Source organism: Streptomyces malaysiense, from assembly GCF_000980885.2.
In the GTDB taxonomy this organism is placed as follows: Bacteria; Actinomycetota; Actinomycetes; order Streptomycetales; family Streptomycetaceae; genus Streptomyces; species Streptomyces malaysiense.
Window position 1 is genome coordinate 1 of the sequence record NZ_LBDA02000006.1, and the last position, 57,671, is coordinate 57,671.

The following is a 57,671-nucleotide window of genomic DNA, read 5'->3' on the forward strand; positions in this document are numbered from 1 at the left end:
GTGCGGCCGCTCCTTCGTCCCCTCGCTGCGCGGGAAGAACTCGTACCAGGAGCCGTAGAGCGCCCGTTCCCGCTCGACCAGCAGCGGCATCGGGTCCGAGGCGGTGACCAGCTCCCGCAGCGGGTGACGGTCCAGGAGCTCCCGCACGGGGGGCCGCAGCGCCTCCGCCAGCCGCCAGGCGGCCGGGCGTTCCCCGTCCCGCAGGGCGGCCGCCGCGTCCAGGATCTCGCGCCGGTGCGTCTTCGGGACCCCGGCGGCGGCGCGCTCGTACAGCCGGGCGCCCTCCTCCAGCACCAGTTCCGTGTCCATGCCCGCCGGGATCTTGATCCCGGCGTGGTGCCGCCAGGTGGCGAGCGGATCCGCCCACGCCTCGACCGTGTACGTCCAACGGCCGGGCACCCCCGCCGTGACGGTGGCGCCCCAGCGGTCGGTGCCCGGGGCCAGTTCCCGCATCGGCGTCCAGGGGCCCGGCCGGCCCCGGGGGTCGCGCAGCACCACGTTGGCCGCCACCGCGTCGTGCCCCTCGCAAAACACCGTGGCCGAGACCTCGAACGACTCCCCGGTCACCGCCTTGGCGGGCCGGCGCCCGTGCTGGACCACGGGGCACACGTCGAGGACCGGGATGCGGCCGACGGCGGTGGCCTGCCCCGGTGGTGTCCCGGCGGGGGACTTGGCGCGTTTTCGGGCCGCTGTCTTCTTCGCCGCCGCCGCGGGCGCGCCGCCCGGGGGTGGGGCGGCGCCCGGGGGCGGGGCGGTGCCGGGCGGGGCCGGCGACGAGGTGTGCGTGGCGGCTGACGAGTGGTGCGTGGCGGGCATGACCGCTCCTGTCCGCGTCAACGTGGGATGACTAGGGGAGGTGGGTCCTGCGTGCGGTTCCGGGTGGTGCCTTCGGGGCGGGTACGGAGGAGCCTTCCCATCCTTCTCGGGTGGGCAATCCGGAACTTTGTTAACTACTCGTGCGTATGTCCACCCATCAGACCGGCCCACTTGTACGAGTGCCCCGGGCCCGCCGGCCCACGCCCGACACCCCCGCCGGGACGTCCCCACCGACGCTCCGGTAACCACTACCGTCGGGAGGGACGACGAGACGCACGCCGCCGTGCGTCTCACTCCGAAACGCGCCCGCCGAGGTGGCATGTGAAGGCGATCCGTCGGTTCACCGTCCGTCCCGTTCTCCCCGAACCTCTCCGGCCGCTGAGCGAGCTGGCGCACAATCTGCGCTGGTCATGGCATGCGGAGACGCGCGATCTGTTCCAGTCCGTCGACCCGGGGGCGTGGAGTGCCGCAGGGTGCGACCCGGTACGACTGCTGGGCCGGGTGCGGCCCGCGCGGCTCGCCGAACTCGCGGGGGACCGGCGCTTCAGGCGGCGTCTGAACGCGGTCGCGGACGATCTGGACGACTATCTGACCGGTGAGCGCTGGTACCAGGCCCAGCCCGAGGGGCTGCCCTCCGCCGTGGCTTATTTCTCCCCCGAGTTCGGCATCACGGCCGCTCTGCCGCAGTACTCCGGGGGGCTCGGCATCCTCGCCGGCGACCATCTGAAGGCGGCCAGCGACCTCGGTGTCCCCCTCGTCGGGGTCGGGCTGCTGTACCGGCACGGGTACTTCCGGCAGACCCTCTCCCGGGACGGCTGGCAGCAGGAGCACTACCCGGTGCTCGACCCCAACGAGTTGCCCCTCACCCAGTTGGCGGAGGCCGACGGGACGCCCGCGCGCGTCGCGCTCGCGCTGCCCGGCGGGCGGGCCCTGCACGCCCGGATCTGGCTGGCGCAGGTCGGCCGGGTGCCGCTGCTGCTGCTCGACTCGGACGTGGAGGAGAACGACCTCGGCGCCCGCTCGGTCACCGACCGGCTCTACGGCGGCGGCAGCGAGCACCGGCTGCTCCAGGAGATGCTGCTCGGCATAGGAGGTGTCCGGGCGGTGCGCGCGTACTGCCGGCTCACCGGGCACCCGGAGCCGGAGGTGTTCCACACCAACGAGGGGCACGCGGGCTTCCTCGGCCTGGAACGGATCGCCGAACTCTGCGCGCGGGGAACGGACTTCGACGCCGCGCTCGAATCGGTGCGCGGCGGCACGGTGTTCACCACCCACACCCCGGTCCCGGCCGGCATCGACCGTTTCGAACGGGACCTGATCGCACGGCATTTCGGCCCGGACGCGGAGCTGCCCGGCATCGAGACGCACCGGATCCTCGCGCTCGGTATGGAGACGTACCCCGGCGGCGAGCCGAACCTGTTCAACATGGCCGTGATGGGGCTCCGGCTCGCCCAGCGCGCCAACGGGGTCTCGCTGCTGCACGGACACGTCAGCCGGGAGATGTTCGCCGGGCTGTGGCCGGGATTCGACGCCGAGGAGGTGCCGATCACCTCCGTGACCAACGGGGTGCACGCCCCCACCTGGGTAGCCCCGGAGGTGCTGCGGCTCGGCGCCCGGAAGATCGGCACCCAGCGGGCCGAGGACGCCCTCGCCGTCGGCGGCTCCGAGCGCTGGGACTCGGTGGCGGACATCCCGGACCAGGAGATCTGGGAGCTGCGCCGCACCCTGCGCGAACAGCTGGTGCTGGAGGTGCGCGAGCGGCTCAGCGCCTCATGGCGCCAACGCGGAGCCGGGAGCGCCGAGTTGGGCTGGATCGAGTCGGTCCTCGACCCGGACGTGCTCACCATCGGGTTCGCGCGGCGGGTGCCGTCCTACAAGCGGCTGACGCTGATGCTCCGCGACCGCGACCGGCTGCGGGAGCTGTTGCTGCACCCCGAGCGGCCGGTGCAGCTCGTGGTGGCGGGCAAGGCGCACCCGGCCGACGACAGCGGCAAGCGGCTGGTGCAGGAACTGGTCCGGTTCGCGGACGACGCCCGGGTGCGGCACCGGATCGTCTTCCTGCCCGACTACGGCATGGCGATGGCGCAGCGGCTCTACCCCGGCTGCGACGTCTGGCTCAACAACCCGCTGCGCCCGCTGGAGGCCTGCGGCACCTCCGGGATGAAGGCGGCACTCAACGGCTGCCTCAACCTCTCCGTGCGGGACGGCTGGTGGGACGAGTGGTTCCGGCCGGACTTCGGCTGGGCCATCCCGACCGCGGACGGCGCCGGCACGGACGCGGAGCGGCGCGACGACATCGAGGCGGCGGCCCTCTACGACCTGCTGGAACAGCGGATCGCCCCGCGCTTCTACGAGCGCGGCCGGGGCGGGCTGCCCGACCGGTGGATCCAGATGGTCCGCCAGACCCTCACCCTGCTCGGCCCCAAGGTGCTGGCCGGCCGCATGGTCCGCGAGTACGTGGAGCGGCTCTACGCCCCGGCCGCCCGCTCCCACCGTGCGCTGACCCCGGACGCCGCCGGGGAGCTGGCCGGGTGGAAGGCGCGGGTGCGGGACGCCTGGCACGGGGTGAGCGTCGACCACGTCGAGACGACCGAGACGACGGCCACGGCGGAACTGGGTACGACGATCGGACTGCGGGTGCGCGTCGGGCTCGGCGCGCTGACCCCCGAGGACGTCGAGGTCCAGGCGGTCTCCGGGCGGGTGGACGCGCGGGACCGCATCACCGACGCCACGATCGTCCCGTTGAAACCGGCCGGCACCCCCGACCTGGAGGGCCACCGCCTCTACGAGGGCCAGCTCTCCCTCGACCGCACCGGCCCCTACGGCTGCACGGTGCGCATCCTCCCCGCCCACCGCCTGCTCGCCTCGGCGGCGGAGGTGGGCGTGGTGGCACTGCCGGCGGAGGACGCGGGGGAGGGAGCGGGGATGCTGCTGCGGTAGCCGGTGCCCGTTCAGTCCGCGTCGTACGCCGCGCACATCTTCTTCAGGACGGCCCCGCACCGCCGCGCGTAGGCGTGCTGGAGGCCGCGGGTCGCCGGGCCGCCCGCCCTCGCGTACCACTTGGCCGGCCTGCTGAAGGCGGCGACGGTGAGCCAGACCGTGCCGTCCCCGGTGCGGTCGACCAGGAAGGCTTCCTCGCCGCATTCGGGGTGGCCCCCGAGGGTGCCGTAGGCCCAGCCCGCGCGGCGGGGTTCCTCGGCGGTCCATATGACCTGGCAGGGCGCCTTGACGACGCCGGCCAGGGTGACCGTGACGTCCACGCCGGGGGCGGCGCGGTCGGCGGCGGCCTCCATGCCCACACCGAGCGCGCGGTGCATCTCCCAGGTGAGGACCGCCTCGGCGGCCCGGCTGAAGACCTTCCGGCCCTCGCCGAGGCGGGTGCGCACCAGCAGCGGGCGGAATCCGGGCGGGCAGAAGGTCAGGTCGTCGCGGGTCGCTCCGACCGGTTCGTACGTGAAGGGTGCCGAGGACATGGGGCACAAGGGTAGGGCGGCACCCGGAGGAGATCCGCTCCGGGTGCCGCCCTCTTCACAACCCTGCCCTCGTCACCGCCGCGCCGGGGGTCAGTTGACGTTGACCGCCGACCAGGCCGCCGCCACCGCCTTGTACTCGGCGCTGGAGGAGCCGTACAGGGCGGATGCCGCGGACAGCGTGCCCGTGCGGGCCGACTTGTAGTTGGTGGTCGACGTGAAGTACGTCGTCAGCGCCTTGTACCAGATCTGGAGCGCCTTGTCCCGGCCGATGCCGGTGACCGCGGAGCCGTTGTACGTGGGGGAGTTGTAGGACACCCCGTTGATCGTCTTCGCGCCGCTGCCCTCGGACAGCAGGTAGAAGAAGTGGTTGGCGACGCCGGACGAGTAGTGGACGTCCAGGTTGCCGACGGAGGAGGACCAGTAGTCCGCCGAGCCGCCGTCCTTGCTGGGCTTGTCCATGTAGCGCAGCGGGGTGCCGTCGCCGTTGATGTCGATCTTCTCGCCGATGAGGTAGTCGCCCTTGTCGGACGCGTTGTTGGCGAAGAACTCCACCCCGGTGCCGAAGATGTCGGAGGTGGCCTCGTTCAGACCGCCGGACTCGCCGCTGTAGTTGAGGCCCGCGGTGTTGGAGGTGACACCGTGGCTCATCTCGTGGCCGGCCACGTCCAGCGCGGTGAGCGGGTGGTTGTTGCCCGAGCCGTCGCCGTACGTCATGCAGAAGCAGCTGTCGTCCCAGAACGCGTTCACGTACTGGTTGCCGTAGTGCACGCGGGAGTACGCGCCGACACCGTTGTTCTTGATGCCGCTGCGCCCGAACGTGCTCTTGTAGAAGTCCCAGGTCTCCTGGGCGCCGTAGGCGGCGTCCGCGGCGGCCGTCTGGTCCGTGCTGGAACTGGAGGCCGTGCCGGTGCCCCAGATGTTGTCCGCGTCGGTGAACAGCGTGCCCTTGCCGCCCGTCCTGTGCTTCAGGTTGTAGGTGCTGTGGCCGCCGCGGGTGGCGTCGGTGAGCTGGTACGACGAGCCCGACTGGGTGGTGGTCAGGCTCACGGAGCCCGAGTACAGGGTCTTGCCGGTGCCGGTCGCGTTCTCGATGCCCTGGTACTCGAAGAGCTTCTTGCCCGTGGCGGCGTCGGTGATGACGTGCAGCTGGTTCGGGGTGCCGTCGTCCTGGAGGCCGCCGACGACCGTCTCGTAGGCGAGGACGGGGGTGCCGGAGCCGGCCCAGATCACCTTGCGGGCGCCGTCCGCGGTGGACTTGGCCGAGCCGAGGCTCTTGGCGGCGGAGACGGCCTGCTTCTCGGCCTTGGCCGGGGTGAGCCTGGGCGTGAGCGAGGCGACCTTGATGGTGGCCTTGTTCGCCTTGGTGACGCCCTCGGTCCTGCCGGACTTCGCGGTGTGGACGACCAGGTCGCCACCGAGGACCGGCAGGCCCGCGTAGGTGCGCTCGTAGCGGGTGTGCACCGTGCCGTCGACGTCCTTGACGACGTCCTTGACGACCAGCTTCTCCTTGGCGCCGAGGCCTATCTGCCGCGCGGTCTGCGGGGCGTCCGTCTGCGCCCGCTCGATCAGCGAGGTGTGGGCGGCGGCGGACAACGCGCTGGGCGCCGCGGCCAGCGGCTTGGCGGCGGCCGGGGTCTGGGCCGCCGAGGCGGTGGTGGCCAGACCGGCGGAGACGAGGGCTCCGGCGGCGACGGCGGTGGCGATGGCCAGGGTGGTGCGCTTGTGACGCGCGTAGAGGGGGCTCACGCAAGCTCCTTCTTCGTGGGGGAGTCCGGGCAGCGTGGGGTTACTGCCGGAGAGTGTGTTGCTGTGAAGCTGCTGTGCTGCTTGCGGCGTGGAGAGAGAGTGACACCCAAGGCGCGTACATGTCAGGACCCTGAAGTGATGTTGGCTGGAAGTGAGTGTCCGAGAAATATTGCGATGGTGTGAACGAGTCGCGCCCGGATTGCTGTCGCTCCCCAATGACCTTGATTTTTATGGTCCTTGGGGCATGGTTTTCCGGAATTTCACATTCCGTTCGTCCGCTTGAGGGCGTGCTGTGTGTGGCTTGATATCGGTCAGGCCCGTGCGGCATCCCCGTGCCAGGTCCGCCACAGCGCCGCGTAGGTGCCGCCGGCCGCCACCAGCTCGTCGTGGGTGCCCAGTTCGGTCAGCCGCCCGTGTTCCATCACCGCCACGCGGTCCGCGTCATGGGCGGTGTGCAGGCGGTGGGCCACGGCGACGACGGTGCGGCCGCGCAGCACGGCGGCGAGGGCGCGCTCGGTGTGCCGGGCGGTCGCCGGGTCGAGGAGGGCGGTCGCCTCGTCCAGGACCAGGGTGTGCGGGTCGGCCAGCACGACGCGGGCCAGCGCGAGTTGCTGGGCCTGGGAGCCGTCGGTCGGGTGACCGCCGGCGCCGAGGCGGGTGCCGAGGCCGTCGGGCGACTCGCGCACCCAGCCGTCGGCGCCGACGGCCGCGAGGGCGGCCCACAACCGATCGTCGGTGGCGGCGGGTTCGGCGATGCGGAGGTTGTCCCGGACGGTGCCGAGGAAGACGTGGTGCTCCTGGGTGACGAGGACGACCTGGCGGCGCAGCACCTCCGGCGCGAGCTCGGTGACCGGTACCCCGCCGACGGTCACCGAGCCGGTGCCGGGGCGGTCGACGCCCGCGAGGAGTCTGCTCAGGGTGGTCTTGCCGGCGCCGGAGGGCCCCACGAGGGCGAGGCGTTCACCGGGGCGGACGGCGAGGTCGACACCGCGCAGGACCTCGGCGCCGTGGTCGTAGGCGTAGTGGAGACCGCGGACTTCGATACGGGTGTCGGGGGCGGGGGTGGAGTCGGGGCTGGGGGTGGCCGTCGGGCGACCGTCCGCCGGGCCGGAAGCCCGCGCCAGCCCCTCCACCCGGGCGAACGAGGCCCCGGCGCTCTGGAGTTGCTCCACCCGCATCAGGATCTGGTCCAGCGGATCCACGAACTGCTGCAGATACAGCGCCGACGCCACCACCGCGCCCACGCCGACCTCGCCCCGCGCGTGCAGCCAGCCGCCGAGCAGCAGCGCGGCGGCCGCCGGGAGGGCGTACGTCGTCTCGATGACCGGGAAGAACACCGAGCGCAGGAACAGGGTGTGGAAGCGGGCCCGGCGGGAATGCTCCAGACTGTCCCGGCTCGCGGCGATCCGCCGCTCGGCGAGTCCGAACGCCTCGACGGTGCGGGCGCCTTCGGCCGTCGCCGCGATGATCTCCGCGACGGCGGAGCCCGCCGCGCCCTGGGCGAGATAGCCGTCCCGGGCGCGCCGCAGATACCAGCGCAGCGCCAGCCAGATCGGGGTCAGCGCGAGCAGCGCGATCCCGCCGAGCAGCGGGTCGAGCGCGAACACCGCGCCCAGGACGAACAGGCCCTGCACGCCGTTGATGAGCAGCTCCGGACCGGCGTCCCGCAGGGTCGAGCCGACGGTCACCACGTCCGCCGTGCCGCGCGCGGTCAGATCTCCGGTCCCGGCCCGCTCCACCGCGCAGGAGGGCAGCGCGAGCACGTTCTCGACGTAGCCCTCGCGCACCCTGGCAAGGGTCCGCTCACCGAACCGGTTGCCGGCCCGGCGCGCCCAACGGGCCAGCAGCAGCTGGGCCAGTGAGCACACCAGGATCCCCAGGGCCAGCCGGTCCACCGCGCCGACCCCGCGGCCGGCCCGCACCTCGTCGACGATCCGGCCGACCAGCCAGGGTCCGGCGAGCCCGGCCGCCGCGGCGAGCACGTTCAGCAGCAGGGTGCCGGCGAATTTCCGCCGGTCGGCGCGCACCAGCCGCAGCGCGGCCCGTCGTACGTCCGCGCGGTTCGCGACGGGCAGCAGCGTCTCGGCGGCGCTCACGAGGCAGCCCCTTCCGTGTCGATTTCCTCGGCGTCCCGGGCCACCAGCGCCCGGTAGGCGGGTTGTTCGGCCAGCAGCCGTCGGTGCGGCCCGGTCGCGACGACCTTCCCCTCGGCCAGGAACACCACGATGTCCGCGTGGTCCAGCACGAGCGGGGAGGTGCTGGCCACGAGGGTGGTACGGCCGTCCCGGGCCGCCCGCAGCCGCCGGGCCACCGTCGCCTCGGTGTGCGCGTCCAGCGCGGAGGTCGGCTCGACGGCGAGCAGTACCTCGGGGTCGGCCAGCAGGGCGCGCACCAGCCGCAGCCGCTGCCGCTGACCGCCGGACAGGCTGCGGCCCCGCCCGGAGACCGCCGTGTCCAGCCCGTCCGGCAGGCCGTCGACGACATCCTCGGCGGCGGCCGCGTGCACCGCCCGCCGCACGGCGTCCGCGCCGGCGGGCCGCCCCGCGGCCACGACCTCCAACAGCGGCCCGGCGAACAGATCGGCCTCGTTGTCCGCGACGAGGACGCGCCGGCGCACGTCCGCCAGCGGTACGGCGTCCACGCGCACGTCCCCCCAGGTGGCGTCGGTCGGCCCGTACCGGCCGAGGCGGTCGATCACGGCGGTGGCGTCGGCAGGCCGGGCGGCGGCCAGCGCGGTCAGCCGGCCCGGCGCCACCCGGGTCCCGGAGACGGGGTCGCACAGCTCGGCGGGCCGCTCGGGCGCCGGGAGGGTGCCCTCGTCCGGCTCCGGTTCCAGGCGGAGCAGCCGTACGACACGACGCGCGGCGACGACGCCCCGGTTGAGGTCGTAGACCATCTCCACGAAGAAGGCGACCGGGCCGACCAGGACCGCGACGTATCCGTACACCGCGACCAACTGGCCGATGCTCAGGTCTCCTTGGGCGGCCATGCGGGCCGCGAGCCAGGTGACGACGGCGAGGAACAGGGTGGGCAGGCCCACGGCGAGCGCCTGCACCCAGCTGGCCACCGAGGCCACCCGGTACCCCTGTTCGCGCAGCCGCCGCGAGTCCGCGCGGAAGGCGTCCGCGACCAGCCCCTTCCCGCCGAGGCCGCCCAACACCCGCAATCCGGCCGCGAGATCACCGATGCGGGCGGTGAGCACGCCCTGCCGCTCCCGGTACTCGCTCTCGACACCCTGGAGCCTGCGGCCGAGCGGCCCGGTGACCAGCGCGATCAGGGGCAGTCCGAGCAGCACGACCAGGGCGAGCGGCGGGGAGACCGAGACGAGCAGCCCGGCCACCACCCCGTAGAACACGATCGAGGCGACGCCCGGTCCGACCATGGTGAGCGAGTCCGAGACGGCGCTCACATCACCGACCCCGACCGTCACCACCTCGCCGGCCTCGGCCCGCCGCGACAACGCGGCGCCCAGCCGCACCGCCTGCTCCACGACCAGCTTGCTCGTACGGAAACCGGCGTCCATGCGCAGCCGGGTCATCGTCCGGTGCCGCAGAATGCTCAGCCAGGCGGTCAGCGCCCCCACCAGGAACATCGCCGCACTCCACGCGGCCAGCACGCCGAGCCGCCCCGGCACCAGCCCTTCGTCCACGGCCCGCTGCATCATGTACGGCTGCGCCGCCAGCAGCACCATCCACGCCGTCCCCAGCCCACCCGCCGCCCACGGCCGCCTCCGCTGCCGCGCCACCACCCACCACAGATACCACCAGCCCCCACGCGTCTGCGCCGCCCCCGGCTCCTCGTACGCGTCGATCATCGAGCCCCCAGCCACCGTGCGCCCACCGGAAAACCCAGACGGTATCGACGCCCCGCGGCACCGCTCCATCGATTAACGGGCGGGCGGGCGGGGGCGTGGGCTCAGCCCAGGATGCCCCGGTCGTACGCCGCCGCCACCGCCGCGGCGCGGTCCTTGGCGCCCAGTTTGGCGTAGAGGTGGGTGAGGTGGGTCTTGACGGTGGCCTCGCTGATGAAGAGCTCGCGGGCGATCTCGCGGTTGGAGGTGCCCCTGGCGACCAGGGCGAGGACCTCGCGTTCGCGGGCGGAGAGGGGTTCGTTGCCGGGGGCGGGGGCGCGCACCGCCCGCACGAGGCGGGAGGCGACGGCGGGGGAGAGGACGGTGCGGCCCTCGGCGGCGGCGCGCACGGCGGTGAACAGCTCGTCGCGCGGGGCGTCCTTGAGGAGGTAGCCGGTGGCGCCGGCCTCGATCGCGGGGAGGGTGTCGGAGTCGGTGTCGTACGTGGTGAGGACCAGGACCTTGGCGCGGGCACCGCGCCGGGTCAGTTCACGGATGGCCGCGACGCCGGAGCCCCCCGGCATGCGCAGGTCCATCAGGATCACGTCGGGGTCCAGCTCGGCCGCCCGTACGACCCCCTCGGGACCGCTCGCGGCCTCGCCGAGCACGCGGAAGCCGGGCGCGGACTCGAACATGCCGCGCAGACCGTCCCGGACGACCGGGTGGTCGTCGACGATCAGCAGCGTGATGAGGGGTTCAGCGGTCATCGCGCACCAACGGTACGCGAGCCGACACCGCGGTGCCGTGCCCCGGTTCCGACTCGACGGCGAGGGTGCCCGCGATCCGCTCCGCCCGCGCCCGCATCCCCGCCAGGCCGAAACCCCCCGCGTGGCTGCGGGCGGGGACGGCGGCCGGGTCGAAGCCGGCGCCGTCGTCGCGGATGTCCAGGATCACCTCGTCGCCCAGGTAGGTCAGCGTGACGCCGAGCCGGGTCGCACGGGCGTGCCGGGCCGCGTTGGACAGCGCCTCCTGGGCGATCCGCAGCAGCGTCGCCGAGACCTCCTCGTGCAGTGACCCGGTGGTGCCGGTGATGGTGAACTCGGCCCGCACACCGGTGCGTTCGCCCCAGTCGGCGACCGTCTTCTTCAGCGCCTGTGGCAGTCCGGCACCGGCCAGTTCGACGGGGGCGAGGTTGTGCACGGAGCGGCGGGCCTCGCCGAGGCTGTGCCGGGCGAGGGAGGAGGCGCGCTCCAGATGGGTGTGGGCGGTCGCCAGGTCGGTCGCGCCCGCGACCACCTGGAGCTGGGCGATGATGCCGGCCAGGCCCTGGGCGATCGTGTCGTGGATCTCCGCGGCCAGCCTGCGCCGCTCGTCGGCGACGCCCGCCTCCCGCGCCTGCACCAGCAACTGCGCGTGCAGGGCCGCGTTCTCGTCCAGTGCCTGCTGCAACGCCGCGTTGGTGCGCTCCAGTTCGTCGATGGTGTCGGCCTGGACCGCCATGCGCCGCTGCTCCTGATCGGCGAACCGGAAGAACAGACCGACCAGTCCGATGTTGGTGCACAGGACCGCCGCGAAGATCACCCACATCAGCGGCCCGTGCGGCGGCATCCCCCCGACCTCGCTGCCGGCCATGGTCACCGCGGTCATGAACAGCCCGAGCGGCACCACCCGCCGCGGCAGATGCAGCCCCGAGCTGTAGTAGCCGGCCGCCGCGTAGAACCCGAAGAAGGGGTTGAGCCAGGTCAGCGCGAACGCCATCCCCCAGCGCGCGAAGTAGAGGCACGCGCCGACGCGGTTCGGCTCCGGTGTGCCCCGGGTCACCCGCCGCCACGACAGCTGGAGCAGCACGGCGGCGGCCACCAGAGCGCCGGCCGCCACCGTCCCGCCCCGCGACATGCCGATCGCACGGGCCGAGGCGGCCGACGTCACCAGGCCCACGGCGAGCAGCGCGTAGGGCCCCCAGCGGTCGAAGGAGGCCCTGCGCGCGGGTCCGGTCGCGTGCGTCATGAGCCCAGTGTCCGGCACGGCGGCACTCACTCCCAGCGGAACCAGCGGGCCGCGCCCGCCGTGAGCAGCACCGCCCACAGTGCGAGCACCCCCAGGTGCTCCGAGCCGGGCCAGTGGCCGGCGGCCGCCTGGCCCAGGGCCTCGGCCGCCGCCCCGAAGGGCGTGAAGCCCACCACCCGGGCCAGCGTGTGCGGCATGTTCTGCACCGGCAGCCACACCCCCGCGCAGAACATCATCGGGAAGAACACCGCCGATCCGATCGCCCCCGCGATCTTCGTGGTCCGCGACAGCGCCGACAGGACGGAGCCGAGGGCGAGCGAGGCCGCCGCCGCGAGCAGCAGCGCCAGCAGATAGCCGCCCGGCTGCTCGGGCAGTCGTACGCCGAACACCAGCCGGCCGACCAGCAGCGCGAGCAGCGCCGAGGCGAGCGCCACCCCGCCCTGCACCGTCATCTGCGCGGCCAGCAGCGCGACCGGCCGCACCGGGGTGGCCGACATCCGGCGCAGGATGCCCCGCTCCCGGTATCCGGTGAGCACCTGCGGCAGCGACTGCGCCCCGCACATCAGCAGCGCGATCAGCACGGCAACCGGCACATAGGCGTCGATGGGCCGCAGCCCGCCCATCGACGCGTCGGCCTCGCGGAACGCCGGGATCGCGCCGAGGATCGCCAGCAGCAGCGTCGGGAACAGGAACATCCAGAACACGGCGGCCGGTTCGCGCCGGAACAGCCGGAACTCGGTACGCAGGACGGCGGTGTTCATGCCGTGGCCTCCATGGTCAGGTCGAGGAACGCGTCGTCCAGGGTGGCGTCCACGACACGCAGCTGATGGGCGGTGACGCGGTGCCGGGCGAGCAGGGTGAGGACCGCGTCGACGGTCTCGTCGGTGCCGGACAGGGTGAGCCGGCCGTTTTGCCGCCCGACCGAGGCGAGCGCGGGGAGCGCGGCCAGCTCACGCTCGTCCAGTGGCGCCGACGGGGTGAAGCTGATGACGGTCGCGCCCGCCGAGCGCCGGATCAGCCCGGCCGGGGTGTCCAGGGCGGCCACCCGCCCCTTGTCGATCACCGCGATCCGGTCGCACAGCCGCTGCGCCTCCTCCATGAAGTGGGTGACGAGCAGGACGGTGACCCCGCTCGCGCGGACGTCCTCGATCAGCTGCCAGGTGTCCCGGCGGGCCCGCGGGTCGAGACCGGTGGTCAGCTCGTCCAGGACCACGATCCGGGGGCCGCCGATCAGCGCCAGCGCGATGAACAGCCGCTGCCGCTGGCCGCCGGACAGCTTCCCGAACCGGGTGCCGAGCCGGTCGGTGAGGCCCAGCCGCTCGGCGAGGGGCCGCCAGTCGGCGGGCCGCGGATAGAACGCGGCGTACAGCTCCAGTGCCTCCCGTACCGTCAGCTTGGCCTGGATCTCGCTCTGTTGCAGCTGGGCGCCGAGGCTCCGGGCGACCTCCGCGTGGTCGGCGACCGGGTCGAGCCCGGCGACCCGGATCCGGCCGCCGTCGGGGACCCGCAGGCCCTCGACGCACTCGACGGTGGTGGTCTTGCCGGCGCCGTTCGGGCCGAGGATCCCGAAGATCTCGCCCTCCTCGACGGCGAAGGAGACGCCGTCCACGACGGGCCGGCCGCCGTACGACTTGCGCAGATCGGTGACTTCGATGACGGATGGCATGCGTCGAGAATCCCGTCCGGGCCGGGTCCGGCACATCGGCCGGCCCGCTCGAAGGCGCATCAGCCGATCGGTTGATGCGGGGTTACGACCCGGCGCGGGACCGGCGGCGTAGGACCAGCGGCGGAGCGGGGACCGGTCGAAACTCGGTGGGCGCCGCCGGTGCCGGTCCGTACGCTCGCCCGTGATGCCCACGACACATGCAACCACCCAGAACGGATCCGCCGTACGCGGCCTGCTGCGGCTGTGGCCCTATGTGCGGCCGGTGCGCGCGCGGCTGCTCACCGCGGCCCTCGTCGCGATCGTCGCCTCGTGCACGGGCCTGGTGATCCCGCTCGTCCTGAAGTGGCTGGTGGACGGCCCCGTGGCCGACCGGGACCCGGCGGGGGTCTGGCTCGGCGCCCTCTACCTGCTGCTGCTCGGGATCGCCGAGGCCGTGCTGTTCGGCGTGCGGCGCTGGCTCGTGGCCCGGCCGCTGTCGCACGTCGAGGCGGGGATGCGGGCCGACCTGTACCGGCATCTCCAGCGGCTGCCCGTCGCCTTCCACGACCGGTGGGCCTCCGGTCAGCTGCTGTCGAGGGGCACCACCGATCTGATGCTGCTGCGCATGTTCCTCGCCTTTCCGCTGACGTTCCTGCTGGTCAACGGCGTCACGATCCTGGTCGGCGTGGTGATCATGCTGGCCCAGGACTGGCTGCTCGGGCTCGTCGTGCTGGTGCCCGCGGTGCCGGTGCTGTGGACGTGCGTGGTCTTCGAGGGGCGGTACGCGCGGGTGGCGCGCCGGGCCCAGGACCAGGTGGGGGACCTGACCACGCTGGTCGAGGAGAGCGTGCTCGGCATCCGCGTCGTCAAGGGCTTCGGCCGCCACCGCAGCCAGGCACGGGCGTTCGACGCCCGCTCCGCGGACCTGCGCGGGACCGAGCTGCACAAGGCCCGGCTGCTGGCGACGATCTGGGGCGTCGTCGTCACCCTGCCGGAGGTGTCGATCGGGGCGGCGCTGGTGCTGGGCGTGATCCAGGTCGCCGACGGGGACCTCTCGGCCGGCACGCTGGTGGCCTTCCTCAGTACGGCGCTCGCGCTGCGCTGGCCCGTGGAGTCGATCGGGTTCCTGCTGGCGATGAGCCAGGAGGCGGCCACGGCCACGGAGCGGTACTTCGAGGCGATGGACGAGGCGCCGGAGCAGGAGTCGGCCGGGAGCGGGCCGCGCGACCCGGCGCCCGAGCCGGCCGCGGCCGACGAGGCCGGGCTCCGCTTCGAGAACGTCCGGTTCCGCTACCCCGACGCCGACCCCGGCTCCCCGCCGCTCCTCCACCACATCGACCTGCACGTCCGCCCCGGCGAGTCCATGGCCCTCGTCGGCGCCACCGGCAGCGGCAAGACCACCCTCACCGCCCTCGTCCCCCGCCTGCACGAGGTCACCTCGGGCCGCATCACCCTGAACGGCGTCGACATCACGGCCATGCCCCGCGAGGAACTGCGCGAGAAGGTCGCCGTGGCCTTCGAGGAACCCACCCTCTTCTCGGCCACCGTCGGGGAGAACGTCCTGATGGGCGCCCCGGAGGGCGCCGGACGGGACGATCTCGACAGCGCCCTCGAAGTCGCACGGGCCGAGTTCGCGCACGCCCTGCCGGAGGGCACCGACACCCGCGTCGGCGAGCAGGGCCTCAGTCTGTCCGGCGGCCAGCGGCAGCGGCTCGCGCTGGCTCGGGCCGTCGTCGGCCGCCCCCGGTTCCTGGTCCTGGACGATCCGCTGTCCGCGCTGGACGTGCACACCGAGGCCGCCGTGGAGGCCGCGCTGCGCCGGGTGCTCGCGGACACCACCGCGCTGATCGTGGCGCACCGCCCCTCCACCGTGCTGCTCGCCGACCGGGTGGCGCTGCTCTCCGGCGGCCGGATCGCGGCCGTGGGCACGCACCAGGAACTGCTGCGCTGCAACGCCGAGTACGCACACCTCATGTCCGGCGAGGAGGACCCCCGTTGACCGCCACGAGCCCCGGCGACCCGTTCGAGCAGGACCTCCTGCCCTCCCCGCCCGGCGCCACCGCCGCCCTGCTGCGCTCACTGCTCGCGCCGATGCGTGCCCGCGTCGCGCTGACCACCACCGTGCTGCTCCTCCAGCAGGCGGCCGTCCAGGTCGGACCGCTGCTGGTGGCGTACGCCATCGACCGCGCCGTACCCGCCTTCCGGGACCACCGGTACGGGCCGCTGATCGCGGTGGGCGCCGGCTGTCTGCTGTGCGCGCTGCTCTCCGGCGGGCTCCAGATGGCGTTCGTGCGGCAGACCGCGCGGGTCAGCCAGGACGTGCTGCTCGACCTGCGCGGGCGGATCTTCCGGCACGCGCAGGCGCTGAGCATCGACTTCCACGAGCGGTACACCTCCGGGCGGCTGATCTCCCGCTCCACCACCGACGTGGAGTCGTTGCGGGAGCTGATGGAGGACGGGCTCCAGGAACTGGTGACCGTCGTCCTGTCCTTCGTCTACATCTCGGCCATGCTGCTGTGGCTGGACCTCGGGCTCGGCGCGGTCGCGGTCGGCTCGTTCGTTCCGCTGTACTTCCTGATCCGGCTCTACCAGCGGCGCGCGGGACGGGTGTTCCGGGCGCGGTCCACGGCGATCGCGGCGGTGATCGTGAAATTCGTGGAGACGATGAACGGCATCCGCCCGGTGCGCGCCTTCCGCCGGGAGGCGGCCAACGACGCCGCGTTCGCCGCGCTGAACCGCGCCCACGAGCGGACCAACGGGGACTCGCTCCTGGAGATGGCCCGCTATGTGGTGGGCTCCCGGCTGGTCGCCAACACGGCGGTCGCGGGCATCGTGCTCTGGGGCGCCTACCGGGTGGCGGACGGCTCGCTGGAGCTGGGTGTGCTGGCCGCGGCGGTGCTGTATCTGCGCCGCCTGTACGACCCGATCGACCGGCTCGGGATGTTCCTGAACTCCTACCAGTCGGCCGCCGCGTCCCTGGAGAAGATCGCCGGGCTGCTGGCCCGGACACCGTCCGTGCCCGAACCGGTCACGCCCCGCGAACTGCCGCCGCCCCGCGACGGGTTCCCGGGCCGCGAGGTGACGTTCGACGGGGTCCGCTTCGCCTACGGCACCGGCGGCGAGGTGCTGCCACGCTTCGACCTGACCCTGCCGGCCGGGCAGACGGTGGCCGTGGTCGGCTCCACCGGCGCGGGCAAGTCCACCCTGGCCAAGCTGCTCGCCCGCTTCTACGACCCCACCGAGGGGCGCGTGCTGCTCGACGGGGTGGACCTGCGCGACCTGCCCACCGCCGAACTGCGGCGCGGTGTGGTGATGGTGACCCAGGAGGCGTTCCTGTTCTCCGGGACCGTCGCGGACAACATCGCGATCGGCCGTCCGGACGCTTCCAGGGCGGAGATCGAGCGGGCCGCGAAGGTGATCGGCGCGCACGAGTTCATCAGCACGCTGCCCGACGGCTACGACACCGATGTCCGCAAGCGCGGTGGCCGTATCTCCGCCGGTCAGCGCCAACTGGTCGCCTTCGCACGGGCGTTGCTCGCCGACCCGGCCGTCCTCATCCTGGACGAGGCCACCAGCTCCCTGGACATCCCCGGCGAACGGGCCGTCCAGCGGGCCATGTCCACCGTCCTGCGCGGCCGCACCGCCGTGGTCGTCGCGCACCGCCTGTCCACGGTCGAGATCGCCGACCGCGTCCTGGTGATGGCCGACGGCCGGGTCGTCGAGGACGGCCGCCCCGCCGAACTCGTCGCGGGCGCGGGCAGGTTCGCCGACCTCCACAAGGCGTGGCGGGACAGCCTGGTCTGAGGGGGACACCGGTGCTCCGGCCGGGCGCCGCCCCTGCGGGTCGCGCACGCGGAGCGGCTAGGGCACCCCCAGCTCGAACAACGCGTACCCGGCGTACGAGCCGGAGGCCAGCGCGGCGAACGCGAGGACCGTGCACAGCATCGGCAGGGAGAGCCGGCGCAGGGCGGAGGCCAGTGGGAGGAACAGGGGGAAGCAGGGGAGCAGATAGCGCGAGACGTTGGCGAAGATCTGCTGGCTGCCGAGGACCAGGGCCAGGGTGAGAACCGTGTACACCACCAGTACCGCCGGCGGCCGCAGTCGTATCAGCAGCGGCAGCAGCGTGCAGGCGAGCAGGACGACACCCACGCCGATCATGTCCGCGTAGGGGTAGGCGAAGAGGTAGTCGCCGAACCGGCCCACCGGTACCGACCGCAGCACGTCCAGGGTCTGGCTGCCCCAGTCGAAGCGGTGCGCCCACGCGCCCGACTGGAGCTTGAAGTAGCCGCCGAGGTCGCCCATCCGGTCACCGACCCACAGCAGATAGCCGAGCAGCCCGAGCGGGGCCAGCGCCAGGGCCAGCAGCGGCCGCACCACACCGTCCTCGCGGCGCCGCACCGCCAGCAGCGCCGCCACCGCCAGCGCGGCGATCAGCGCGGCGGCCGTGGGCCGGTTGAGCCCCGCGCTGAAGGTGAGCACCCCGGCGGCGAGCCAGCGCCGGGTCAGCACGGCGTAGCAGGCCCAGACGGCCAGGGCCACGTAGAGGGAGTCGGAGTAGACCGCCCACTCCACGCCCGAGCCCGGCCACACCGCCCACAGCCCGGCCGCGGCGAACCCCGCGCGCCGGCCGCCGAAGCGTTCCGCCACCGCGTAGACGCCGAGCGCGGCCGCGAAGGACGCGAGGATCGACACCAGCAGCCCGGCGCCGTACGAGCCGAGGCCGGTCACCGCGGAGGTCATCCGGATCAGCGCGGGGTACAGCGGGAAGAACGCCGCCGAGTTGCCCTCCAGCGTGATCATCCCGGTGGCGCCCGGTACGGGGACCAGCTTCGGGTCGTAACCGTGCAGCGCGATCTGCTGGTACCACCAGCCGTCCCAGGTCGCCAGCACGTCCCAGGCGTGCGCCCCGCCGCCGAAGCGGGGGTCCTTGGCCCGGTAGTCACCGGCGGCGGACAGCAGGTACATGAAGGAGCAGAAGCCGGCCAGCTTCAGCGCGCCGAACACGGCGAGGACCGGCCCGTGCCGGCGGGCGGCCAGGCGCAGGCGGGAGCCGGGTGCGAGGGCCGGGGCGAGGGGCCGCGGCAGGGTCGCCGTCACGCGGCCGGACGGGGACGGCGGGCACGCGTGCCCGCGGCGGCCGGGGTGCGCCGCATCCGGGCGATCCCGCGCAGGTCGGCCAGCGCGGTGGCGAGGATGTCGACACTGCTGTCGGGGTCGTCCACCCAGTCCACCGGTACCTCGTGGATCCTGAGCCCGGCCCGTTCGGCGAGCACCAGCAGCTCGGTGTCGAAGAACCAGTGCTCGTCCCGCACCAGCGGCAGCAGCCGCTCGGCGGTCTCGCGGCGCACCGCCTTGAAGCCGCACTGCGCGTCCGAGAAGCCGACGGCGAGCGCCCAGTGCAGCAGCGTGTTGTAGCAGCGCGAGATCACCTCGCGCTTGGGCCCGCGCACCACCCGCGCGCCGGCCGCGAGCCGGGTGCCGATGGCCAGGTCGGAGTGGCCGGATATCAGCGGCGCGACGAGCGGCAGCAGCGCCGCGAGTCCGGTGGACAGGTCGACGTCCACATACGCCAGCACCGGCGCCCGGGACCCCGACCAGGCCGCCCGCAGCGCCCGGCCGCGGCCCTTCACCGGCAGCCGCAGCGAGGTCACCTCGGGGATGTCCAGGGCGAGCCGGGCCGCGATGTGCGGGGTGCGGTCGGTGCTCGCGTTGTCGGCGATCGTGATCCGGAAGGGGTAGGGGAACGTGTCCCGCAGATGGGCGTGCAGCCGCCGGACGTTCGGCTCCAGGTCCTTCTCCTCGTTGAACACCGGCACGACCAGGTCCAGTACGGGCTCGTCGTGGTGGACGGGCAGCGGGGCGCGCCGGGGCGCGGGGGCCTGGACCGGCGTGGCGGGCCGGGCCGGTCGGATGCTGATCATGTGGTTCCCCGTTCGCTGTTCGCGGTGGCGGTCGTGGTGGGCGGCGGGGCCGAGGCCGTCTCGGGAGGGTTCGGCGGGTACGACGTGGCCGGCGTCGTACCGGGAGCACCGGGCGTCGACGTCGCTCCGTCCGGAAACGGGGAGGAGGTCGATGACGAACCCGGGTCCGAACTCCGGGTCGAAGCCGGTGTCGAACTCGGGGCCGGACCCTGGGTCGAACTCGGTGTCGAACTCGGCGACGTGGTCGGCGAGACGGTGGACGTACCGCTCGGCGGGGCCGAGGGCGAGGGCGCCGGGCTGGTGGCGGGCCGGGGCCCCGGCCCGCCGGGCAGCACCTCGGTGTTCCCGTGCGGCCACAGGAACAGCCCGAGGCCGATCCCCGCGACCACCGCCGCGGAACCGGCGGCCCGGTACGCCGCGCGCACCCGGCGGCGGGTGCGCACCCCCGCCCGCAGCCGCTCCCGGTGCCGCGGCTCGAACGGGGCCGGCTCCTGCGTCCGGTGCATCAGCCGCGTCAGCCGCTGTTCAAAACCGTCGGGCCCCTCGGTGCCGTCGGCCCCGCCGAGACCGGTCCCCTCCACGTGATTCCCGAGCTTCATCACTCACCCCACCGGCTCGACGACGTCCGACAGCAACTGCCGCAGCCGGGCCACCCCGCGCGCGGCATGGGACCGTGCGGTGCCGACCGGGCAGCCGAGGGTCTCGGCCACCTGCCGGTCGGGCAGGTCCTGGTAGTAGCGCAGGACCACGGCGGCCCGCTGGCGCGGCGTCAGCCGCGCGAGGGCGGCCTCCAGACGGGAGCGTTCGGCCACGGTCGCCGACAGATCACCGCCGGCCGCCACCTCGGGCAGCTCCTCCACGGGCCGCTCGCCCCACCAGCGCCGCCGCGCCGACCGGGCCGCCGCCCGCGCCAGCACCGTGCGCACGTACGCCTCCGGCGCCTCGTCGGCCACCTTCGGCCAGGCGAACCACAGCTTGACCAAGGACTCCTGCAACAGGTCCTCGGCACGGTGCCGATCGCCCCCGGTGAGCAGACGGGCCAGGTGGCACAGGACCGACCAGCGGGCCGCCACGAACGCGTCGTACTCACCGGCCCGAGCCTGCTCCATTCCCACGGTCCCCGTTCTCGCCGGCGCTCTTCACAAGGGGTAAGGCCCTGGACCCCCTCGTACGCTGCACCCGCGGCACGTGATCCGCGTCACGCGCGGCCGCCGCACCGGCGCGGCCGGTCCCGGACTCAGCCGGCGCCCGGACCCCGCGGGACCCGCAGCAGCAGCGCCGCCCGCCCCGGCACCGTGAGTTCCGTGCCCGCCGGGTACGCCGTGCCGGGCGCCGCCGACTGGTCCTCGCGGGAGGTGTCCACCACCATCTCGTAGCGCTCGGCCCACGGCGGGCCCGGCAGCACGAAGCCGGTCGGCTCCGCGCCCGCGTGCAGCACGGCGAGGAAGCTGTCGTCCACCACCTGCGCGCCCCGCTCGTCACGGCCCGGGATGTCCCGTCCGGACAGGTACATGCCGAGCGTGGCCGCGGGCGCGTACCAGTCGCCCTCGGTCATCTCCGCGCCCCGCGCGGTGAACCAGGCCAGGTCGCGCAGCCCGTCCGCGGCCTGCGCCCGCCCGGAGAAGAAGGCGCGCCGGCGCAGCACCGGATGCCGGTGGCGCAGCGCGATCAGCCGCGAGGTGAGGGAGAGCAGATCCCGCCAGCCCGGCTCCTCCAGGAGCGACCAGTCCAGCCAGCCGGTCGCGTTGTCCTGGCAGTACGCGTTGTTGTTGCCGCCCTGGGTGCGCCCGAACTCGTCGCCGGCCACCAGCATCGGCACCCCGGTGGACAGCAGCAGCGTGGTGAGCAGATTGCGCAGCTGCCGGCGGCGCAGGGCCCGGACGTCCGCGTCCGCCGTCTCACCCTCCGCGCCGCAGTTCCAGGACCGGTTGTCGTCGGTGCCGTCCCGGTTGTCCTCGCCGTTGGCCTCGTTGTGCTTGCGCTCGTACGACACCAGGTCCCGCAGCGTGAAGCCGTCGTGCGCGGTGACGAAGTTGACCGAGGAGTACGGGCGGCGCCCGCCCCAGGCGTACAGGTCGCTGGAGCCGGACAGCCGGTAGCCCATCTCGCGCACGTCGGGCAGCGCGTGCCGCCAGAAGTCGCGGACGGTGTCCCGGTAGCGGTCGTTCCACTCGGCCCACAGCGGCGGGAAGGCGCCCACCTGGTAGCCGCCGGAGCCGACGTCCCAGGGCTCGGCGATGAGCTTGACCCGGCGCAGCACCGGGTCCTGGGCGATCACCGCGAGGAAGGGCGAGAGCATGTCCACGTCGTGCATCGAGCGGGCGAGCGCCGCCGCGAGGTCGAAGCGGAAGCCGTCCACGCCCATCTCGGTCACCCAGTAACGCAGCGAGTCGGTGATCAGCCGCAGTACCTGGGGCCGCACCACGTGCAGGGTGTTGCCGCAGCCGGTGTAGTCCGCGTAGCGGCGGGCGTCGTCCTGGAGCCGGTAGTAGGCGCGGTTGTCGATGCCCTTCAGCGACAGCGTCGGCCCGAGTTCCCCGGCCTCCGCGGTGTGGTTGTAGACCACGTCGAGGATGACCTCGATGCCGGCCGCGTGCAGCGCGCGCACCATCCGCTTGAACTCGCCGACCTGCTGCCCGGCCGTACCGGAGGCGGCGTAGGCGGCGTGCGGGGCGAAGTAGCCGACGGAGTTGTAACCCCAGTAGTCGGACAGGCCCCGGCGCAGCAGGTGGTCCTCGTGCGCGAACTGGTGGACGGGCAGCAGCTCCACCGCCGTCACGCCCAGCCGCACCAGGTGTTCGACGGCGGCCGGGTGGGCGAGCCCGGCGTAGGTGCCGCGCAGTTGTTCGGGGACGCCGGGGTGCAGCCGGGTGAAGCCGCGGACGTGCAGCTCGTAGATGACCGAGTCCGCCCAGGGCGTCTTGGGGCGGCGGTCGTCGGACCAGTCGTCGTCGTCGTGGACGACGACACCCTTCGGGACGTGGGGCGCCGAGTCCCGCTCGTCGCGCACCGTGTCGGCGACGTGCTGCTCCGGCCAGTCCCGCACATGGCCGTACACCTCGGCCGGGAGGGTGAATTCGCCGTCCACCGCCCGCGCGTACGGATCGAGGAGCAGCTTCGCCGGATTCCAGCGGGCGCCGGTCCACGGGTCCCAGCGGCCGTCCACCCGGTAGCCGTACCGCTGTCCGGGCAGCACACCCGGCACGAAGCCGTGCCAGATCTCGTGCGTCAGCTCGGTCAGCGGGACGCGTGTCTCGCGGCCGTCCGCGTCGAACAGGCACAGCCGGACCGCCTGTGCCCCGGCCGCCCAGAGCGCGAAGTTGGTGCCCGCCACCCCGTCCGGGCCGACCCGGAACCGGGCCCCCAGCGGCGTCGACGCCCCCGGCCACACCGGCGGTCCGGGCACCGGGGCGCGCCGGGCTCCGTTCGTCGAGGGCGCCGCGGCCCGCCCCTTGGCCGGTGCCCGCTGCTCGGCTGCGCTCGTCACCTGTCGGCCCCTCTTCCAGTGGCTCGGCCCGGGGCGGCGCAGCCCGCCGCCCCGGGCCGCCGGGCAGGCCCGAAGGCACCCGGACGGACCCGGCGCGGCACAGCGCCCCGGGCCGCCGGCGGACCCGGCCGCCCGGTGCGGCCGCGCCCCTCGGCTCCGGTGCGGGCGCGGCGATCGGCTCCCCGACGTGTCGTCCTTCCCACAGTTCTGCCCACCGCATGGCTCGCACTCACGTTTCCCAGGAGCGTGCCCGCTCGTTGAGCAGCGCGTGAGGCACGTACATGGGCGCGCACGGCGCGCGGGGGCCGCACTGGCGGCCGTACTGACATGGGCCGGACTGCTGGCCGGATGCTCCGCGGGCGGCTCGGGCCCGCTGGGCCTGGGCGGCAGACCCGGCGGAACCTCGGCACCCGGGGACACGATCCGGATCGCCCCGGACGACGGCAGCACTGCCGTCCCCCAGAGCACGCGGCTGCGGGTGCGGGTGCCCGACGGCCGCCTGGAGAAGGTGAAGGTCGTCAAGGAACAGGACGCGCGGGCCAGCCAGGTCCCCGGGCACCTCAGCGCCGACGGACTGACCTGGCGGCCGGACGACGACCGGCTGGCGCTCGCCGCCAGGTACACCGTGGACGCGGTGGCACTGGACTCCGGCGGCCGCCGCTCGGCCCGGCACGCCTCCTTCACCACCTACGTCCCCGGCAAGCGGTTCATCGCCTACGCCACCCCGGAGAACCGCTCCCTGGTCGGCACCGGGGAGATCGTCTCCCTGGCCTTCAGCACGGACATCGTGAACAAGGCGGCCGTCGAACGCGCGGTGCGCGTCACCGCGCGGCCCGCGGTGGAGATCCGCGCCCACTGGTTCGGCAAGAACCGGCTCGACTTCCGCCCGGAGAAGTACTGGAAGCCCGGCACCAAGGTCACCGTCGACCTCGGCCTGCGGGACGTCGAGGCCGCCAAGGGCGTCTACGGGCTCCAGGCCAAGTCGTTCTCCTTCACCATCGGGCGCAGCCAGACCTCCCTGGTCGACGCGGCGGCGCACACCATGCAGGTGCGGCGTGACGGCCGGCTGCTCGCCACCGTCCCGATCACCGCGGGCGCCCCGGCGAACCCCACCTACAACGGCAAGATGGTGGTGATGGAGATGTTGGAGGAGACCCGGATGAACAGTCAGACGGTCGGCTTCGGCGGTGAGTACGACATCCCCGACGTCCCGCACGCCATGCGGCTCACCGACTCCGGCACCTTCCTGCACGGCAACTACTGGGACCCGAGCGCTCCCGGCGTGGCCAACGTCAGCCACGGCTGTGTGGGTCTCAGGGACGTCCAGGGCGGCAGTTCGGACACCCCCGCCGGGTGGTTCTTCGACCGCAGCCTCGTCGGTGACGTCGTGGAGATCGTCAACAGCCAGGACAAGACCGTCGACCCGGGCAACGGCTTCGGCGGGTGGAACCTGTCCTGGCAGGCGTGGAAGGCGGGTTCCGCGGTGAAATAGCCTCGTGGGAGGGCCACAGGGCGGCGCGCGGGGGGACGGTGCGGGTGGCAGGCGGAAGTTGCGACGGAACGGTGACATTCGCCTGACACCCCGCTCAAATCCGGGCAGTTAGTATTCGCGCACCGATGTGGTGGGGAGCGGGCCGAGCAGGCCCGGCGAGGGGAGAACAACTTGAACGTGCGGCCGATATCGGGGGCGTCGGTGGCGAGGCGGCGGCGCGCCGCAGGGGGGCTCATAGCCGGCTCCCTGGTGCTGTCGCTCGCGGCGTGCGGCGGAAGCGGGGGCGGCAAGGACGGCGGCAAGGACGACGGCAAGGGGGCCGCGACCCAGCAGGGCCGGCCCTCCACCGCCGCCGTCAGCATCGCCCCGCAGCAGGGGGCCACGGGTGTCGCCACCGACGGCGCCCTGAAGGTCAGCGCGGCCCGGGGCAAGTTGACGGAGGTCACCGTCAAGAACGCCAAGGGCGCGAAGGTCGCCGGCGACATCGCCGGTGACGGCGGCTCCTGGACGCCGGCCACCCATCTGGCCGCCGGCACCAGGTACACGGTGCACGCCGTCGCCAAGGACACCGACGGCAAGACCACCACCAAGGACTCCAGCTTCACCACCCTCACCCCGAAGAGCACCTTCACCGGATACTTCACGCCCGAGGACGGCTCGACGGTCGGTGTCGGCATGCCGTTCTCCGTCAACTTCTCCCGGGGGATCACCCATCCCGGCGCCGTCGAGAAGTCCATCAAGATCAAGACGGACCCGCCGGTCGACGTCGAGGGCCACTGGTTCGGCAACGACCGGCTCGACTTCCGCCCCGAGAACTACTGGAAGTCCGGCACCAAGGTCACCGTCGACCTCGACCTCGACGGTGTCGAGGGCCGCGACGGCGTCTACGGCAAACAGCACAAGACGGTGTCCTTCACCATCGGCCGCAGCCAGGTCTCCGTCGTGGACGCGAGCAAGCACACGATGAAGGTCACCCGCGACGGCAAGGTGATCAAGACCCTCCCGGTGACCACCGGCAAGCCCGGTTACGACACCTGGAACGGCCAGATGGTCATCAGCGAGAAGCTGTCCGTGACCCGGATGAACAGCGAGACGGTCGGCTACGGCGGCGAGTACGACATCAAGGACGTCCCGCACGCCATGCGCCTGACCACCTCCGGCACCTTCGCGCACGGCAACTACTGGGGCGGCGGCGCCTTCGGCAACTACAACTCCAGCCACGGCTGCATCGGCCTGCGCGACGTGAAGGGCGGCTACGACTCCGCGACGCCGGCCGCGTGGTTCTTCGACCACTCGATCCTCGGCGACGTGGTGGTCGTCAAGCACTCCCACGAGAAGACCGTGGACCCGGCGAACGGGCTCAACGGCTGGAACCTGTCCTGGGCGGACTGGAAGAAGTAGTCCCCTCGGGGACGGGGCGAGCCTCGTGCGACGTGCGGGCCCGGTGCTGTGACCTACGGCACCGGGCCCGCCGCCGTTAGTCGCCGTTAACCTGAGCCGTATGACCGTCACTCTTGATGTCGCCGAAGGCGTCGGCACGCTGCGTCTCGACCGCCCCCCGATGAACGCGCTGGACGTCGCCACCCAGGACCGGCTGAGGGAACTCGCCGAGGAGGCCACGCGCCGCGACGACGTGCGCGCCGTGGTGATCTACGGCGGGGAGCGGGTGTTCGCGGCGGGCGCGGACATCAAGGAGATGCAGAACATGGACCACACCGCGATGGTCCTGCGCTCCCGCGGCCTCCAGGACGCCTTCACCGCCGTGGCCCGGATCCCCAAGCCGGTCGTCGCCGCCATCACCGGCTACGCCCTCGGCGGCGGCTGCGAACTCGCCCTGTGCGCCGACTACCGCATCGCGGCCGAGGGCGCCAAGCTCGGCCAGCCCGAGATCCTGCTCGGCCTGATCCCGGGCGCCGGCGGCACCCAGCGCCTGCCGCGTCTGGTCGGCCCCTCCAAGGCCAAGGACCTCATCTTCACCGGCCGCATGGTCAAGGCCGACGAGGCCCTGGCGATCGGCCTGGTGGACCGGGTCGTCCCGGCCGCCGAGGTCTACGAGCAGGCGCACGCCTGGGCCGCCCGGCTCGCCCAGGGGCCGGCCGTCGCGTTGCGGGCGGCCAAGGAGGCCGTCGACGTCGGCCTGGAGACGGACATCGACACCGGCCTCGCGGTCGAACGCAACTGGTTCGCGGGCCTGTTCGCCACCGAGGACCGCGAGCGCGGTATGCGCAGCTTCGTGGAGGAGGGGCCCGGTAAGGCCAAGTTCCTCTAGACGACTGCGGGTTGGCGGAGGAATTCCCGGAGTTCCTTTAAAGCGCAACTGAACTCCCGTGAATCGACCAGCAGTTGATGGGTCATCTCGCGGGGATCCCTCGATGGGACGGATTATGGGAGCCTTAAAGCACCCTTAAGTCTTTCTGGTCGAGGGAGCCCCGCGATTGCCCGCGAGCGAGGCGTCCTCGCAGCTCAGTCGGGGTGTACTGGCCAGTGACATGCCTTCGGCATATGCCAGACGTGCGGTGCACGGCGGGGGCGCACGGGGGGCGTATTCCTCCGGAACGGCCCCCAGGACCGCTTGCGACGGCCATCATGGGGGCATGGCGGGGCTGGAGGGCATCGAACAGCCGCGGGGACACAGCCGCGCTTCCGCGGCACGCTGGTCGCCCACGGTCGAGGACGAACAGGCGCTCAAGGCGCTCGAACTGTTCGGCAATCCGACGGAGCGCGAGGTGCAGCTGCCGTCCCGCCCGGAATCCGCCGCCACCGCCCGCCGTCTCGCCCAGGTCGTGGTCCTGCGCACCTGGCGGCTCACCCCCAAGCTGACCGAGGACACGGTCCTGCTCGTCTCCGAACTGGTCGGCAACGCGGTACGGCACACCGGCGCCCGTGTCTTCGGCCTGCGCATGCGCTGCCGTCCGGGCTGGATGCGCGTCGAGGTGCGCGATCCCTCCCGGGGGCTGCCCTGCCTGATGCCGGTCCAGGAGCTGGACGTCAGCGGCCGGGGCCTGTTCCTGGTCGACAAGCTGTCCGACCGCTGGGGGGTCGATCTGCTGCCGCGCGGCAAGACGACCTGGTTCGAGATGCGGGTGAACGAGCGGTAGGGGCGTTCGCGGCACGCCTCCTGACACCAAGTAGGACAAAGCGCGCTTTTCTTACCTTTCCTCTCTTAAATGGCGTGGGTGACCACCACCAACCGCCGTGACGCGCTGCGCGCGGGCGCCGGACTCGTCGCGGGCGGCGCGCTCGCCGCCGGATGCGGCACGGGCCGGACGGCCGACGCCGCCGCCAGGTCCGCCACCGCGCGGTCCGCCCCCGTGCGGTCCCCCGCCACCGCCGGGACCGCCGCGAAATCCGCACCCGCCGACCGTCCGGCCCCCGCCCCCCGCGCCTTCCCCGGCCTGCCCGCGCAGATCACCCACGGCCCGCGCACCCGCCCCCGGGTCGCGCTCACCTTCCACGGCCAGGGCGACCCGGGCATCGCCCACACCCTGCTCAGCACCGCCGAGCGGTACGGCGCCCACCTCACCGTGCTCGCCGTCGGCACCTGGCTGGACGAGCACCCCGACATCGCCCGCCGCATCCTCGACGGCGGCCACGACCTCGGCAACCACACCCAGCGGCACATCTCCGTCAACGACCTCGCCGAGGCCGAGGCCCGCAAGGAGATCACCGACTGCGCCGACCGGCTCAGACGGCTCACCGGTTCCATCGGCACCTGGTTCCGTCCCTCCCGCGCGCCCACCGCCTCCGCGCTCGTCGCCGCCCTGGCCCGCCGGACGGGCTACCCGCACGTGCTGTCGTACGACGTGGACTCGCTCGACTACACCCGCCCCGGCGCCGCCGCCGTCACCCGCAAGGTCCTCTCGGAGGTGCGGGAGGGCTCGGTGGTGAGTTTGCATTTCGGTTACGAGGACACCGTCGCCGCCCTGCCCGACGTCCTCACGGAATTCGACCGCCGCAAACTGAGTGCCGTCACCACCACGGAGCTGCTGAGCTGATGCGAACCACGAAAGCCGCCCGCCGGCTGGCCGCCGTCGCCGCCCTCACCGCCCTGGCCCTGGTGTCCGCCTGCAGCGGCCAGGGCGCGCACCGCGCGAACGAGGCCGTCGGCAGCAGTCCGCCGGCCCAGCCGCAGGTGGACCAGGCGCGGGTGAACGTACTGCCCGGCATGCCCCCGGTCGAGGACCCGGCGGACATCTACGCGGCGGACCGGCCGGGCATGCTCTCCCCGGTGGTCAAGGACTTCCCCTCCCGGGTGTACGTCCCCAACACCAACTCCGACACCGTCACCGTCATCGACCCCGGGACCTACAAGGTCATCGACACCATCCCGGTCGGCCGCCAGCCCCAGCACGTGGTGCCCTCCTGGGACCTGAAGACCCTGTGGGTCAACAACGACCTCGGCAACAGCCTGACCCCCATCGACCCGCGCACCGGCAAGGCGGGCAAGCCGGTCGCCGTGCACGACCCGTACAACCTGTACTTCACACCCGACGGCAAGTACGCGATCGTCATGGCCTCCATGGACCGCCAGCTGGTCTTCCGCGACGCCCACACCATGAAGACCGTCAAGGCGGTGCCGGTCAGCTGTTACGGCGTCAACCACGCGGACTTCTCCCGCGACGGCCGCTACTTCATCGTCTCCTGCGAGTTCAGCGGCGAGATCCTCAAGGTCGACACCGCGAGGATGAAGGTGGTCGGCCAGCAGAAACTGTCCGTGCACGGCTCCATGCCGCAGGACGTCAAGGTCTCCCCGGACGGCAAGCGGTTCTACATCGCCGACATGAAGGCCGGCGGTGTGTGGATCCTGGACGGCGACAAGTTCACCAAGCCGTCTCTCCTCTACACCGGCAAGGGCGCGCACGGCCTCTACGTGAGCCGCGACTCCCGTGAGATGTACATCTCCAACCGCGGCGAGGGCACCATCTCCGTCTTCGACTTCGCCCGGAACAAGCTGACCAAGAAGTGGGAACTGCCCGGCGGCGGCAGCCCGGACATGGGCGGCGTCTCCGCCGACGGCAAGGTCCTGTGGCTGTCCGGCCGCTACAACGCCGAGGTGTACGCCATCGACACCCGCACCGGCAAGGAGCTGGCCCGCATCCCGGTCGGCAGCGGCCCGCACGGTCTCGCGGTCTACCCCCAGCCGGGCCGCTACTCACTGGGGCACACGGGCGTCTTCCGCTGAGCCGGGGAGCCGGAGCAGCAGCTCCGCGCCGACGGCACCGTAACCGGCCGCCTGGAACGCCCGCAGACTACGGGCGTTCCCCGGCGCCACCTGCGCCCACAACGGTTCGCCGGCCAGCTGCCGGGCCGCGGCCGCCAGCCGCCGGCCCAGGCCCTTCTCCCCGGCCCCCTCGTCCACCTCCACGGAGACCTCCAGCCGCCCGGCCGTCCCGCGCCCCGTCACCAGCACCCCGCCGTCCGCCTGCCAGGCCCGCACGTCGTCGCGGCGCTCGCGCGCGTACCGGATCCGGGGATGACCGGCGTCCCGGATCTCCGTCAGCGCGAGCGGGGGGACGCCGGGGAGCGGGGCGGCCACCAGCACCGCGTCCACCGTCTCCGCCCGCCGCCCGGTGCGCTCCAGCAGCGCGGCCAGGAAGCGCGGGTGCAGGGCGGCCGCCAGCGGATCGCAGTCCAGGCCGCGCAGCGTCCCGTACACCCATGCCGGGTCCTCGTCCGTGACGACGACGGAGTGCGCGGTGAACGCCAATACGCCCGCGTGCCGGGGTCCGGGCTGCGGCAGGACCACCGTACGGCCGTCCGCGGGCGGGAACACGCCCCGGGCCACACCGTCGAGGATCTCCCGTACGGTCCGCAGACGCCATCCCTCCTTCGGTCAGGGGGCACCCCTGTGCGCGTCAGCCGGCCGCCCACTGCTTGACGCCGCCTCGGAGGAGAAGTCTGCCAGGTCCTTGTCGAGGGGCCGGCTCGCGTATTGGTGGAAACGCCACTCGGCCTTGATGCGGAGTCTGCCCGCGGTGACGTAGTCGGCGATCCAGAGATCGTCGCCCGCACAGGAGGTGCGGTCGATGTTGAGCCAGAAGTCTCTGTTGGTCTAGAGCACGACCCTGTTGTGCGGCCGCAGTTGTTTCAGTCTGCGGATGAAACCGTCCTTTTCCGCGTTGCCGGCGTGCGTGCCGTCTCCCGTGCTCTCCCGGTCGACGGCCAGGATGTCGCCGGCGCGTTCCCGGGCCGTGCCGGAGGAAGTGGTCGGCCTGCGCGGTGAGATCGCCCGGACACAGGAAGTGGTAGAAACCCACGACCAGTCCGGCGTCACGGCCGGTCCTGGTCCGCGCGGTGAGGCGGGGGTTCACGTACGAACGACCCTCGGTCGCCTTGATGAAAACGAAGGAGAGCCCGTCCGTGTCATATGACGTGGACCCGCGCCGGACGGCCGGCCGGGCCGGTCCGCGGCAGCCATGATCTTTTCCGCGGACCGACCAGGTGGATGTCAGCACTCGATGATGTTCACCGCCAGCCCGCCCCGCGCCGTCTCCTTGTACTTCACGGACATGTCCGCGCCGGTCTCCTTCATGGTCTTGATGACCTTGTCGAGGGAGACCATGTGCGAACCGTCCCCGCGCATCGACATCCTGGCCGCCGTGACCGCCTTCACCGCGGCCATGCCGTTGCGTTCGATGCACGGGATCTGGACGAGGCCGCCGACCGGGTCGCAGGTCAGGCCCAGGTTGTGCTCCATGCCGATCTCGGCGGCGTTCTCGACCTGTTCGGGGGTGCCGCCCAGGACCTCGGCGAGCGCCCCCGCCGCCATGGAGCACGCGGAACCGACCTCGCCCTGGCAGCCGACCTCGGCGCCGGAGATGGAGGCGTTCTCCTTGAAGAGCATGCCGATCGCGCCCGCGGCCAGCAGGAAGCGGACCACGCCGTCCTCGTCCGCGCCCGGCACGAAGTTGATGTAGTAGTGCAGCACCGCGGGGATGATGCCGGCCGCGCCGTTCGTCGGGGCGGTCACCACCCGGCCGCCGGCCGCGTTCTCCTCGTTCACCGCCATCGCGTAGAGCGTGATCCACTCCATCGCCCGCGCCAGCGGCTCGCCCTCGGCGCGCAGCTGGCGCGCGGAGACGGCCGCCCGGCGGCGGACCTTGAGCCCGCCCGGCAGGATGCCCTCACGGGTCAGGCCGCGCTGCACGCACGCCCGCATCACCCGCCAGATCTCCAGCAGGCCCTCGCGGATCTCCTCCTCGGTGCGCCAGGCCCGCTCGTTCTCCAGCATCAGGGAGGAGATCGAGAGGCCGGTCTCCTTCGTCAGGCGCAGCAGCTCGTCGCCCGTGCGGAAGGGGTACTTCAGGACCGTGTCGTCCAGCACGATCCGGTCCGCGCCGACCGCGTCCTCGTCCACGACGAAGCCGCCGCCGACGGAGTAGTACGTCTTGCCGAGCAGCTCCGCGCCCGAGGCGTCGTACGCCCGTATCGTCATGCCGTTGGCGTGGTACGGCAGAGCCTTGCGGCGGTGCAGGACCAGGTCGTCGTCGAAGGAGAAGGCGATCTCGTGCTCGCCGAGGAGCGCGAGCCGCCCCGAGTTCCTGATCGACTCCACCCGGTCGTCGGCGGACTCCACGTCGACCGTGCGCGGGGAGGCGCCCTCCAGGCCGAGCAGCACCGCCTTGGGGGTGCCGTGGCCGTGTCCGGTCGCGCCGAGCGAGCCGTACAGCTCGCAGCGCAGGGAGGCGACCGGGGCCAGCAGATCCTCGTTGCGCAGCCGGTGCGCGAACATGCGCGCCGCGCGCATGGGACCGACCGTGTGGGAGCTGGACGGGCCTATGCCGATCGAGAACAGGTCGAAGACCGAGATGGCCACGGTCACTCCTTGGGGCAGTGGTGGGGCACTCTCCGTCGAGTGCCCCACCCGGGGACTTACTTGTTCAGAGCCGGGTACAGCGGGTGCTTGTCGGCCAGGGCCGTCACCCGGGCCTTGAGGGACTCCGCGTCGTACGACGGCTTCAGTGCCTCGGCGATCACGTCCGCGACCTCGGCGAAGTCCTCGGCCGTGAAGCCGCGGGTCGCGAGCGCGGGCGTGCCGATCCGCAGGCCCGAGGTGACCATCGGGGGACGCGGGTCGTTCGGGACCGCGTTGCGGTTGACCGTGATGCCGACCTCGTGCAGCCGGTCCTCGGCCTGCTGCCCGTCCAGCTCGGAGGCGCGCAGGTCGACCAGGATCAGGTGCACGTCCGTGCCGCCGGACAGCACGTTCACCCCGGCCTCACGGGCGTCCGCGGCCGTCAGGCGCTCGGCGAGGATGCGGGCACCCTCCACCGTACGGCGCTGGCGCTCCTTGAAGTCCTCGGAGGCCGCGACCTTGAAGGAGACCGCCTTCGCCGCGATCACCTGCTCCAGGGGACCGCCCTGGAAGCCCGGGAAGACGGACGAGTTGAGCTTCTTCGCGAATTCCTTCTTCGCCAGGATGATGCCGCCGCGCGGGCCGCCCAGGGTCTTGTGCGTCGTGGAGGTGACCACGTCCGCGTGCTCGACCGGGTTCGGGTGCAGACCGGCGGCGACCAGGCCCGCGAAGTGCGCCATGTCGACCCACAGGTACGCCTCGACCTCGTCGGCGATCCGGCGGAACTCGGCGAAGTCCAGCCGGCGCGGGTACGCCGACCAGCCCGCGATGATCACCTTGGGGCGGTGCTCCTTGGCGAGCCGCTCGACCTCGGCCATGTCGACCAGGCCCGTCTCCTCGTCCACGTGGTACGCGACCACGTCGAACTGCTTGCCGGAGAAGTTCAGCCGCATGCCGTGGGTCAGGTGGCCGCCGTGCGCCAGGTCCAGGCCGAGGATGGTGTCCCCGGGCTGGGCCAGCGCGAACAGGGCCGCCTGGTTGGCGGAGGCGCCGGAGTGGGGCTGCACGTTGGCGTACTCGGCGCCGAACAGCTCCTTGATCCGGTCGATGGCGATCTGCTCGGCCACGTCGACGTGCTCGCAGCCGCCGTAGTAGCGGCGGCCCGGGTAGCCCTCGGCGTACTTGTTGGTGAGGACCGAGCCCTGGGCCTCCATCACCGCGAGCGGCGCGAAGTTCTCGGACGCGATCATCTCGAGCGTGGACTGCTGGCGGAGCAGCTCGGCGTCGACCGCGGCGGCGATCTCCGGGTCCAGCTCGTGCAGGGGCGTGTTCAGGACAGTCATACGGTCACGACTCCTCAGCCTGCGATGTGGGCGTCGTACTCGGCGGCGGAGAGCAGGTCGGCCGGCTCGCCCGCGAGGCGGACCTTGAACAGCCAGCCGCCCTCGAAGGGCTCGGAGTTCACCAGCGACGGGTCGTCGACGACGTTCTCGTTGATCGCGGTGACCTCGCCGGTGACCGGGGAGTACAGGTCGGAGACCGACTTGGTGGACTCCAGCTCACCGCAGGTCTCGCCCGCCTCGACGGTGGAGCCGACCTCGGGGAGCTGGGCGTAGACCACATCGCCGAGCGCGTTGGCCGCGAACTCGGTGATGCCGACCGTCGAGACGCCTTCGTCGGCGCCCGACAGCCACTCGTGCTCCTTGCTGTAGCGCAGCTGCTGGGGGTTGCTCATGGCCTGAATTCTCCTGTACGCGCGGGAGTGGTGATGACGGGGGGAGGGCGCTGACCGCCGGTGGGCGGGCGAATGTGCGCGGGGTCACGTTTCCGCCCGTCGGGGGCGGGGGCGGCGACCGGGCTCGCTGTCTACTTCTGGCGCTTGTAGAACGGCAGCGCGACGACCTCGTAGGGCTCGTGCGTGCCGCGGATGTCCACGCCGACGCCCTCGGTGCCGGGCGCGGCGTGCGCCGCGTCGACGTACGCCATGGCGATCGGCTTGCCCAGGGTGGGGGAGGGGGCGCCGGAGGTGACCTCGCCGATCACCGTGCCGTCCGCGACCACCGGGTACCCGGCGCGCGGGACCCTACGACCCTCGGCGATCAGGCCGACCAGGACGCGCGGGGGGTTCTGCTCCGCGCGGGCGGCGGCCTCGACGAGCGCGGCGCGCCCCACGAAGTCACCCTCCTTCTCGAACTTGACCACGCGGCCGAGCCCGGCGTCGAAGGGGGTCAGCGAGGTGTTCAGCTCGTGCCCGTACAGCGGCATGCCCGCCTCCAGGCGCAGCGTGTCGCGGCAGGACAGTCCGCAGGGCACCAGGCCGGCGCCCTCGCCGGCCTCGGTCAGCGCCTGCCACAGCTCGACAGCGTGCTCGGGCTTCACGAACAGCTCGAAGCCGTCCTCGCCGGTGTAGCCGGTGCGGGCGATCAGCGCGGGAACGCCGGCGACGGTGCCGGGCAGGCCCGCGTAGTACTTCAGACCGTCCAGGTCGGCGTCGGTGAGGGACTTCAGGATGCCGGGGGAGGCCGGGCCCTGGACGGCGAGCAGGGCGTAGGCGTCCCGGTCGTCGCGTACCTCGACGTCGAGGCCGCCGGAGCGCTCGTCCAGCGCGTCCAGGACCACCTGGGCGTTGGAGGCGTTGGCGACGACCATGTACTCGGTCTCGGCGAGGCGGTAGACGATCAGGTCGTCCAGGATGCCGCCGTCGGCCCGCACGATCATCGTGTAGCGGGCGCGGCCGACACCGACGGAGGCGATGTTGCCGACCAGGGCCATGTTCAGGAACTCGGCGGCCTCGGGGCCGGTGACGGTGATCTCGCCCATGTGGGAGAGGTCGAACAGGCCCGCCCTGGTCCGCACGGCCAGGTGCTCGTCACGCTCCGAGCCGTAGCGCAGGGGCATGTCCCAGCCCGCGAAGTCGGTCATCGTCGCACCGAGCGAGCGGTGCACGGCGTCCAGCGCGGTGTGTCGGAGTTCGGTACTGCTCATCGGTCGGTCGTCTCCCAGGGCAACAGGGATGGGGCGAGGAACGTTCCTCCCCATCTGTCATCGGAACCTGAGAGGTTCGCCGGGACCGCCACGGGGGCGACCACGGCTTGCACCTTGGGTGGGGCCGCTGTCACACGGCCCGCTTTTCAGATGTGCCTCGCCCGCGCGGTAACGGGGCCTGAGAGATTCAAGGGAGGGACTTGCTCCTTCGGCGCCCCAGCGAAGCCTGCTGGGGACTCTCCCGCGCGGATTCAAACGGCCGGTATGCAGTTGGCGGCCACATCATTGCACGTCGGGACCCCGCCCGTCAGGGGCCGTATCCGTAACCGACCCGTGGCGGTACGCGCACCCGCCCGGGGCACATCGGACATTGCCTTCCCTTTGCTTCTGCCGGGCATGGGTATTGCGAACCGCGGGGGGAGGACGGACGATCACGGTGGACAGGACCATGGCGCACGCGACCCGCGTCCCGGTGCCGAGCGGCCCCACCTGGGCCGGCGCGAGCGCGGCCGCGCCGTCCTCCCGCCTCGCCTCCCGCCGCCACCCGCGTACGACGGCCCGGCCGCTCGGCGCGGCCGGGCGGGGCGAGGTGCCCGCGGGCTGCGGCTCTGCGGTGCCGCCGGACCGGGCCGCGGTGGACGTTGTACAGCGGATCGTGTTCACGGTGTTCGGCTCCGTCACCGGTACCCGTTAGCCTTCGTGGTCACAGCAGTGGTTTCCCAGCAGGCGGTAGGCAGATGGACTTCCCGGCGGACATTCCCGCGGACTTCCCGGCACAGGCGCACCCCCACCCGCACAGCGGTTGGCCCGGCAACGAACTGGAGGAGGTGCTCTCGGCCTCCCTCGGCATACCCGCGGCGGGCGGCCGGATCATCGAGGTCCTCGGCCGCAGCTTCGTCTGGGTGCCGCTGCCGGCCGGCGGCGGTCCGGGCGGCGGCCCGCTGGACCTGCCCACCCTGGACATCGAGGGCCAGGCGTTCGTCCCGGTGTTCAGCTCCGAGGAGCAGTTCCGCCAGGCCGTCGGCTCCCACATGTCGTACACCATCGCCCCGGCCGTGGAGTTCGCCCGCGGACTGCCCCCGCAGGCGGGCATCGCGGTGAACCCCGGCGGCACGGTCGGCATCCCGCTCCCGCCGGAGGCCGTCGCCGAGCTGTGCCGCGCCGGGCACACCCCGCTGGACGGCCCCGCCACCGGCGGCCGCGTCCGCCTGTTCGAGCCCGACTGGCAGGACGACCCGGTCGACTTCCTCTCCGCCGCGTCCGCCGAGTTCGCCGCGACCGGCGTGGTCCGCACCGCCCGCCGCTGCCTGGCCGCCATCGAGAACGCCGACCCGGTCATGTTCGTCGGCGTGGAACTCTCCCAGTGGGACGGCGACTTCCGCGCCCTGCCCCTGGAGGCCCTGGGCCGCGCCCTCGGCCAGGTGCCGACCGCCTGGCCGGTCAACCTGATCCTGCTGGACGTGACGGACGACCCGGTGGCCGAATGGCTGAAGTCGAGCGTCCGGCCCTTCTACGTTCGCTAGTGCCGTGGCAGGCGACGTCCGCCCCGTCGCGACGCCCTGCACGCACTCTCGCCGCACCGGCCGAAAGCCCGAGTACGTCCAGTGCGAGGGCTTCCGTCCGGCACGCCGAGAGCACGTACCGGACGCCGCTCCTTGACGGGCGAACGCTGCCTGCCGCGGCACTAGCCACGGTCCGGGCGAACGGACAACGGGCTCCGTGCCCGTCGGCGCATAAGCTGTCTCCACACGCGGGTCACGATGGAGAAGAAGGGCACGACAAGGTGAGCGCCACCCACAGCGGAAGCGTCGAACACACGCTCCGCCACGTCACGCCCGGACGCTACGACGCCTACGAGGCCCTGCTGCGCGCCCTCGCCACCCCCTCCGCCGGCCAGATCTGGATGCTGCTGTGGCACGGCCAGGCCGGCTCCGCGGACGCCCAGTACGGGGACATGGAGGTCGGCGGCTGCCACTACGCGCCCTGTGTCACCTCCGCCCAGGAGCTGTCCGCCAGTGGCTGGAACCGCTCGTACGAGGTGGTCGACGGCCTGGACGTCGCCCGCACCCTCTACCCCGACCACTACGGCCTCTGGCTGAACCCGCACGCCCCCGGCGGCGGTGTCGGCATCCCCTGGCTGGACCTGCGCCGCATCGCCACCGGCCTGGACCGGCAGCCCGCGGGACCCCTGCGGCTGACGGAGCCCGGCATCGAGATCCCGCAGTTCTACGCCCTGCTCGCGCAGCACGCCCACCGCACCCCCGCCCTGCGCTCCCTGCGCCGCGCCTGGGTGCAGCCGGCGCTCGGGGCGCCGTACCTCGCCATCGGCCTGGACCTGTACGAGACCTCGCCCGCCGCGGTCGACTCGGTGCGCGCGATGATGCAGCTCTCCGTCGGTGCCGTCCCCGAGGGCCTGCCCGTCTCCACGGTCGCGATGACCGACGACCACGACCCGGTCGTGATGTGGATGCGGGCCAAGGCCCGGCCGTTCTACGACCGCGAGGCCCACGCGGCCGCGCCCGCGGGCCGTCCGGCGCCCCAGGTCCAGTCCCCGGCGCCGGGGTACGGCTATCCGCCGGTGCACGGCGGTTACTGAGGTTCCGCCGGATCGGACGCCGTTCCCGCGCTACCTCCCGAACCGCGGCATTACGGCGTTGTGTCCCAACTGAGCCGTGTCCGAGGGGCGTTACCCACTGTCCGGATAACGGAATCCTCCGCAGTGCATCACGGTTGCGCATACTTTCACCGCCAGATCTGGCGAGTGATCGCAGGGACGCTGAAGACTCCCCACTCAGACCACGAGGCGTAAGAACTCGTGTTCGCTTGCAAGTCGACAAAGCCGCAAACCGCGGCAGCGCAGGCCGGTCACCACCGGCGAGAGGGGTCGCACATCGTGACCGCACCGATCGAGACCACCGGGGCGGCAGCCGACGCGCAGCCTGAGGCTGTGCTGGCGGGAGCCGACAAGGGGCGGATCGAGGGTCGTTCCCTGGGCCAGATCGCCTGGACCCGCTTCAAGCGGGACAGAGTCGCCGTGGCCGGCGGCGTCATCGTGATCCTGCTGATCCTGCTGGCCATCCTCTCGCGCCCCATCCAGGCCGTCTTCGGCCTCGACCCCAACGCCTTCCACCAGGGTCTTATCGACCCCAACACCTCGCTGCCCAAGAGCAGTTGGGGTGGTATGGGCTCGGACCACCCGCTCGGTGTGGATCCGAAGTTCGGCCGGGACATCGCCACCCGCATCCTGGAGGGCTCCTGGGTCTCGCTGGTCGTCGCCTTCGGCGCCACGGTCCTGTCCAACGTGATCGGCGCGATCATGGGTGTGATCGCCGGCTACTACGGCGGCCGCGTCGACTCGATCATCAGCCGGCTGATGGACACCTTCCTCGCCTTCCCGTTGCTGCTGTTCGCCATCGCGATCTCCGCAACCCTCCAGGGCGGCGCCTTCGGCCTGAACGGTCTTCCGCTCCACCTCGCCGTACTGATCTTCGTGATCGGCTTCTTCAACTGGCCCTACCTGGGCCGGATCGTGCGCGGCCAGACGCTGGCCCTGCGTGAACGCGAGTTCGTCGATGCCGCCCGCGGCATGGGCGCCAAGGGGCCGTACATCCTCTTCCGCGAGCTGATGCCGAACCTGGTCGGCCCGATCATCGTCTACTCGACGCTGCTCATCCCGACCAACATCCTCTTCGAGGCGTCCCTGAGCTTCCTCGGTGTCGGCATCCAGCCCCCGCAGGCCTCCTGGGGCGGCATGCTCCGCGAAGCTGTCACCTACTACCAGGTCGATCCCCAGTACATGATCGTGCCCGGCCTTGCCATCTTCATCACCGTCCTCGCGTTCAACCTGCTCGGCGACGGTCTCCGCGACGCTCTCGACCCGCGCAGCCGCTAGGCAGCCAGAGAGCTCTTCAAGTTTTCCGATCAATGGAGGGGAAGCAGACCATCATGCGAAGGTCAGCGCTGGCCGCAGTCGCGGCCATCGGCTCCGCAAGCCTGCTTGTCGCAGGCTGCAGCAAGGCCGATGACAACAAGGACACTCCGAAGGCGGCCGGCGCCAACGTGGCGACCAAGAGCGTCGTCAACGCGTCCGACAAGAAGGGTGGCACGGTCACCTACGAGATGTCGGACGTGCCGGACTCGTTCGACCCGGGCAACACGTACTACGCGTACATGTACAACTTCAGCCGCCTCTACGCGCGTCCGCTGATGACGTTCGAGCCGGCCCCCGGTTCCAAGGGCAACACCCTGGTCCCGGACCTCGCCGCGAGCAAGGGCGTTCCCAGCGACGGCGGCAAGACCTGGACGTACAAGCTGCGTTCGGGCCTGAAGTACCAGGACGGCTCCCCGATCACCTCGAAGGACGTCAAGTACGCCGTCGAGCGGTCGAACTTCGCGCGTGACGTGCTCTCGCTGGGCCCGAACTACTTCCAGCAGTTCATGAAGGACGGCGACAAGTACAAGGGTCCCTACAAGGACAAGAGCGCCAAGGGCCTGTCCTCGATCGAGACCCCGGACGCCACCACGATCGTCTTCCACCTGAACCGGGCCTTCCAGGAGTTCGACTACCTGGTCGCCACGCCCGAGACGGCCCCGGTGCCGCAGGCCAAGGACGACGGCGTCGACTACGTCAAGCACATCGTGTCCTCCGGCTCGTACGAGATCCAGAGCTACCAGGAGGGCAAGCAGGTCGTCCTGGTCCCGAACAAGAACTGGGACCCGAAGACCGACCCGCTGCGCAAGCAGCTGGCCGACAAGATCGTCGTCAACCTGAAGGTCAACCCCGACACGATCGACAAGGACCTGCAGTCCGGCGACGCCACCGTCGACCTCGCGGGCACCGGCGTCCAGGCCTCCACCCAGGCGGACATCCTGAACTCCGCCGAGGCCAAGGCCAACACCGACAACGCCTTCGGTGGCCGGCTGGTCTACGCGGCGATCAACACCAAGGTGAAGCCGTTCGACAACGTCGCCTGCCGCAAGGCCGTCGAGTACGCCATCGACAAGGTCTCCGTGCAGACCGCCATGGGCGGCCCGATCCGCGGTGACATCGCCTCCACCGTCCTGCCGCCGGACATCACCGGCTACCAGAAGGCGGACGCCTACGCGACCCCGGGCAACAAGGGCGACGTCGCGAAGGCCAAGGACCAGCTGAAGGCCTGCGGCCAGAAGACGATCAACACCAACATCACGGCCCGCTCCGACCGTCCGGGCGAGGTGGACGCGGCCACCGCGATCATCAACTCGCTGAAGAAGGTCGGCATCAACGCCACCCTCAAGCAGTACCCGCAGGGCAAGTACTTCACCGACTACGCGGGTGTGCCGAGCTTCGACAAGAAGCAGAACATCGGCCTGATGATGATGCAGTGGGGTGCCGACTGGCCGTCCGGCTACGGCTTCCTCCAGCAGATCCTGAACAGCAAGGCGATCAGCCAGTCGGGTAACACCAACTTGTCGCAGTACACGAACAAGAAGGTCGACGACATGCTCGCGCAGTCGATCGCGGAGCCGGACACGGCCAAGCGCAACGCCATGTACGCGCAGATCGACCAGCAGGCGATGAACGACGCCGTCCTGGTCCCGCTGACCTACTTCAAGGTCCTGCTGTACCGCTCGCCGTACGCCACCAACGTCGTCTCCACTGCTGCCTTCAGCGGTCAGTACGACTACCTCAACCTCGGCACCACGAAGAAGTAGCAGCCCCGGAAGGCAGGTGAAGGCATTGGTGCCCGCGGGCTTCGCGGCCCGCGGGCACCAGCGCCGGTCCCCGTGATCTCGTACATCCTCCGCCGGACGTTCGCGGCAGTGATCCTGCTGCTGGTCGTCACCGCGGTCACCTTCGCCATCTTCTTCCTGCTGCCACGGCTCGTGGGCCAGTCAGCGGACCAACTGGCGCAGCAGTACATCGGAAAGAGCCCCTCCAAGGCGGACATCGTCGCGGTCAAGCACAACCTCGGCCTTGATCAGCCGCTCTACATCCAGTACTGGCACTTCATCAAGGGGATCGTGGCCGGCGCCGACTACAACCTCGGCCCCACCACCGTGCACTGCGACGTTCCCTGCTTCGGCTACTCCTTCAAGGACCACGTCGAGGTCTGGCCGCAGCTCACCTCGCGCATTCCGATCACCCTCTCGCTGGCCCTGGGTGCCGCCGTGCTGTGGCTGCTCTCCGGTGTCGCCGTCGGTGTCGTCTCGGCGCTCAAGCCGCGCTCGCTGTTCGACCGCACCTTCATGGGCGTCGCCCTCGCCGGCGTCTCGCTCCCCATGTTCTTCACGGGCAACCTGGCGATCCTGCTCTTCACCTACAAGTGGCCGATCTTCGGCCGCACCTACGTCCCGTTCACCGAGAACCCGGCACAGTGGGCCAACACCCTCTTCCCGGCCTGGTGTTCGCTCGCGCTGCTGTACTCCGCGATCTACGCCCGGCTCACCCGCTCGGGCATGCTGGAGACGATGAACGAGGACTTCATCCGCACGGCCCGCTCCAAGGGCCTGCCCGAACGCACGGTCGTCGTCCGGCACGGCCTGCGGGCCGCCCTCACCCCGATCATCACCGTCTTCGGCATGGACCTCGGTCTGCTGCTCGGCGGTGCGGTGATCACCGAGTACGTGTTCTCGCTGCCCGGCGTCGGCCAGTACGCGGTGCAGGGCATCACCGACAACGACCTGCCGAAGATCCTCGGCGTGACCCTGCTCGCCGCCGTCTTCGTCGTCATCGCAAATCTCCTGGTGGACGTGCTCTACGCCGCCGCCGACCCGCGGGTGAGGCTCTCGTGACCGAACTCTCCAAGACCGAAACGGGCGACGAGGCCACCGCCAAGGCACCCTCGGCCTTCCTGGAGGTCCGCGACCTCAAGGTGCACTTCCCGACCGACGACGGCATCGTCAAGTCCGTCGACGGGCTCTCCTTCTCGGTGGAGAAGGGCAAGACCCTCGCCATCGTCGGCGAGTCCGGCTCCGGCAAGTCCGTCACCTCGCTCGCCGTCATGGGTCTGCACCGGCTCGGCGCGCGCGGCAAGAACGTGCGGATGTCCGGCGAGATCTGGCTGAACGGCAAGGAACTGGTCGGCGCATCCCCGGACGAGGTGCGCAGGCTCCGCGGCCGCGAGATGGCGATGATCTTCCAGGACCCGCTGTCCGCGATGCACCCCTACTACAAGGTCGGCGACCAGATCGTCGAGGCCTACCGGGTGCACCACAAGGTCAGCAAGAAGGAAGCCCGCAAGCGCGCCGTCGAGATGCTCGACCGCGTCGGCATCCCCGAGCCGGCCAAGCGCGTCGACGGCTACCCGCACGAGTTCTCCGGCGGCATGCGCCAGCGCGCCATGATCGCCATGGCGCTGGTGAACAACCCCGAACTGCTCATCGCGGACGAGCCGACCACCGCCCTCGACGTGACCGTCCAGGCGCAGATCCTCGACCTGATCCGGGACCTCCAGAAGGAGTTCGGCTCCGCGGTCATCATGATCACGCACGACCTCGGCGTGGTCGCCGAGATCGCCGACGACGTCCTCGTGATGTACGGCGGCCGGTGCGTGGAGCGCGGCACCGCCACCGAGGTCTTCGAGAAGCCCCAGCACCCCTACACCTGGGGCCTGCTCGGCTCGATGCCCCGCATCGACCGCGAGACCTCCGAACGGCTCACCCCGGTCAAGGGCCAGCCGCCGAGCCTCATCAACGTCCCCTCGGGCTGTGCCTTCCACCCGCGCTGCCCGTACGCGGACATCCCCGCGGACAACGTCAGCCGCACGGTGCGCCCCGAGCTGGAGCTGGTCGGCGCCGGACACTGGTCCGCCTGCCACCTGTCGGCCGAGGACCGTGAGCGGATCTGGACCGAAGAGATTGCGCCGAAGCTGTGAGTGAGACGAAGAAGACGGACACCGCCGCGAAGGCCGCGGTCCCCGAGCAGGCGTCGGCTCCGGACGAGCGCGAGGTGCTGCTCAAGGTCGAGAACCTGACCAAGCACTTCCCGATCAAGAAGGGCATCCTGCGCCGCCAGGTCGGCGCGGTGAAGGCCGTCGACGGCATCGACTTCGAGGTGCGCAAGGGCGAGACCCTGGGCGTCGTCGGCGAGTCGGGCTGCGGCAAGTCGACCATGGGCCGGGTCATCACCCGCCTCCAGGACCCGACCGGCGGCAAGATCTCCTTCGAGGGCCAGGACATCACCCGGCTGTCCACCGGCGAGATGCGTCCGCTGCGCCGCGACATCCAGATGATCTTCCAGGACCCGTACGGTTCCCTGAACCCCCGCCACACCATCGGTTCGATCGTCTCGGCACCCTTCCGGCTCCAGGGCGTCGAGCCCGAGGGCGGGGTGAAGAAGGAGGTCCAGCGGCTGCTCGAACTGGTCGGTCTGAGCCCCGAGCACTACAACCGCTACCCGCACGAGTTCTCCGGCGGCCAGCGCCAGCGCATCGGCATCGCCCGCGCGCTCGCCCTGAAGCCGAAGCTGGTCGTGGCCGACGAGCCGGTGTCCGCGCTGGACGTGTCGATCCAGGCCCAGGTCGTCAACCTCATGGACGACCTCCAGGAGGAGCTGGGCCTGACCTACGTCATCATCGCGCACGACCTCTCCGTCGTCCGGCACGTCTCGGACCGGATCGCGGTGATGTACCTCGGCAAGATCGTCGAACTGGCCGACCGCAACGCCCTGTACGAGGCGCCGATGCACCCGTACACCAAGGCGCTGATGTCGGCGGTGCCGGTGCCGGACACCACGCGCCGGGGCCAGAAGAGCGAGCGCATCCTGCTGCGCGGCGACGTGCCCTCGCCGATCGCCCCGCCGTCCGGCTGCCGTTTCCACACCCGGTGCTGGAAGGCGACGGAGATCTGCCGGACCACCGAACCCCAGCTGGTCGAGCTGAAGCCGGGACAGCGGGTCGCCTGCCACCACCCGGAGAACTTCGCCGACCAGGCACCGCAGGACACGGTCCTGCTGTCGGCGGCGAAGGAGGCGTCGGAGCTGGTTCCGGACACGGTGCTGTCCGGCGGGTCGCAGGACGGGACGGGGTCCGAGGCCGACTCCCGGTCCGAGGCCGAGTCCGAGGCCAAGTCCGAGGCCGCGACCGGGACTTCGGCGGAACCGGAGCAGGAGCAGGAGCAGGAGCCCGGCTCGAAGACGGAGGCGGTGGCGGAGTCCGAGGCCGCGCCCGAGCCCGAGGCCGGCTCCGAGGGCGCGAGCGACAAGGAGCAGGCCTCCGCCGCCGAGGAGTCCGGGTCCGGGGCCGGTTCGGCTTCCGGGCCGGAGGCCGAGGCCGCCGAGCCCGCGTCCTCCCCGGAGGCCGCCGGTGACCCGGAGCCCGTCTCCGGGTCCGACGACGCCCCCAAGTCCCCGAAGCCGAAGGGCGAGTAGCCGAAAAAGGCCCGCCGCCGGGCAGCCGTACATGCAAGGGCATGTACATGCCTGAACGGGAGAGTGCAGAGTCGCCCGTGTCCGACACCTGATCGGTACACGCTCGAAAGGGACGACTCATGGCACTCTCCCGTTCGGCACGTGCGGGGGGCCTGGCCACCGCCGCGGCCTCCTTCCTCCTCCTCGTCGCCGCCGTCCCGGCCCCCACTCCCGGCGCTCCCGGCATCGGCGACCCCTACTTCCCCGACCTGGGCAACGGCGGCTTCGACGCGCTGCACTACGACCTCGATCTCGCCTACGCCCCCGCCACCGGCCGCCTGGACGGCCGTACGACCCTCACCGCCCGCGCCACCCAGAACCTCTCCTCCTTCGACCTGGACCTCCAGCAGCTGGAGATCACGCGGATACAAGTGAACGGAAGGACGGCCCGGTTCAGCCGCGACGGCTCCGAGGTCACCGTCACCCCGCGCGGCCCGCTCGCCAGGAACCGGCGCTTCACCGTGCGGGTCACCTACGGGGGCGTGCCCAAGCCGCTGACCGGTCCCATCGTCTTCGGTTCCGAGTACGGATGGATGAAGACACCCGACGGTGTCTTCGTCGCCTGTGAGCCGAACGCGGCCTCCACCTGGTTCCCGTCCAGCGACCACCCGTCCGACAAGGCCACCTACGACATCCGGATCAAGGCGCCGAAGGGCCTGACCGCCGTTTCCAACGGGCTGCTGGTGTCCACGCGCGACCGGGGCGGGTCGACGTACACCCACTGGCGGGAGTCCGAGCCGATGGCGACCTACCTCGCCACCGCCACCATCGGGAAGTTCGACGTCCGCACCGGCCGCACCCCCGGCGGCACCCCGATCTACGTCGCCGTCGACCCGGTGCTGAAGAACTCGAACAAGGTCGACGTGTACGGGGTCACCGCCGAGGCCACCGACTACTGGTCGAAGATCTTCGGGCCGTACCCGTTCGAGGAGACCGGCGCGATCGTGGACGACATGCCCGAGGCCGGTTTCTCGCTGGAGGTGCAGTCCAAGCCGGCGTACTCCGCCGTGCGCAGCGAGACGACCATCGTGCACGAGCTGGCCCACCAGTGGTTCGGCGACTCGGTGAGCGTGGCCGAGTGGAAGGACATCTGGCTCAACGAGGGCTTCGCCACCTACGCCCAGTGGCTGTGGGCGGAGCACCGGGGCACCCGCAGCGCCCACGACTCGTTCCTGGCCGCCTACGACTCCCTCCCGGCCGGTTCCTCCTTCTGGCGGACGAAGGTCGCCGACCCCCAGCGGGACACGATGTTCGACGACGCCGTCTACGACCGCGGCGCCATGACCCTCCAGGCGCTGCGCGAGCGGATCGGCGACAAGGCGTTCTTCCGGCTGCTCCCCGCCTGGACCCGGCTGCACCGGCACGGCAACGCGGACACCGCCGACTTCATCCGCCTCGCCGAGCGGGTCAGTGGACAGCGGCTCGGTGATCTGTTCCACACCTGGCTGTTCACCACAGGTAAACCTGCCCTGTGAGCCTGGCTTTGTAAGGTTCAGCTCGCTCGACAGGTGAGAATGTCAGGGTGCAGTTCCAACAGTTCTTCAGCCCCTCCGTCCAGCACACGCTCGACGTGATCGGCATCTTCGTCTTCGCGATCTCCGGCGCCCTGCTGGCCGTCCGGAAGAACTTCGACGTCTTCGGAATCGCCGTGCTCGCCGAGGTCACCGCGCTGGGCGGGGGACTCTTCCGCGACCTGGTGATCGGGGCCGTACCCCCGGCCGCATTCACGGACCTCGGGTACTTCCTCACCCCGCTGCTCGCCACGCTCGTCGTCTTCTTCCTGCATCCGCACGTGGAGCGGATCCAGACGGCGGTGCTCGTCTTCGACGCGGCCGGCCTCGGCCTGTTCTGCGTCAGCGGTACGACGAAGGCGTACGGCTACGGCCTCGGCCTGACCGCGTCGGCGGCGCTCGGCCTGGCCACCGCGGTCGGCGGCGGTGTGCTGCGCGACCTGGTGGCCAACGAGGTGCCCTCGCTGCTGCGCTGGGACCGCGACCTGTACGCGGTCCCGGCGATGGTCGGCGCGGGCATGGTGGTGCTGTGCATCCGCTACGACGCGCTGACCCCCCTCACCAGTGGGATCGCGGCCGTCACCGCTTTTGTGCTGCGTCTGCTCGCGATGCGGTTCCACTGGCGAGCTCCGCGTGCGTGGAACCGCCGGTCGACGGTGAGCGAGGAGTAGTACCGGTGGTCCCGGCCGCGGCCGTCCCGGCGGGGGCGCCGACGCCGGTCCCGGGGGTGCCGCTGACGGAGTGGTCCCGGCCCTTGGCGTGGTTCTGGCCCATCTGGAGGGTGAGCCAGCGGAACACCGAGGGCACCTGCGGCCGCCACAGCGCCATCGTGTGGCCGCCCGCGCTGCGCGGCAGGAAGACCACGTGCACGGTGGTCGGCGCCTTGGCGACGGACTCCAGCGCCGTGCCCGCCTCGTACCCGTCGCCGGACTCGCCGGAGATGTAGAGCGCGACCGGCGGCGGCACCGCGGCCTTCTTCAGCAGCAGGTACGGGTTGTTCTCGGCGCGCAGCGCGGGGTTCTGCGAGGCGAGGGAGTTGCGCTCGCCGATCGGGTCGTTGTAGCCCGACATGCCGACCGCGGCCCGGTACCGGTCCGGGTGCGCCACGGCCAGCTTGACCGCACACTGGGCGCCCGCCGAGTAGCCGGCGATGGCCCAGCCCTGCGGTGCCGGCTGGGCGCGGAAGTTGTCCATGACCATCTTGGGCACGTCGATGCTCAGCCAGGTGTCGGCGTTGACCTGCCCCGGGATGTTGGCGCAGCCGGTGTCCACACCGGCCAGCAGGTTGGTGCGCGGGGCGACCATGATGAACGGGGCGACCTGGCCGCTCTCCATCAGCGGCAGCAGCTGCTCATGGGCCTTCATCGAGCCGAACCAGGCGCGCGCCGAGCCGGGGTAGCCGGGCAGCACCTCGACCACCGGGAACTTCTTGTGCCTGTACGCCGGGTCGTTGTACTGCGGGGGCAGCCATACGTAGACCTCGGCGTCGACGCCCGAGACCCGGCCCTTGAGCTGTGTGACGCGGACGCCGCCGGCGGAGTGCATGCCGGGCCCCGTGGCCTGCGTGAAGGTCTGCTTGACCTTGGGCAGGCGCTTGACCGCTATGCCGCCGGTGCCGTCGCGGCCGAGGTCGGCGGCCTGCTCGACATGGCTGCCGGTGCCGAAGAGGTCGGCCCAGTTGTCGTACAGGTTGTTCTGGTTGTTCACCAGCACGAAGACCAGTGTGACGGCCGTGCCCTGGGCGAACAGCAGCATCAGCACGCGGGCGAGGGTGCGCAGGTGCCTGGGGCCGCGCATCTTCGACCACAGCAGAAGCGGCAGTATGAGGGCGACCACGGCCAGCACGACGGTCGTGTAGAGGAACGGAGTCCCGGTGAGGCTCATGTCCCGATAGAGGGAAAACAAGGGCCCGGGGTTACGGACGTGTCCTGACACTTACCGAGAAATTGCCGAAACCTCACCTCTGGTAATCCTACCGTGACGGCGAGGTGCGATCAGTAAAAAGCTACCGCTTAGTAATTACCTGTTGTACCGTTCAGCCATGGTAGAAGCAGCATCCGCGACCTCCCTGTCGCCGGCCGTGATCGGCGACAGCGAGTTCGACCGCGACACCGCCGTCGTCCGCCGCGCCCCCGGGGTCTACGGTGTCGACCTCTCGGCCGGCTGGACCATCCTCGGTGCCGTCAACGGCGGCTATCTGCTGGCCGTGCTCGGCCGGGCCCTCGGGGACGCCCTCGCGCACCCGGACCCCTTCACCATCTCCGCGCACTACCTGACCGCCTCGCGGCCGGGCAGCGCCGTGGTGCGCACGGAGACCGTGCGCACCGGCCGCACCCTCTCCACCGGCCAGGCCTCGCTCTTCCAGTGCGACGACGAGGGCAACGAGGTCGAACGCATCCGCGTCCTCGCCTCCTACGGCGACCTCGGCACCCTTCCCGACGACGTCCGCACCACCGCCGAGCCGCCCGCGATCCCGCCCTTCGAGCAGTGCTTCGGCCCGGCCGACGGCCCCGACCCGCTCAAGGGCACCTCGGCCATCGCCGACCGCCTGCTGCTCAAGCTGGATCCGGCCACCATCGGCTGGGCGCTCGGGAAGCCCTCCGGCAAGGGCGAGATGCGCGCCTGGTTCGGCCTCGCGGACGGCCGCGACGCCGACCCGCTCTCACTGCTGCTGGCCGTGGACGCCCTGCCGCCGACCGCCTTCGAGATGGGCCTCATGGGCTGGGTCCCCACCGTCGAACTGACGGCCCACATCCGGCACCGCCCCGCCCCGGGCCCGCTGCGCGTCGCCATCGCGACCCGCAACCTCGCCGGCGGCTTCCTGGAGGAGGACGCGGAGGTCTGGGACAGCGAGGACCGGCTGGTGGCCCAGTCCCGCCAGCTGGCGCGGGTCAGGCTGGCCTGACCCGGGCGCCCGCGGGGGCCGGGGTCACCGCGCGGGCGGGACGCACTCCGGCCGGTCGAGCGGGCGCGGCCGGCTTGTGGCGGGCCGGCGCCGGGCGGCCTGCGCGCGGGCTCCGGTCCCGCCCTTCGGCGGGGTCGCGGTGAGCGCGATGCCGTCGCCGACCGGAGCGGGCGGCGACGGCCCCGGTTCGAACCGGGGCCGGCCCGCCGGCACCTTCTCCCGCGGCGCCGAGATCGCCTCCCGGCCCACGGTCCGCTCGCCCGGCGGGTACGCAGGCACCGCGTCGTCCTCGCGGGACGCGGCGATCCCGGCCGCGCCCCCGTGTCGGACCGCCCGACGTCGTCGCGGGCGCCGAGGAGCCGGTCGCGCTCACGGTCGCGGGCGGGGCGGTGCCCGCCCGCGCACGGACCGCGCTCGCCGCGGCCGGCCCGGTCGGGCAGACGGTGGGTGGGGTGAGCGATCCGATCCGGGGCCGGCTCACGGTCGGGATGACCGTCGGCCGCACCGTGACGCCGCTGTTCGGCGCCCCCGCCGCGTTCCACCGCGCCCGTCCCGGGGCGGAACTCTCGCCGGCTCGTCCGCGCACGGTGTCCGACCGGGCGCGCGCCGCCCGGTACGTCCACCCCGCGACCGCCCTCCAGGCCACCGCCGCCCGGCGCTGCGTGAACTGCTCGCGTACGGCCGGCGGATGTTCGCCGGGCCGGTGCGTGCTCAGCACCACGTGGCATCAAGTGGCATCACATGGCGCCACGTGGTGCCATGTCGCGCCACGCGGCGCCACTTTGGTGCACATCGGAACTGCCGCGTGTTTGTGCAGGTCAGAGCCTTCTGGTTGGTGATTCCCGTAGATCACCATGTGTGTGATGCCTTCCGCCCTTGCATGCAGTGCCAATGTGGTGCCATGATGGCGTCATGGACCTCACCCCCTACGTCGACAATCTCCGTCGCGAACTCTCCGTCGCCGCCGAAGCGGGCGGAGCGGACGCCCGGGAGCTGGCCGAGCGGCTGACCGCTCCGTTGGAGTCGGCGGCCCGGCTGACGATGCTCAACGTGCTGTCCGCGGCGATGGACGAGATCACCCGGGACCTGGCGCCCGGCTCGGTCGATGTGCGGCTGCGGGGGCTGGATCCCGACTTCGTGGTGACGCTGCCGGAGGCCGGCGGCCCCGTCGCGGCCGCCGCCGAGCCGCTCGCGCCGCCGCAGGCGCCCGTCGACACCGAAGAGGGCGGCACCGCCCGGGTCAACCTCCGGCTGCCGGCCCAGCTCAAGGCGCGGGCCGAGGAGGCCGCGAGCCGGGAGGGGCTGTCGGTCAACGCGTGGCTCGTCCGGGCCGTGTCGGCCGCGGTCGACGGCGGAGCCCGGCCGCGCCCCGCGGAGAAGACCCAGACCTTCGGACAGAGCTTCACGGGCTGGGTGCGCTGACCGCGGCCCCGCCCGACCGCTTCACCCAGACCACTTCCCACCAGCGGGGACGCCCCGAGGACTCATGAGGACGGCACAGCCATGCCTGCTTTCGAAACTCCCGAACCCATTTCCGTCACCGCCCATGTGGGCGCCGGTTCCATCCGGTTCATCGCGAGCGACCGCCCCGACACCACCGTGGAGGTACTGCCCGGCGGCAAGCGGGGCAAGGACGTACGGGCCGCCGAGCAGACCGAGGTCGCGTACGCGAACGGTGAGCTGAGCGTCCGGACCAAGGAGCGCACCTTCATCGGGCCCAGCGGCACCGTCGAGGTGACGGTCGAACTGCCCACGGGCTCACGTGTCGACGTGGGCGGCTCCTGGGTCCAGGTGTTCGGCGAGGGCGGGCTCGGCGAGGCCCGGGTGAAGACCTCGGTCGGCGACGTCCGCCTCGACGCGGCCGGGCCGCTCAAGCTGACCGTCTCCCACGGCTCGATCAGCGTCGACCGGGTCGCGGGCGGGGCCGAGATCACCACCAGCTCCGGCAGTCTGCGCGTCGGCACCGTCCACGGCCCCGCCGTCCTGAAGAACTCGCACGGCAGCACGGTCGTCGGCGTCGTGACCGGCGAACTGCGGGTGAACGGCGCCAACGGCGACATCGACATCGAATGCGCCGAGGGCGACGTCGTCGCCACCACCGCCCACGGCACCCTGCGCGCCGCCGAAGTCGTGCGCGGCAGCGTGCAGCTGGAGACCTCCTACGGCGCCATCGAGGTCGGGGTCCGGCAGGGGTCCGCCGCCTGGCTCGACGTCAGCTCCGAGCGCGGGCACGTGCGCAACACGCTCACCGCCTCCGGGGCTCCCGAGCGGTCCGAGGAGGCCGTCAAGGTCCGCGCCCGTACCCGCTACGGCAACATCGACGTGCGCCGCGCCCGGCGCTGAGCGGCCGTACCGGCCCCGCGTACCTCACCGCGACCCGCACACATTCCTCCGCACTCCACCTCAGCCTTCGAACGGGGGGCGCCATGCCTTCTTCTGTCATGCCCACACCAAGGAAGGTTGGCGGTGCGCGGCCACCCGCCGCCGTCTCCGCCTTCGGTCTGCGCAAGTCCTACGGTGACAAGACCGTCCTCGACGGCATCGATCTGCGCATCCCGGCCGGGACCGTGTTCGCGCTGCTCGGGCCCAACGGGGCCGGCAAGACCACCACCGTGCAGATCCTGTCCACGCTCGTCGCCGCCGACGGCGGGCAGGCCCAGGTCGCCGGCCACGACATCGCCACCGCCCCGGACGGGGTGCGCGCCGCGATCGGGGTCACCGGGCAGTTCGCCGCGCTCGACGACCTGCTCACCGCCGAGGAGAACCTGCTCCTCATGGCCGACCTGCTCCGCCTGGACAGGCGTGAAGGGCGCTCCCGTACGCGGGAGTTGCTCGAACGGTTCGGCATCGCCGACGTCGCCCGCAAGCGGGCCGCGACCTTCTCCGGCGGCATGCGGCGCCGGCTCGACCTCGCCATGACGCTGGTCGGCGACCCCCAGGTGATCTTCCTGGACGAGCCGACGACCGGCCTCGACCCGCGCAGCCGCCGCACCATGTGGGACATGGTGCGCGAGCTGGTCGCGGGCGGTACGACGGTCTTCCTCACCACCCAGTACCTGGAGGAGGCCGACCAGTTGGCCGACCGGATCGCGGTGCTCGACGACGGCCGGATCGTGGCCGAGGGCACCGCCGACGAGCTGAAGGCGCGCATCCCCGGCAGCCATGTACGGCTGCGGTTCACCGACTCGGCCGAGTACGAGCGCGCGGCCTCGGTCTTCCCCGGTGCCGCCCGGGACGACGACGAACTCGCCCTGCGGGTCGCGGGCGACGGAGGACTCGACGCGCTGCGGTCCCTGCTCGACCGGCTCGACGCCGCCGGCGTCCGGGCCGCCGGCTTCTCCGTGCACACCCCCGACCTCGACGACGTCTTCCTCGCCCTGACCGGTCAGGGCACCGCCGGCTCCGGCGCCCCGCTGCACCTCGAGGAGAACCGATGAGCACGTTCGCCCACGCCGTGCACGACTCGCGGACGATGCTGCGCCGCAACCTCAAGCACGCGATCCGCTACCCGTCCGTGGGGCTCGGCGCCGCCATGATGCCGATCCTGATGCTGGTGCTGTTCGTGTACGCCTTCGGGGGCTCGATCGGCGCCGGGATGGGCGGCCGGGACGCCTACATCGGCTACCTCACCCCCGGGATCGTCGTCATGGGCGTGGCCGCCGGTTCGATGTCGACCTCGATCGCGGTCTGCAACGACATGACCGAGGGCATCATCAACCGCTTCCGCACCATGAACATCACGCGCTCGTCCTTCCTGACGGGGCACGTGATCGGCAGCGTCATCCAGACGATGCTCTGCTGCGTCCCGGTCGTGGGCGTCGCCCTGGCGGTCGGCTTCCGCTCCGCGGCGGGCCCGCTGGAGTGGCTCGCCGCGGCCGGTCTCCTCGCGGCCATCGCGTTCGCGGTGACCTGGCTGTCGGTGGCGCTCGGGCTGATCTCCAAGACGGTCGAGTCCGCGAGCAACAAGCCGCTGCTGATCCAGTTCCTGCCGTTCCTCGGCTCGGCGTTCGTGCCGGCCGGGTCGATGGCGCCGGGGCTGCGCTGGTTCGCGGAGAACCAGCCGTTCACGCCGATGATCGAGACGCTGCGCGGACTGCTCTGCGGCACGGAGATCGGCGACGACGGGTGGATCTCGCTGGCCTGGTGCGCCGGGATCGCGCTGATCGGCTACCTCTGGTCGCGCTCGCTGTTCAACAGCGACACCAAGCGCTGACCGCTCGGACGGGTCGACCGGTCCGGATCGCGGGCCGGTTCAGTCCAGCCAGTGGTCGCGGCCGATGGTGATGAGCCGCAGCTGCCGGGTGGCCAGCCGGGCCACCCGGTCCCGCTCGTGCGCCGGACCCTCCAGCGCCTCCAGGAACAGGGAGGCGCTGATCAGCATCTGGTCGACGTACAGGCGCGCGAGCATCAGCACGTCGTCGTCGCTCCAGCCCGCCGCCTCGGGATCCTGGGCGAGGGTGGCCTTCACCTCCTCGGCGAACCGGGCCAGCTGGCCGCCGATGGCCTCGCGCACCGGCTGCACCCCGCCGTGCCGCTCGCGGGCGATGAAGCGGACGTGGGAGGGGTGGGCGGCGACGTAGTGGGCGATCAGCTCCACCGCGCGCGTGATGCGTTCCTCGCTGTCGCCGGTGGTGGACACCGTCTCGCGCACCATCGGGTGCAGGCTGCCGAGGGCCTCGTCGACCAGGGCGACGCCGAGGTCGGGGATGGAGCGGAAGTGCCGGTAGAAGGCGGTGGGGGCGAGACCGACGGCCCGGGTGACCTCGCGCAGGCCCAGGCTGCTCAGGCTCTGCTCCTCCAGCAGCGCGAGCGCCGCGTCCAGGAACGCCTGCCGGGTCTTCTGTTTCTGGGCCTGCCGGGCGCCGAGGGTGTGACTCATGTCATCCAGTTAACAACTGTTCTCTGGAATTGGAAAGCCGCCGGACGCGCTAGACTCAAAGTCAGTGAACAAGTGTTACTACAACTGTTCACCGAAACTTTACGGAGCACTGGAACACGAGGCATCTCGGAGGGGGATCTTTTCCCATGTTGTTCCTCGTCGCCGCACTCATGCTGCTCGGTGTGGTGCTGGGCACCGTCGCCCACGCGCCGCTGAGCGTCACCGGCGTGCTGGCCGCCGTCATCGCCGTCTGGCTCGGCGTCTTCGCCGTCCGGGAGCGGATCGGCCGCCGCCGGCGCACCTCGGCCAACTGACCGCCCACCGACCACCGGGAGTCCAGCACCATGCAACTCACCGCACCGGCCGCGGGCCGCCCCGAGGCCCCCGCCCGCAACGGCGACGCCGACGGCATGGCCGTCGCGTCCTTCGTCCTCGGCCTCCTCGGCCTCCTCGTCCTGAACCTCTTCCTCGGCCCGATCGCCATCGCCCTGTCCGCGATCTCCCTGTGGCGCGGCACCACCCGCCGCGGCCGCGCCTGTCTGGGTCTGGCCCTGGGCGTCGCCGACCTCGCCGTGCTGCTGATCGCCATCCAGATCTCCAACACGGTGTCCTGGAGCCTGTGAGCCGCCGGCCCGGCCGAGGGCGCGCCGACGGGGAGGCGGCCGCGCCGTAGAATCTCCCCACCATGGCTTACCTCGACCACGCCGCGACCACCCCGATGCTCCCGGAGGCGGCAGCGGCCCTGACCGCGCAGTTGAGCGTCACGGGCAACGCCTCCTCCCTGCACGCCTCCGGCCGCCGGGCCCGTCGTACGGTCGAGGAGTCACGCGAGAGCCTCGCGGACGCGCTCGGCGCGCGGCCCAGCGAGGTGGTGTTCACCTCCGGCGGCACCGAGGCCGACAACCTGGCCGTGAAGGGCCTGTACTGGGCCCGCCGCGCCGCCGACCCCGCCCGTACCCGCGTCCTGTCCAGCCCCGTCGAGCACCACGCCGTCCTCGACGCCGTGCACTGGCTCGGCGAGCACGAGGGCGCCACCGTCGAGTACCTCCCCGTCGACGGGTACGGCCGCGTCCACCCCGACGCCCTGCGCGAGGCTGTCGCCCGCAACCCCGGGGACGTCGCGCTGGCCACCGTGATGTGGGCCAACAACGAGATCGGCACGATCATGCCGATCCGCGAACTCGCCGACGTCGCCGCCGAGTTCGACATCCCGCTGCACGCCGACGCCGTCCAGGCCTTCGGTCAGGTCCCCGTCGACTTCGGTGCCGCCGGCCTCGCCGCGATGACCGTCTCGGGACACAAGATCGGCGGCCCGTACGGCATCGGCGCCCTGCTGCTGGGCCGCGAGTACACCCCCGTACCCGTCCTGCACGGCGGCGGCCAGGAGCGGCATGTGCGCTCCGGCACCCTCGACGTCCCCGCCATCGCCTCCTTCGCCGTCGCCGGCCGGGTCGCGACGGAGCGGCGTGCGCGCTTCGCCCGTGAAGTGGGCGCCCTGCGCGACCGGTTGGCCGACGCCGTGCGAGCCGCCGTACCGGACGCGATCCTCGGCGGCGACCCCGCCCCCGGCGGCCGGCTGCCCGCCAACGCGCACTTCACCTTCCCCGGCTGTGAGGGCGACTCCCTGCTGCTCCTGCTGGACGCCCAGGGCATCGAGTGCTCCACCGGCTCCGCCTGCACGGCGGGTGTCGCCCAGCCCAGCCATGTGCTGCTCGCCGCCGGCGTCGACCCCGACCTGGCCCGCGGCACCCTGCGCTTCTCCCTCGGTCACACCTCCACCGGGGCGGACGTGGACGCGGTCGCCAAGGCCATCGGCCCGGCGGTGGAACGTGCCCGCGCGGCCGGCCTCACCTGAGGCCGCCGGGCGGAAGAGGGCGCGAGAACGACCTACGAGGCGGGTTCCCTTCGCCGGCATTGTCCGGATCAGGTGTATGGAGGTCGCCTTCCGGTCTACGACCATCCGGCCTCTCAGCCCGAGCGTCGACGTCGGCACCAGCGGATCCCTCGCGGTCTCACGCTGACGTCGGCTACTCCGCTTGAACTCCCTCACTCGTCTCGTAGGTCTGCTAAGAGCATAAGCCCGTCCATATCAGACATAAAGGGCCTGGTTCATGATTTTTCCGGAGTCCGGCACCCGGCCGCCCGGGTTCCGGCGCCCCGTACCCTGGAGGGGTTATGACTGAGACCCCGCAGCGCCCCCTCCGCGTCCTCGCCGCCATGTCCGGCGGGGTCGACTCCGCCGTCGCCGCCGCGCGCGCCGCGGAAGCCGGCCATGACGTCACCGGCGTCCATCTCGCGCTCTCCGCCAACCCCCAGTCCTTCCGGACCGGCGCGCGGGGCTGTTGCACCATCGAGGACTCGCGCGACGCCCGCCGTGCCGCCGACGTCATCGGCATCCCCTTCTACGTGTGGGACCTCGCCGACCGCTTCCGCGAGGACGTCGTCGAGGACTTCATCGCCGAGTACGAGGCCGGCCGCACCCCCAACCCGTGCCTGCGGTGCAACGAGAAGATCAAGTTCGCCGCCCTCCTGGACAAGGCCCTCGCCCTCGGCTTCGACGCCGTCTGCACCGGCCACTACGCCCAGGTGATCGTCCGCGCGGACGGCTCCCGCGAGCTGCACCGCGCCTCCGACATGGCCAAGGACCAGTCGTACGTGCTCGGCGTCCTGGACGGGAAGCAGCTCGCGCACGCGATGTTCCCGCTCGGCGACACGGTCACCACCAAGGAGGAGATCCGCGCCGAGGCCGAGCGCCGGGGCCTCGCGGTGGCGAAGAAGCCCGACTCGCACGACATCTGCTTCATCGCCGACGGCGACACCCAGGGCTTCCTCGCCCAGCGGCTCGGCAAGGCCGAGGGCGACATCGTGGACGAGTCCGGCGCCCGCCTGGGCACGCACGAAGGGGCGTACGGCTTCACGATCGGCCAGCGCAAGGGCCTGCGCATCGGCACCCCGGCCCCCGACGGGAAGCCGCGCTACGTCCTCGACATCTCCCCGGTGGACAACACCGTCACGGTCGGCCCGGCCGCCGCCCTGGACGTCACCGCCCTCACCGCGATCAAGCCCCGCTGGTGCGGCACCGCCCCCACCGGCCCCGGCACCTACACCGCCCAGCTGCGCGCCCACGGCGGCGAGACCGAGGTGCGTGCCGAGCCGGCCGACGGCGGACTGCGCGTCACCTTCGCCGAACCGGTGCGGGGCGTCGCCCCCGGCCAGGCGATCGTGCTGTACGACGGCACGCGCGTCGTCGGCTCGGCCACGATCGCCTCCACCACCCGGGTGACGACGGCGGCGTAACCCCGTCTAACCGGCGAAGAAGTCGGCCAGCACCGGCCCCAGCACCTCCGGCTCCACCATGTGGGTCTGCCCCTCCAGGACCCGGTACGCTCCGCCGGGCACCGCGTCCGCGATGTCCCGGCCGGCCCGCCGCATCCACTCGGGGCTCGCGCCGCCCACGACCGCCAGCAGCGGCGCGGAGACGTCCGTCAGGCGGGCACGGGGGAGCAGTCCGTCGCCCATGACCGCGTCGTCGTACGCGAGGCTCGGCGCGGCGGCCTCCAGGCCCGGCCACATGGGGGACTGCCGGGCGCGCTGGATCATCTCCTCGCCGAGCCCGGTGAGCCGCAGGAACAGCTCGACGGCGTCCCCGCGCCGGTCCTGTGCGAGCGCCTGCCCGAGGTCCCGCTTGTACGCGGCCTCCCGCTCGGCGCCGCCCGCCAGATGGTCCGCGTACGGCACCTCGTACACCGCCGTACGGGTGACCGGCAGCCCGCTCGCCGCCGCCTCCAGTGCCAGCGCGCCGCCGGAGGAGACGCCGAACAGCGCGGCGTC

At 72.1% G+C, this 57,671-nt stretch carries 49 protein-coding genes, 2 pseudogenes and 2 riboswitches (1 of these 53 running past the window's edge); of the genes and pseudogenes, 28 read left to right on the forward strand and 23 right to left on the reverse strand.

Annotation, left to right across the window (positions count from 1 at the left end):
- Positions 1–816 (reverse strand): maltotransferase domain-containing protein (locus tag VT52_RS02315; protein ID WP_143070826.1); only part of this gene is annotated, 816 nt, incomplete at its 3' end.
- A 321-nt stretch (positions 817–1,137) separates the two neighbouring features.
- Here VT52_RS02315 and glgP point away from each other — a divergent pair.
- The gene (gene glgP, locus VT52_RS02320) at positions 1,138–3,756 is read left to right on the forward strand and encodes an alpha-glucan family phosphorylase (protein WP_046423280.1); all 2,619 of its coding nucleotides are present in this window, start codon (positions 1,138–1,140) and stop codon (positions 3,754–3,756) included.
- A gap of 11 nt (positions 3,757–3,767) precedes the next feature.
- Here the strand turns inward: glgP and VT52_RS02325 are convergent, their stop codons facing one another.
- From VT52_RS02325 to VT52_RS02360, 8 genes are all read right to left on the reverse strand, one after another.
- The gene (locus tag VT52_RS02325; protein ID WP_046423282.1) at positions 3,768–4,289 is read right to left on the reverse strand and encodes a DUF1990 domain-containing protein; all 522 of its coding nucleotides are present in this window, start codon (positions 4,287–4,289) and stop codon (positions 3,768–3,770) included.
- A gap of 90 nt (positions 4,290–4,379) precedes the next feature.
- Positions 4,380–6,035 carry a M4 family metallopeptidase gene (locus VT52_RS02330; RefSeq protein WP_046423284.1) on the reverse strand — a complete coding sequence of 552 codons (1,656 nt, stop codon included), beginning with the start codon at positions 6,033–6,035 and terminating at the stop codon, positions 4,380–4,382.
- Positions 6,036–6,346: 311 nt separating this feature from the next.
- The gene (locus VT52_RS02335; protein WP_046423286.1) at positions 6,347–8,131 is read right to left on the reverse strand and encodes an ABC transporter ATP-binding protein; all 1,785 of its coding nucleotides are present in this window, start codon (positions 8,129–8,131) and stop codon (positions 6,347–6,349) included.
- A complete protein-coding gene (locus VT52_RS02340; protein ID WP_046423288.1) occupies positions 8,128–9,849 on the reverse strand; it encodes an ABC transporter ATP-binding protein in 1,722 nt (573 codons plus the stop codon). The genes VT52_RS02335 and VT52_RS02340 overlap by 4 nt, the downstream gene beginning before the upstream one ends.
- Positions 9,850–9,950: 101 nt before the next feature.
- Positions 9,951–10,592, reverse strand: coding sequence for a response regulator (locus VT52_RS02345; protein ID WP_046423291.1), 642 nt, complete (start codon positions 10,590–10,592; stop codon positions 9,951–9,953).
- Positions 10,582–11,832, reverse strand: coding sequence for a sensor histidine kinase (locus VT52_RS02350; RefSeq protein WP_046423292.1), 1,251 nt, complete (start codon positions 11,830–11,832; stop codon positions 10,582–10,584). Before VT52_RS02350 ends, VT52_RS02345 begins: the two co-directional genes overlap by 11 nt.
- Before the next feature lie 26 nt (positions 11,833–11,858).
- Positions 11,859–12,593 (reverse strand): ABC transporter permease, encoded by a 735-nt coding sequence (locus VT52_RS02355; protein WP_046423293.1) that lies wholly within the window; start codon positions 12,591–12,593, stop codon positions 11,859–11,861.
- Positions 12,590–13,498 (reverse strand): ABC transporter ATP-binding protein, encoded by a 909-nt coding sequence (locus VT52_RS02360; protein WP_046423295.1) that lies wholly within the window; start codon positions 13,496–13,498, stop codon positions 12,590–12,592. Before VT52_RS02360 ends, VT52_RS02355 begins: the two co-directional genes overlap by 4 nt.
- A 184-nt stretch (positions 13,499–13,682) precedes the next feature.
- On the opposite strand from VT52_RS02360, the gene VT52_RS02365 reads away from it, so the two are divergent.
- On the forward strand, positions 13,683–15,476 hold the full coding sequence (locus VT52_RS02365) for an ABC transporter ATP-binding protein (protein ID WP_046423297.1): 1,794 nt from the start codon (positions 13,683–13,685) through the stop codon (positions 15,474–15,476).
- Complete coding sequence (locus tag VT52_RS02370) at positions 15,473–17,281, forward strand: ABC transporter ATP-binding protein (RefSeq protein WP_046423299.1); 1,809 nt, start codon at positions 15,473–15,475, stop codon at positions 17,279–17,281. Before VT52_RS02365 ends, VT52_RS02370 begins: the two co-directional genes overlap by 4 nt.
- Positions 17,282–17,338: 57 nt before the next feature.
- On the opposite strand, the gene VT52_RS02375 is transcribed toward VT52_RS02370, so the two are convergent.
- The 4 genes and pseudogenes from VT52_RS02375 to glgX all read right to left on the reverse strand — a co-directional run bounded on the left by VT52_RS02375 (position 17,339) and on the right by glgX (position 22,885).
- Positions 17,339–18,574 carry a glycosyltransferase family 39 protein gene (locus VT52_RS02375; protein ID WP_046423301.1) on the reverse strand — a complete coding sequence of 412 codons (1,236 nt, stop codon included), beginning with the start codon at positions 18,572–18,574 and terminating at the stop codon, positions 17,339–17,341.
- 38 nt (positions 18,575–18,612) lie between these two features.
- Positions 18,613–19,398: pseudogene (locus VT52_RS02380) on the reverse strand (dolichyl-phosphate beta-glucosyltransferase); the annotation flags it as partial.
- 602 nt (positions 19,399–20,000) lie between these two features.
- The gene (locus tag VT52_RS02390) at positions 20,001–20,507 is read right to left on the reverse strand and encodes a SigE family RNA polymerase sigma factor (protein WP_046423305.1); all 507 of its coding nucleotides are present in this window, start codon (positions 20,505–20,507) and stop codon (positions 20,001–20,003) included.
- A gap of 128 nt (positions 20,508–20,635) precedes the next feature.
- The gene (glgX, locus tag VT52_RS02395; RefSeq protein ID WP_046423307.1) at positions 20,636–22,885 is read right to left on the reverse strand and encodes a glycogen debranching protein GlgX; all 2,250 of its coding nucleotides are present in this window, start codon (positions 22,883–22,885) and stop codon (positions 20,636–20,638) included.
- 268 nt (positions 22,886–23,153) lie between these two features.
- Between glgX and VT52_RS02400 the strand changes: the two genes are divergently transcribed.
- The 6 genes from VT52_RS02400 (at position 23,154) to VT52_RS02425 (ending at position 29,559) form a co-directional block, all read left to right on the forward strand.
- A complete protein-coding gene (locus tag VT52_RS02400; RefSeq protein WP_079174794.1) occupies positions 23,154–24,377 on the forward strand; it encodes a L,D-transpeptidase in 1,224 nt (407 codons plus the stop codon).
- A 171-nt stretch (positions 24,378–24,548) separates the two neighbouring features.
- A complete protein-coding gene (locus tag VT52_RS02405; protein ID WP_206306420.1) occupies positions 24,549–25,778 on the forward strand; it encodes a L,D-transpeptidase in 1,230 nt (409 codons plus the stop codon).
- A 100-nt stretch (positions 25,779–25,878) separates the two neighbouring features.
- On the forward strand, positions 25,879–26,646 hold the full coding sequence (locus VT52_RS02410; RefSeq protein WP_046423311.1) for an enoyl-CoA hydratase/isomerase family protein: 768 nt from the start codon (positions 25,879–25,881) through the stop codon (positions 26,644–26,646).
- A 220-nt stretch (positions 26,647–26,866) separates the two neighbouring features.
- A complete protein-coding gene (locus tag VT52_RS02415) occupies positions 26,867–27,475 on the forward strand; it encodes an ATP-binding protein (RefSeq protein ID WP_107481224.1) in 609 nt (202 codons plus the stop codon).
- A 69-nt stretch (positions 27,476–27,544) separates the two neighbouring features.
- On the forward strand, positions 27,545–28,372 hold the full coding sequence (locus VT52_RS02420) for a polysaccharide deacetylase family protein (protein WP_046423315.1): 828 nt from the start codon (positions 27,545–27,547) through the stop codon (positions 28,370–28,372).
- On the forward strand, positions 28,372–29,559 hold the full coding sequence (locus VT52_RS02425) for a YncE family protein (RefSeq protein ID WP_046423316.1): 1,188 nt from the start codon (positions 28,372–28,374) through the stop codon (positions 29,557–29,559). Before VT52_RS02420 ends, VT52_RS02425 begins: the two co-directional genes overlap by 1 nt.
- Here VT52_RS02425 and VT52_RS02430 read toward each other — a convergent pair.
- The 6 genes and pseudogenes from VT52_RS02430 to gcvT form a co-directional block, all read right to left on the reverse strand.
- Positions 29,530–30,192, reverse strand: a complete 663-nt coding sequence (locus VT52_RS02430) for a hypothetical protein (protein ID WP_046423318.1) — start codon at positions 30,190–30,192, stop codon at positions 29,530–29,532. The two genes, VT52_RS02425 and VT52_RS02430, sit on opposite strands and share 30 nt — an antisense overlap.
- 18 nt (positions 30,193–30,210) lie before the next feature.
- Positions 30,211–30,754 (reverse strand): annotated as a pseudogene (locus tag VT52_RS02435) (GH25 family lysozyme); the annotation flags it as partial.
- Positions 30,755–30,825: 71 nt separating this feature from the next.
- On the reverse strand, positions 30,826–32,193 hold the full coding sequence (locus VT52_RS02440; RefSeq protein WP_046423320.1) for an L-serine ammonia-lyase: 1,368 nt from the start codon (positions 32,191–32,193) through the stop codon (positions 30,826–30,828).
- Between the two features lie 56 nt (positions 32,194–32,249).
- Entirely contained in the window at positions 32,250–33,515 is a 1,266-nt protein-coding gene (gene glyA / locus VT52_RS02445; protein WP_046423322.1) for a serine hydroxymethyltransferase, read from the reverse strand.
- Between the two features lie 14 nt (positions 33,516–33,529).
- Positions 33,530–33,907: a glycine cleavage system protein GcvH gene (gcvH, locus tag VT52_RS02450; protein ID WP_046423324.1), complete on the reverse strand. Its 378-nt coding sequence runs from the start codon at positions 33,905–33,907 to the stop codon at positions 33,530–33,532.
- A 131-nt stretch (positions 33,908–34,038) separates the two neighbouring features.
- Positions 34,039–35,157: a glycine cleavage system aminomethyltransferase GcvT gene (gene gcvT, locus VT52_RS02455; protein WP_046423326.1), complete on the reverse strand. Its 1,119-nt coding sequence runs from the start codon at positions 35,155–35,157 to the stop codon at positions 34,039–34,041.
- 44 nt (positions 35,158–35,201) lie between these two features.
- A riboswitch (glycine riboswitch) is annotated at positions 35,202–35,313 on the reverse strand.
- Positions 35,314–35,411: riboswitch (glycine riboswitch) on the reverse strand.
- A 194-nt stretch (positions 35,412–35,605) separates the two neighbouring features.
- Here gcvT and VT52_RS02460 point away from each other — a divergent pair.
- The 10 genes from VT52_RS02460 to VT52_RS02505 all read left to right on the forward strand — a co-directional run bounded on the left by VT52_RS02460 (position 35,606) and on the right by VT52_RS02505 (position 46,727).
- Complete coding sequence (locus VT52_RS02460; RefSeq protein WP_046423328.1) at positions 35,606–35,851, forward strand: hypothetical protein; 246 nt, start codon at positions 35,606–35,608, stop codon at positions 35,849–35,851.
- A gap of 43 nt (positions 35,852–35,894) precedes the next feature.
- Entirely contained in the window at positions 35,895–36,680 is a 786-nt protein-coding gene (locus tag VT52_RS02465) for an enhanced serine sensitivity protein SseB (RefSeq protein WP_046423330.1), read from the forward strand.
- A gap of 260 nt (positions 36,681–36,940) precedes the next feature.
- Positions 36,941–37,753, forward strand: a complete 813-nt coding sequence (locus tag VT52_RS02470) for an enhanced serine sensitivity protein SseB C-terminal domain-containing protein (protein WP_046423331.1) — start codon at positions 36,941–36,943, stop codon at positions 37,751–37,753.
- Positions 37,754–38,050: 297 nt separating this feature from the next.
- Positions 38,051–39,049 carry an ABC transporter permease gene (locus VT52_RS02475; protein ID WP_046423333.1) on the forward strand — a complete coding sequence of 333 codons (999 nt, stop codon included), beginning with the start codon at positions 38,051–38,053 and terminating at the stop codon, positions 39,047–39,049.
- A 53-nt stretch (positions 39,050–39,102) separates the two neighbouring features.
- A complete protein-coding gene (locus VT52_RS02480; RefSeq protein WP_476756019.1) occupies positions 39,103–40,851 on the forward strand; it encodes an ABC transporter substrate-binding protein in 1,749 nt (582 codons plus the stop codon).
- Between the two features lie 72 nt (positions 40,852–40,923).
- Positions 40,924–41,931: an ABC transporter permease gene (locus VT52_RS02485; protein ID WP_046423336.1), complete on the forward strand. Its 1,008-nt coding sequence runs from the start codon at positions 40,924–40,926 to the stop codon at positions 41,929–41,931.
- Positions 41,928–43,013 carry an ABC transporter ATP-binding protein gene (locus VT52_RS02490; RefSeq protein ID WP_046423338.1) on the forward strand — a complete coding sequence of 362 codons (1,086 nt, stop codon included), beginning with the start codon at positions 41,928–41,930 and terminating at the stop codon, positions 43,011–43,013. The genes VT52_RS02485 and VT52_RS02490 overlap by 4 nt, the downstream gene beginning before the upstream one ends.
- On the forward strand, positions 43,010–44,506 hold the full coding sequence (locus VT52_RS02495) for an ABC transporter ATP-binding protein (protein ID WP_046423340.1): 1,497 nt from the start codon (positions 43,010–43,012) through the stop codon (positions 44,504–44,506). The genes VT52_RS02490 and VT52_RS02495 overlap by 4 nt, the downstream gene beginning before the upstream one ends.
- A 119-nt stretch (positions 44,507–44,625) precedes the next feature.
- Positions 44,626–46,020, forward strand: a complete 1,395-nt coding sequence (locus VT52_RS02500) for a M1 family metallopeptidase (protein ID WP_046423342.1) — start codon at positions 44,626–44,628, stop codon at positions 46,018–46,020.
- Positions 46,021–46,067: 47 nt separating this feature from the next.
- Positions 46,068–46,727, forward strand: a complete 660-nt coding sequence (locus tag VT52_RS02505) for a trimeric intracellular cation channel family protein (protein ID WP_046423344.1) — start codon at positions 46,068–46,070, stop codon at positions 46,725–46,727.
- Here VT52_RS02505 and VT52_RS02510 read toward each other — a convergent pair.
- Positions 46,636–47,940: an alpha/beta hydrolase gene (locus VT52_RS02510; RefSeq protein ID WP_046423346.1), complete on the reverse strand. Its 1,305-nt coding sequence runs from the start codon at positions 47,938–47,940 to the stop codon at positions 46,636–46,638. The genes VT52_RS02505 and VT52_RS02510 overlap by 92 nt on opposite strands.
- 157 nt (positions 47,941–48,097) lie before the next feature.
- Here VT52_RS02510 and VT52_RS02515 point away from each other — a divergent pair, with 157 nt between their 5' ends.
- The gene (locus VT52_RS02515; protein ID WP_046423348.1) at positions 48,098–48,961 is read left to right on the forward strand and encodes a thioesterase family protein; all 864 of its coding nucleotides are present in this window, start codon (positions 48,098–48,100) and stop codon (positions 48,959–48,961) included.
- Positions 48,962–48,985: 24 nt separating this feature from the next.
- Here the strand turns inward: VT52_RS02515 and VT52_RS02520 are convergent, their stop codons facing one another.
- Positions 48,986–49,240, reverse strand: coding sequence for a hypothetical protein (locus VT52_RS02520; RefSeq protein WP_053055566.1), 255 nt, complete (start codon positions 49,238–49,240; stop codon positions 48,986–48,988).
- A gap of 633 nt (positions 49,241–49,873) precedes the next feature.
- Between VT52_RS02520 and VT52_RS02525 the strand changes: the two genes are divergently transcribed.
- The 4 genes from VT52_RS02525 to VT52_RS02540 all read left to right on the forward strand — a co-directional run bounded on the left by VT52_RS02525 (position 49,874) and on the right by VT52_RS02540 (position 53,174).
- Positions 49,874–50,383 carry a toxin-antitoxin system HicB family antitoxin gene (locus VT52_RS02525; protein WP_046423350.1) on the forward strand — a complete coding sequence of 170 codons (510 nt, stop codon included), beginning with the start codon at positions 49,874–49,876 and terminating at the stop codon, positions 50,381–50,383.
- Positions 50,384–50,464: 81 nt separating this feature from the next.
- Entirely contained in the window at positions 50,465–51,304 is an 840-nt protein-coding gene (locus VT52_RS02530) for a DUF4097 family beta strand repeat-containing protein (protein ID WP_046423352.1), read from the forward strand.
- Positions 51,305–51,402: 98 nt separating this feature from the next.
- A complete protein-coding gene (locus tag VT52_RS02535) occupies positions 51,403–52,398 on the forward strand; it encodes an ATP-binding cassette domain-containing protein (RefSeq protein ID WP_046423354.1) in 996 nt (331 codons plus the stop codon).
- Entirely contained in the window at positions 52,395–53,174 is a 780-nt protein-coding gene (locus VT52_RS02540) for an ABC transporter permease (RefSeq protein ID WP_046423355.1), read from the forward strand. The genes VT52_RS02535 and VT52_RS02540 overlap by 4 nt, the downstream gene beginning before the upstream one ends.
- 39 nt (positions 53,175–53,213) lie before the next feature.
- Here VT52_RS02540 and VT52_RS02545 read toward each other — a convergent pair whose 3' ends face one another.
- Positions 53,214–53,840, reverse strand: coding sequence for a TetR family transcriptional regulator (locus VT52_RS02545; protein WP_046423357.1), 627 nt, complete (start codon positions 53,838–53,840; stop codon positions 53,214–53,216).
- A gap of 146 nt (positions 53,841–53,986) precedes the next feature.
- Between VT52_RS02545 and VT52_RS37755 the strand changes: the two genes are divergently transcribed.
- From VT52_RS37755 to mnmA, 4 genes are all read left to right on the forward strand, one after another.
- A complete protein-coding gene (locus tag VT52_RS37755; RefSeq protein WP_046423359.1) occupies positions 53,987–54,154 on the forward strand; it encodes a hypothetical protein in 168 nt (55 codons plus the stop codon).
- 30 nt (positions 54,155–54,184) lie between these two features.
- On the forward strand, positions 54,185–54,463 hold the full coding sequence (locus tag VT52_RS02550; RefSeq protein WP_046423360.1) for a hypothetical protein: 279 nt from the start codon (positions 54,185–54,187) through the stop codon (positions 54,461–54,463).
- Positions 54,464–54,525: 62 nt separating this feature from the next.
- On the forward strand, positions 54,526–55,695 hold the full coding sequence (locus VT52_RS02555) for a cysteine desulfurase family protein (protein ID WP_046423362.1): 1,170 nt from the start codon (positions 54,526–54,528) through the stop codon (positions 55,693–55,695).
- Between the two features lie 320 nt (positions 55,696–56,015).
- Positions 56,016–57,137, forward strand: coding sequence for a tRNA 2-thiouridine(34) synthase MnmA (gene mnmA / locus VT52_RS02560; protein WP_046423364.1), 1,122 nt, complete (start codon positions 56,016–56,018; stop codon positions 57,135–57,137).
- Between the two features lie 6 nt (positions 57,138–57,143).
- On the opposite strand, the gene VT52_RS02565 is transcribed toward mnmA, so the two are convergent.
- A protein-coding gene (locus VT52_RS02565) for an alpha/beta fold hydrolase (protein WP_046423366.1) crosses the window boundary here: on the reverse strand, positions 57,144–57,671 show its 3' portion. Its footprint extends 255 nt past the window's final position; 528 of the gene's 783 nt are visible here — the last part of the coding sequence; its start codon lies off the right edge, out of view; its stop codon occupies positions 57,144–57,146.

Coding starts and splice junctions, on each gene's coding strand:
- glyA (WP_046423322.1), bottom strand. CDS start 33,515: ATGACTGTCCTGAACACGCCCCTGCACGAGCTGGACCCGGAGATCGCC.
- VT52_RS02415 (WP_107481224.1), top strand. CDS start 26,867: ATGCCTTCGGCATATGCCAGACGTGCGGTGCACGGCGGGGGCGCACGG.
- gcvH (WP_046423324.1), bottom strand. CDS start 33,907: ATGAGCAACCCCCAGCAGCTGCGCTACAGCAAGGAGCACGAGTGGCTG.
- VT52_RS02420 (WP_046423315.1), top strand. CDS start 27,545: ATGGCGTGGGTGACCACCACCAACCGCCGTGACGCGCTGCGCGCGGGC.
- VT52_RS02525 (WP_046423350.1), top strand. CDS start 49,874: ATGGACCTCACCCCCTACGTCGACAATCTCCGTCGCGAACTCTCCGTC.
- VT52_RS02510 (WP_046423346.1), bottom strand. CDS start 47,940: ATGAGCCTCACCGGGACTCCGTTCCTCTACACGACCGTCGTGCTGGCC.
- VT52_RS02500 (WP_046423342.1), top strand. CDS start 44,626: ATGGCACTCTCCCGTTCGGCACGTGCGGGGGGCCTGGCCACCGCCGCG.
- VT52_RS02540 (WP_046423355.1), top strand. CDS start 52,395: ATGAGCACGTTCGCCCACGCCGTGCACGACTCGCGGACGATGCTGCGC.
- VT52_RS02480 (WP_476756019.1), top strand. CDS start 39,103: ATGCGAAGGTCAGCGCTGGCCGCAGTCGCGGCCATCGGCTCCGCAAGC.
- VT52_RS02550 (WP_046423360.1), top strand. CDS start 54,185: ATGCAACTCACCGCACCGGCCGCGGGCCGCCCCGAGGCCCCCGCCCGC.
- mnmA (WP_046423364.1), top strand. CDS start 56,016: ATGACTGAGACCCCGCAGCGCCCCCTCCGCGTCCTCGCCGCCATGTCC.
- VT52_RS37755 (WP_046423359.1), top strand. CDS start 53,987: ATGTTGTTCCTCGTCGCCGCACTCATGCTGCTCGGTGTGGTGCTGGGC.
- VT52_RS02325 (WP_046423282.1), bottom strand. CDS start 4,289: ATGTCCTCGGCACCCTTCACGTACGAACCGGTCGGAGCGACCCGCGAC.
- VT52_RS02355 (WP_046423293.1), bottom strand. CDS start 12,593: ATGAACACCGCCGTCCTGCGTACCGAGTTCCGGCTGTTCCGGCGCGAA.
- VT52_RS02465 (WP_046423330.1), top strand. CDS start 35,895: ATGGACTTCCCGGCGGACATTCCCGCGGACTTCCCGGCACAGGCGCAC.
- VT52_RS02340 (WP_046423288.1), bottom strand. CDS start 9,849: ATGATCGACGCGTACGAGGAGCCGGGGGCGGCGCAGACGCGTGGGGGC.
- VT52_RS02515 (WP_046423348.1), top strand. CDS start 48,098: ATGGTAGAAGCAGCATCCGCGACCTCCCTGTCGCCGGCCGTGATCGGC.
- VT52_RS02460 (WP_046423328.1), top strand. CDS start 35,606: ATGGCGCACGCGACCCGCGTCCCGGTGCCGAGCGGCCCCACCTGGGCC.
- VT52_RS02425 (WP_046423316.1), top strand. CDS start 28,372: ATGCGAACCACGAAAGCCGCCCGCCGGCTGGCCGCCGTCGCCGCCCTC.
- VT52_RS02410 (WP_046423311.1), top strand. CDS start 25,879: ATGACCGTCACTCTTGATGTCGCCGAAGGCGTCGGCACGCTGCGTCTC.
- VT52_RS02530 (WP_046423352.1), top strand. CDS start 50,465: ATGCCTGCTTTCGAAACTCCCGAACCCATTTCCGTCACCGCCCATGTG.
- VT52_RS02535 (WP_046423354.1), top strand. CDS start 51,403: ATGCCCACACCAAGGAAGGTTGGCGGTGCGCGGCCACCCGCCGCCGTC.
- VT52_RS02345 (WP_046423291.1), bottom strand. CDS start 10,592: ATGACCGCTGAACCCCTCATCACGCTGCTGATCGTCGACGACCACCCG.
- VT52_RS02390 (WP_046423305.1), bottom strand. CDS start 20,507: ATGGAGCAGGCTCGGGCCGGTGAGTACGACGCGTTCGTGGCGGCCCGC.
- VT52_RS02365 (WP_046423297.1), top strand. CDS start 13,683: ATGCCCACGACACATGCAACCACCCAGAACGGATCCGCCGTACGCGGC.
- gcvT (WP_046423326.1), bottom strand. CDS start 35,157: ATGAGCAGTACCGAACTCCGACACACCGCGCTGGACGCCGTGCACCGC.
- VT52_RS02545 (WP_046423357.1), bottom strand. CDS start 53,840: ATGAGTCACACCCTCGGCGCCCGGCAGGCCCAGAAACAGAAGACCCGG.
- VT52_RS02360 (WP_046423295.1), bottom strand. CDS start 13,498: ATGCCATCCGTCATCGAAGTCACCGATCTGCGCAAGTCGTACGGCGGC.
- VT52_RS02555 (WP_046423362.1), top strand. CDS start 54,526: ATGGCTTACCTCGACCACGCCGCGACCACCCCGATGCTCCCGGAGGCG.
- VT52_RS02350 (WP_046423292.1), bottom strand. CDS start 11,832: ATGACGCACGCGACCGGACCCGCGCGCAGGGCCTCCTTCGACCGCTGG.